42 protein-coding genes (1 of these 42 cut by a window edge) are annotated in these 57671 nt (G+C 72.8%); 29 read left to right on the top strand and 13 right to left on the bottom strand.

Annotated features, from left to right (window positions below):
• The 7 genes from rph to mmsB form a co-directional block, all read left to right on the top strand.
• Positions 1–1670: the 3' portion of a rifamycin-inactivating phosphotransferase gene (rph, locus tag KSK32_RS29745; protein ID WP_216934763.1), read on the top strand. Its footprint begins 928 nt before the window's first position; only the last 1670 of its 2598 coding nucleotides appear in the window; its start codon lies off the left edge, out of view; its stop codon occupies positions 1668–1670.
• 48 nt (positions 1671–1718) lie between these two features.
• Entirely contained in the window at positions 1719–2087 is a 369-nt protein-coding gene (locus tag KSK32_RS29740) for a MerR family transcriptional regulator (RefSeq protein WP_216934761.1), read from the top strand.
• Positions 2088–2129: 42 nt separating this feature from the next.
• Positions 2130–3224 carry a 12-oxophytodienoate reductase gene (locus KSK32_RS29735; protein ID WP_216934759.1) on the top strand — a complete coding sequence of 365 codons (1095 nt, stop codon included), beginning with the start codon at positions 2130–2132 and terminating at the stop codon, positions 3222–3224.
• 170 nt (positions 3225–3394) lie between these two features.
• Positions 3395–4747 (top strand): endo-1,4-beta-xylanase, encoded by a 1353-nt coding sequence (locus tag KSK32_RS29730; protein ID WP_216934757.1) that lies wholly within the window; start codon positions 3395–3397, stop codon positions 4745–4747.
• Between the two features lie 201 nt (positions 4748–4948).
• Positions 4949–6088: a multiple monosaccharide ABC transporter substrate-binding protein gene (gene chvE, locus KSK32_RS29725; RefSeq protein ID WP_216934749.1), complete on the top strand. Its 1140-nt coding sequence runs from the start codon at positions 4949–4951 to the stop codon at positions 6086–6088.
• Between the two features lie 58 nt (positions 6089–6146).
• Positions 6147–7685 (top strand): multiple monosaccharide ABC transporter ATP-binding protein, encoded by a 1539-nt coding sequence (gene mmsA / locus KSK32_RS29720; protein WP_216934747.1) that lies wholly within the window; start codon positions 6147–6149, stop codon positions 7683–7685.
• Positions 7682–8932 (top strand): multiple monosaccharide ABC transporter permease, encoded by a 1251-nt coding sequence (gene mmsB / locus KSK32_RS29715; protein WP_216934745.1) that lies wholly within the window; start codon positions 7682–7684, stop codon positions 8930–8932. The genes mmsA and mmsB overlap by 4 nt, the downstream gene beginning before the upstream one ends.
• A 59-nt stretch (positions 8933–8991) precedes the next feature.
• On the opposite strand, the gene KSK32_RS29710 is transcribed toward mmsB, so the two are convergent.
• Positions 8992–10647, bottom strand: coding sequence for a ricin-type beta-trefoil lectin domain protein (locus KSK32_RS29710; RefSeq protein ID WP_216934743.1), 1656 nt, complete (start codon positions 10645–10647; stop codon positions 8992–8994).
• Positions 10648–11300: 653 nt separating this feature from the next.
• Here KSK32_RS29710 and araB point away from each other — a divergent pair.
• From araB to KSK32_RS29665, 9 genes are all read left to right on the top strand, one after another.
• On the top strand, positions 11301–12983 hold the full coding sequence (gene araB, locus KSK32_RS29705; RefSeq protein WP_216934741.1) for a ribulokinase: 1683 nt from the start codon (positions 11301–11303) through the stop codon (positions 12981–12983).
• Positions 12980–13651 carry an L-ribulose-5-phosphate 4-epimerase gene (locus KSK32_RS29700; protein WP_216934739.1) on the top strand — a complete coding sequence of 224 codons (672 nt, stop codon included), beginning with the start codon at positions 12980–12982 and terminating at the stop codon, positions 13649–13651. The genes araB and KSK32_RS29700 overlap by 4 nt, the downstream gene beginning before the upstream one ends.
• Before the next feature lie 98 nt (positions 13652–13749).
• A complete protein-coding gene (locus KSK32_RS29695; RefSeq protein WP_216934737.1) occupies positions 13750–14745 on the top strand; it encodes an ABC transporter substrate-binding protein in 996 nt (331 codons plus the stop codon).
• A gap of 70 nt (positions 14746–14815) precedes the next feature.
• The gene (locus KSK32_RS29690) at positions 14816–16357 is read left to right on the top strand and encodes a sugar ABC transporter ATP-binding protein (RefSeq protein WP_216934735.1); all 1542 of its coding nucleotides are present in this window, start codon (positions 14816–14818) and stop codon (positions 16355–16357) included.
• A complete protein-coding gene (locus KSK32_RS29685) occupies positions 16354–17424 on the top strand; it encodes an ABC transporter permease (protein WP_216934734.1) in 1071 nt (356 codons plus the stop codon). Before KSK32_RS29690 ends, KSK32_RS29685 begins: the two co-directional genes overlap by 4 nt.
• Entirely contained in the window at positions 17421–18413 is a 993-nt protein-coding gene (gene yjfF / locus KSK32_RS29680) for a galactofuranose ABC transporter, permease protein YjfF (RefSeq protein ID WP_013286824.1), read from the top strand. Before KSK32_RS29685 ends, yjfF begins: the two co-directional genes overlap by 4 nt.
• 26 nt (positions 18414–18439) lie before the next feature.
• Positions 18440–19942, top strand: a complete 1503-nt coding sequence (araA, locus tag KSK32_RS29675) for an L-arabinose isomerase (protein ID WP_216934732.1) — start codon at positions 18440–18442, stop codon at positions 19940–19942.
• Positions 19943–20187: 245 nt separating this feature from the next.
• On the top strand, positions 20188–22251 hold the full coding sequence (locus tag KSK32_RS29670) for an RICIN domain-containing protein (RefSeq protein WP_216934725.1): 2064 nt from the start codon (positions 20188–20190) through the stop codon (positions 22249–22251).
• Positions 22252–22567: 316 nt separating this feature from the next.
• Positions 22568–23557: a LacI family DNA-binding transcriptional regulator gene (locus KSK32_RS29665; protein WP_216934723.1), complete on the top strand. Its 990-nt coding sequence runs from the start codon at positions 22568–22570 to the stop codon at positions 23555–23557.
• Positions 23558–23674: 117 nt separating this feature from the next.
• On the opposite strand, the gene KSK32_RS29660 is transcribed toward KSK32_RS29665, so the two are convergent.
• From KSK32_RS29660 to KSK32_RS29650, 3 genes are read right to left on the bottom strand one after another with little or no spacing between them, the layout of a single operon-like run.
• Entirely contained in the window at positions 23675–24280 is a 606-nt protein-coding gene (locus KSK32_RS29660; protein ID WP_216934721.1) for a copper resistance CopC family protein, read from the bottom strand.
• 20 nt (positions 24281–24300) lie between these two features.
• On the bottom strand, positions 24301–25533 hold the full coding sequence (locus KSK32_RS29655) for a Dyp-type peroxidase (RefSeq protein ID WP_216934720.1): 1233 nt from the start codon (positions 25531–25533) through the stop codon (positions 24301–24303).
• Positions 25530–26117: a copper chaperone PCu(A)C gene (locus KSK32_RS29650; protein ID WP_216934719.1), complete on the bottom strand. Its 588-nt coding sequence runs from the start codon at positions 26115–26117 to the stop codon at positions 25530–25532. Before KSK32_RS29650 ends, KSK32_RS29655 begins: the two co-directional genes overlap by 4 nt.
• 207 nt (positions 26118–26324) lie before the next feature.
• Here KSK32_RS29650 and KSK32_RS29645 point away from each other — a divergent pair, with 207 nt between their 5' ends.
• Positions 26325–26744: a Fur family transcriptional regulator gene (locus tag KSK32_RS29645; RefSeq protein WP_216934718.1), complete on the top strand. Its 420-nt coding sequence runs from the start codon at positions 26325–26327 to the stop codon at positions 26742–26744.
• A gap of 92 nt (positions 26745–26836) precedes the next feature.
• On the opposite strand, the gene KSK32_RS29640 is transcribed toward KSK32_RS29645, so the two are convergent.
• From KSK32_RS29640 to KSK32_RS29620, 5 genes are all read right to left on the bottom strand, one after another.
• Entirely contained in the window at positions 26837–32299 is a 5463-nt protein-coding gene (locus KSK32_RS29640; RefSeq protein ID WP_216934717.1) for a carboxyl transferase domain-containing protein, read from the bottom strand.
• 234 nt (positions 32300–32533) lie between these two features.
• Positions 32534–32764, bottom strand: a complete 231-nt coding sequence (locus tag KSK32_RS29635) for a DUF2188 domain-containing protein (protein WP_091042624.1) — start codon at positions 32762–32764, stop codon at positions 32534–32536.
• An 87-nt stretch (positions 32765–32851) separates the two neighbouring features.
• Complete coding sequence (locus KSK32_RS29630) at positions 32852–34231, bottom strand: rhodanese-like domain-containing protein (RefSeq protein WP_216934716.1); 1380 nt, start codon at positions 34229–34231, stop codon at positions 32852–32854.
• 179 nt (positions 34232–34410) lie between these two features.
• Positions 34411–35613 (bottom strand): sugar efflux transporter, encoded by a 1203-nt coding sequence (locus tag KSK32_RS29625; protein ID WP_216934715.1) that lies wholly within the window; start codon positions 35611–35613, stop codon positions 34411–34413.
• Positions 35614–35722: 109 nt separating this feature from the next.
• The gene (locus KSK32_RS29620; protein ID WP_216934714.1) at positions 35723–37297 is read right to left on the bottom strand and encodes an FMN-binding glutamate synthase family protein; all 1575 of its coding nucleotides are present in this window, start codon (positions 37295–37297) and stop codon (positions 35723–35725) included.
• 68 nt (positions 37298–37365) lie between these two features.
• Between KSK32_RS29620 and KSK32_RS29615 the strand changes: the two genes are divergently transcribed.
• The 3 genes from KSK32_RS29615 to KSK32_RS29605 are packed head-to-tail and all read left to right on the top strand — an operon-like array spanning position 37366 to position 38891.
• A complete protein-coding gene (locus tag KSK32_RS29615) occupies positions 37366–37770 on the top strand; it encodes a sigma factor-like helix-turn-helix DNA-binding protein (RefSeq protein ID WP_254187238.1) in 405 nt (134 codons plus the stop codon).
• A complete protein-coding gene (locus tag KSK32_RS29610; protein WP_289256423.1) occupies positions 37763–38293 on the top strand; it encodes a hypothetical protein in 531 nt (176 codons plus the stop codon). The genes KSK32_RS29615 and KSK32_RS29610 overlap by 8 nt, the downstream gene beginning before the upstream one ends.
• Positions 38294–38330: 37 nt before the next feature.
• Positions 38331–38891 (top strand): DUF5872 domain-containing protein, encoded by a 561-nt coding sequence (locus tag KSK32_RS29605; RefSeq protein WP_216934713.1) that lies wholly within the window; start codon positions 38331–38333, stop codon positions 38889–38891.
• A 67-nt stretch (positions 38892–38958) separates the two neighbouring features.
• On the opposite strand, the gene KSK32_RS29600 is transcribed toward KSK32_RS29605, so the two are convergent.
• Together KSK32_RS29600 and KSK32_RS29595 are read right to left on the bottom strand one after the other, a co-directional pair.
• Positions 38959–40152 carry an endo-1,4-beta-xylanase gene (locus KSK32_RS29600; protein ID WP_216934712.1) on the bottom strand — a complete coding sequence of 398 codons (1194 nt, stop codon included), beginning with the start codon at positions 40150–40152 and terminating at the stop codon, positions 38959–38961.
• A 210-nt stretch (positions 40153–40362) separates the two neighbouring features.
• A complete protein-coding gene (locus tag KSK32_RS29595; RefSeq protein ID WP_216934711.1) occupies positions 40363–41367 on the bottom strand; it encodes a LacI family DNA-binding transcriptional regulator in 1005 nt (334 codons plus the stop codon).
• A 135-nt stretch (positions 41368–41502) separates the two neighbouring features.
• Here KSK32_RS29595 and KSK32_RS29590 point away from each other — a divergent pair, with 135 nt between their 5' ends.
• The 7 genes from KSK32_RS29590 (at position 41503) to KSK32_RS29560 (ending at position 51484) form a co-directional block, all read left to right on the top strand.
• Positions 41503–42813, top strand: a complete 1311-nt coding sequence (locus tag KSK32_RS29590) for an ABC transporter substrate-binding protein (protein WP_216934710.1) — start codon at positions 41503–41505, stop codon at positions 42811–42813.
• Positions 42810–43808 (top strand): carbohydrate ABC transporter permease, encoded by a 999-nt coding sequence (locus KSK32_RS29585; RefSeq protein WP_216934709.1) that lies wholly within the window; start codon positions 42810–42812, stop codon positions 43806–43808. Before KSK32_RS29590 ends, KSK32_RS29585 begins: the two co-directional genes overlap by 4 nt.
• A 1-nt stretch (position 43809) precedes the next feature.
• A complete protein-coding gene (locus tag KSK32_RS29580; protein WP_216934708.1) occupies positions 43810–44670 on the top strand; it encodes a carbohydrate ABC transporter permease in 861 nt (286 codons plus the stop codon).
• Positions 44671–44709: 39 nt separating this feature from the next.
• Entirely contained in the window at positions 44710–47034 is a 2325-nt protein-coding gene (locus tag KSK32_RS29575; RefSeq protein ID WP_216934707.1) for a glycoside hydrolase family 3 N-terminal domain-containing protein, read from the top strand.
• A 210-nt stretch (positions 47035–47244) separates the two neighbouring features.
• Entirely contained in the window at positions 47245–48354 is a 1110-nt protein-coding gene (locus KSK32_RS29570) for a glycosyltransferase family 39 protein (RefSeq protein ID WP_216934706.1), read from the top strand.
• Between the two features lie 113 nt (positions 48355–48467).
• Positions 48468–50336, top strand: a complete 1869-nt coding sequence (locus KSK32_RS29565) for a glycosyltransferase family 2 protein (RefSeq protein ID WP_216934704.1) — start codon at positions 48468–48470, stop codon at positions 50334–50336.
• A complete protein-coding gene (locus KSK32_RS29560) occupies positions 50330–51484 on the top strand; it encodes a glycoside hydrolase family 26 protein (protein ID WP_216934702.1) in 1155 nt (384 codons plus the stop codon). Before KSK32_RS29565 ends, KSK32_RS29560 begins: the two co-directional genes overlap by 7 nt.
• Before the next feature lie 53 nt (positions 51485–51537).
• On the opposite strand, the gene KSK32_RS29555 is transcribed toward KSK32_RS29560, so the two are convergent.
• Positions 51538–52863 carry an aminotransferase class V-fold PLP-dependent enzyme gene (locus tag KSK32_RS29555; RefSeq protein WP_216934701.1) on the bottom strand — a complete coding sequence of 442 codons (1326 nt, stop codon included), beginning with the start codon at positions 52861–52863 and terminating at the stop codon, positions 51538–51540.
• 138 nt (positions 52864–53001) lie between these two features.
• Here KSK32_RS29555 and KSK32_RS29550 point away from each other — a divergent pair, with 138 nt between their 5' ends.
• Positions 53002–53892 carry a dienelactone hydrolase family protein gene (locus KSK32_RS29550; RefSeq protein ID WP_216934699.1) on the top strand — a complete coding sequence of 297 codons (891 nt, stop codon included), beginning with the start codon at positions 53002–53004 and terminating at the stop codon, positions 53890–53892.
• A gap of 92 nt (positions 53893–53984) precedes the next feature.
• A complete protein-coding gene (locus tag KSK32_RS29545; protein ID WP_216934698.1) occupies positions 53985–56702 on the top strand; it encodes a LuxR family transcriptional regulator in 2718 nt (905 codons plus the stop codon).
• A 44-nt stretch (positions 56703–56746) separates the two neighbouring features.
• Here the strand turns inward: KSK32_RS29545 and KSK32_RS29540 are convergent, their stop codons facing one another.
• Positions 56747–57505: a trans-aconitate 2-methyltransferase gene (locus KSK32_RS29540; RefSeq protein ID WP_216934696.1), complete on the bottom strand. Its 759-nt coding sequence runs from the start codon at positions 57503–57505 to the stop codon at positions 56747–56749.
• Positions 57506–57671: the final 166 nt, after the last annotated feature.

Here is a 57671-nt window from a genome sequence, read left to right as displayed (position 1 = left end):
GGCCGATCACCACGCTGTTCCCGGTGCCGGCGGCCGCCGCCGACGGGCGGTTCCACGTCTACCTGTCGGTCGGCCACCAGCAGATGATGACCGACGCGATGAAGCCGCTGGGCCTGTCGATGTGGCGGCTGACCGCCATGGCGCCGATGCACGAGGCGGGCGGCCGGCTGTTCGTCGACGCCACGCCGCACCTGTCGACGGCGGCGGGCCGTGCCGCGTTCCTGGGCATGATCGGCCGGGCCGACCCGCTCACCCGGGACGCGCTGGAGACGGTCCTCGCCCGCGACGTCGTACCGGCCGCGCCGGACCCGGCCCCGGCCGGGCCGCCGGCGGGCGGCCCGCCGCCCCCGATCGGCACCGACCCGGCGATCGTCGCCACGCTCGTCGAGCGCAGCCGGGCGTCCCTCGCCATCCTGCGCCGCGACGTCGGCACCCGGTCCGGGCCCGAGCTGTTCGACTTCCTGACCGAGGCGTTCGCCGAGCACAAGCGGGTGCTCGCCGATCCGCTGAGCGCTCAGGTGATCATGGCGGGGATGCAGGCCACCTGGTGGCTCGACGACAAGCTGGGGGAGTGGCTGGGCGAACGCGACGCGGCCGACACGCTCACGCTGTCCGCGCCCGGCAACGTCACCGCCGAGATGGGGCTGGCGCTGCTCGACGTGGCCGACGTGATCCGCGCGCACCCCGAGGTGGTGGCGTTCCTGCGGGACGCCGCCGCCGACGACGGGTTCCTCGACGAGTTGCCGAAACTGCCGGGCGGCGCGCAGGCGCGCGCGGCCGTCGAGGGCTACCTCGACCGGTACGGCATGCGCTGCCTCGGCGAGATCGACATCACCCGGCCGCGGTGGAGCGAGCGGCCGGCCACGCTCGTGCCGCTGATCCTGGACCACGTCCGCACCTTCGCCCCGGGCGCCGCCGCGCGCCGGTTCGCCCACGGCCGGGAGCGGGCCCAGGCGAAGGCCCGGGAGGTGCTCGACCGCCTGCGTGCGCTGCCCGGCGGCGAGCACAAGGCCGCCGAGACGCAAGCCATGATCGAGCGGGTACGGATGTTCGCCGGCTACCGGGAGTACCCGAAGTACGACATCGTCAGCCGCTACGCCGTCTACAAGCAGGCGCTCATGGCGGAGGCCGATCGGCTGGCGCGCGCCGGTGTGCTCGCCGATCCGGAGGACGTCTTCTTCCTCACGTTCGACGAGTTCCGCGAGGCCGCGGCCACCGGCCGGGTCGACGCCGGGCTCATCCGCAGGCGCCGGGAGGAGTTCCGGGCACACCAGGCACTCACCCCGCCCCGGGTGCTCACCTCCGACGGCGAGGCGCTGAACGGGTCGTACCGGCGCGACGACGTGCCACCGGGCGCCCTGGCCGGGCTGCCGGTCTCAGCCGGCGTCGTCGAGGGCCGGGCCCGGGTGGTGACGGACCTGGCCGGCGCCGACCTGGAACCGGGCGACATCCTGGTCACCGCGCACACCGACCCGAGCTGGACGCCGCTGTTCGTGGGCGCCGCCGGGCTGGTGACGGAGGTGGGCGGCCTGATGACGCACGGCGCGGTGATCGCCCGCGAGTACGGCCTGCCCGCGGTGGTGGCGGTGCCGGACGCGACCCGGCTGATCCGCGACGGCGGCCGGATCCGGGTGCACGGCACCGACGGGTACGTCGAGCTGCTGTCCTGACCGGCGCGGCATGCTCGATGATGGAGGTGCGGCGAGCGGGGAGGCGCGATGCGGATCGGGGAACTGTCGGCGCGGACCGGGGTCAGCGCCCGGTCCATCCGGTACTACGAGCAGCAGGGCCTGCTCGCCGCCGTGCGCACCGCGAGCGGGCAGCGGGTCTTCGCCGAGTCGGCGGTGGACCGGGTCCGGCTCATCCAGCGGCTGTTCGACGCCGGGCTGAGCAGCCGCCGGATGGCCGAGCTGCTGCCCTGCGTGACCGATCCGGAGATCCGCACCTCGTGGCTCACCGACCGGCTCCGCGAGGAGCGGGCCCGGATGACCGCCGAGATGGCACGGCTCGCGCACGCCGTCGCGGTGCTCGACGACGTGATGGCTGACATGGCGGTGACCGAGGACACGCGGGCTCCGGCCGCCTGAGGGCTTGCCCTTGACACCGGTGTCAACTCCTAGCGTCGGGTCATGAACGCGATCCTGGACACCGCATCGCCGGTGGCGCCGCTGCTGGAACCCGTCACCGTCGCCGGGCTGCCGTTGCCGTCCCGCTTCGTGATGGCGCCGATGACCCGTAACCGCGCGCCGGGCGGTGTGCCGACGCCGGAGATGGCCGACTACTACCGGCGCCGCGCCGCCGCGGGCATCGGCCTCATCGTCACCGAGGGTGTGCTCGTCGACCATCCCAGCGCCGGTCACGAGGACACCGTGCCCCGGATGACCGCCGGCGCGGCCGAGGCCGGCTGGCGGGACGTGGTCGAGGCGGTGCACGCCGCGGGCGGCCGGATCGCCGCGCAGCTGTGGCACCTGGGCAGCCTCCGCGAGCCGGTGGACGGCGCTCCGGCGTGGACTCCCTCGGGGGTACGCGAGCCGGGCCGCCCGGCGCCGCGTGCGATGACCGCCGCCGACGCGGACGTGCTGCTGGCGGCGTACGCGGACGCGGCAGGGGTGGCGGTGCGGGCCGGGTTCGACGCGATCGAGATCCACGCCGCGCACGGCTACCTGCTCGACGAGTTCCTGTGGCCGTACACGAACCGCCGGACCGACGCGTTCGGTGGCTCACCGGCGCGGCGGGCGGCGTTCCCGGCGGCGGTGGTGCGTGCGGTACGCGCGCAGGTTCCGGCTCCCCGCCCGGTGATCGTGCGGTTCTCCCAGTTCAAGGAGCGGGCGTTCGACGCGCGGATCGCCGAGACCCCGGCCGAGCTGGCGCAGATCCTCACCGCGTTCGCCGAGGCCGGCGCGGACGTGCTGCACGCCTCGCAACGCCGCTTCTGGCAGCCCGCGTTCCCCGGGTCGGCGCTGAACCTGGCCGGCTGGGCGAAGCGCCTCACCGGCCTGCCGTCGATCACCGTGGGTTCGGTCGGGCTGCGGCGGGACTTCCTGCGCCCGGACGGTCCGGAGTCGGTGGCGGGCCTGGCCGCGCGGCTGGCGGACGGGGAGTTCGATCTGGTCGCGCTCGGCCGCGCGCTGCTGGGCAACCCGGCGTGGGTGACGCACGCCGCCGCCGGACGGCTGGGCGAGATCGTCGACTACCGCAAGGCGCACGAGGACGTCTATCCCTAGTCGGCGGGGGTTGACGCCGGGGATGTTATCGCTCACAGTCGATGGCAGGGCATCACACCACAAGGCTCACCGGGCGAGCCGCGCTGGTCGTACCTCGGCACCACCGCCACCGGACGCGGGGTCGAGGGGTCGCACCACCACCATCGCGCAACCCCGGAAGAGGAATCCGCATGAGACGAAAGAGAGCCTTGCTGACCACCGGCATCCTGGCCGGCGCGCTCGCCGCCGGGATGGCGGTGGCCCTGGCGCCGGCTGCGAGCGCCGGAACCACGCTGCGCGCGGCGGCGGCCGAGAAGGGCCGCTACTTCGGCGCCGCGGTCGCCACCGGAAAGCTGTCCGACAACACGTACGCGACGGTGCTGAACCGCGAGTTCAACTCCGTGGTGGCCGAGAACGAGATGAAGTGGGACGCCACCGAGCCGCAGCAGGGGCGGTTCAGCTACGGCGGCGGCGACCGGCTGGTCAGCCACGCCCGGGCGAACGGCATGTCCGTGCGCGGGCACACGCTGCTCTGGCACGCCCAGCAGCCGTCGTGGGCGCAGAACCTGACCGGCAGCGCGCTGCGCAACGCCGCGATCAACCACGTCACCCAGGTCGCCACGCACTTCCGCGGGCAGATCCATTCCTGGGACGTGGTGAACGAGGCGTTCGCCGACGGCGGCAGCGGCGGGCGCCGCGACTCGAACCTCCAGCGCACCGGCAACGACTGGATCGAGGCGGCCTTCCGGGCTGCCCGCGCCGCGGACCCGGGCGCGGAGCTCTGCTACAACGACTACAACACCGACGGCATCAACGCGAAGTCGACCGGCATCTACAACATGGTCCGGGACTTCCGGTCGCGCGGCGTGCCGATCGACTGCGTCGGGTTCCAGTCGCACCTGGGCACCACGCTGCCCGGTGACTACCAGGCCAATCTTCAGCGTTTCGCCGACCTGGGCGTCGAGGTGCAGATCACCGAGTTGGACGTGATGACCGGCGGCAACCAGGCGAACATCTACGCCGCCGTCACCCGCGCCTGCCTGGCGGTGTCCCGCTGCACCGGCATCACCGTGTGGGGCGTGCGGGACTGCGACTCGTGGCGCGGCTCGGACAACGCGCTGCTGTTCGACTGTGCGGGCAACAAGAAGGCGGCGTACAACGCGGTGCTGGACGCGCTGAACGCCGGCGGCAACAACCCGCCGCCGACCACGACCCCGCCGCCGAACAACCCGACCACCCCGCCGCCGGGCCAGGGCGGGTGTTCGGCCTCGGTGTCGCTGAACTCCTGGACCGGTGGATTCGTGGCCACGGTGAGGGTGACAGCGGGCTCGTCGGGCACCCGGGGATGGACCGTCACGATGACCCTGCCGGGCGGCGCGAGCATCACCAACACCTGGAGCGCGACCGCCAGCGGGAGCAGCGGGACGGTGCGGTTCGCGAACGTGAGCTACAACGGCCAGCTCGGCGCCGGGCAGAGCACCGAGTTCGGGTTCCAGGGCAACGGCAGCGGATCGGGCATGACGCCCACCTGCTCCGCGACCTGAGCCGGGCCACCGCGGGGGCGGCGCGCCCTCGCCCCCGCGGTGCTCGGCCACGCCGTCCCGTCCGACCTGGACTGTCGTCTCTGTTACGAGAAAGAGACATGCGCATTTCGCGCGATTGGTTGACGGGGCAACTTGTGAGCGTTAACACTCCCGGTGAGGGTTACCTGTGTCACAGGGACCGCCACGACAGGGAGGATGCTCGTGCGCAGACGACTTCTGGCCGCACTCGGCGGCGCCGCGCTCGCGATCAGCCTGGCCGCCTGCAGCGGCGAGGGTGCGGGAGGCGGCGGAGACACCAGCTCGGCCAAGCCCGGCGACCTGACGATCGGCGTCTCGATGCCGACCCAGACCTCGGAACGGTGGATCGCCGACGGCAACTCGGTGAAGGAGAAGCTCCAGGCCAAGGGCTACAAGGTCGACCTCCAGTACGCCGGGGACGACATCCCGACCCAGTCGCAGCAGATCGACCAGATGATCACGCAGGGCGCGGACGTGCTGGTCATCGCCCCGATCGACGGCACCGCGCTCAGCGGCCAGCTTCAGGCCGCCGCCGCGGCGAACATCCCGGTCATCTCCTACGACCGGCTCATCCGCAACAGCCCGAACGTCAGCTTCTACGTCAGCTTCGACAACTACAAGGTCGGCGTGGCGCAGGCCAACGCGCTCCTGGTCGGGCTCGGCCTGCTCACCAAGGACGGCGCCAAGGGCACCGCGACCGGCCCGTTCAACGTGGAGCTGTTCGCCGGTTCGCTCGACGACAACAACGCCGGGTTCTTCTTCAACGGCGCGATGGACACGCTCAAGCCGTACTTCGACGCCGGGACGCTGAAGGTCAAGTCGGGGCAGACCAAGATCGAGCAGGCCGCCATCCTGCGCTGGCAGCAGGAGACCGCGCAGAAGCGGATGGAGGATCTGCTCACCTCCAGCTACAACGACGGCAGCAAGGTCGACGGCGTGCTGTCGCCGTTCGACGGCCTGTCCCGGGGCATCATCACCGCCCTGCAGAACGCCGGCTACCGCGGCGGCGCCAAGAAGATGCCGGTGGTGACCGGCCAGGACGCCGAGGTCGCCTCGGTCAAGCTGATCAACGACGGCGTGCAGAGCTCGACCGTGTTCAAGGACACTCGGCTGCTGGCCGAGCAGGCGGTCGTCGCCGCCGAGGCGTTCCTGCGCAAGGAGGAGCCGGAGGCCAACGAGACCAAGGCGTACGACAACGGCGTCAAGGTCGTGCCCGCGTTCCTGCTCCCGGTGCAGACCGTCTACAAGGAGGACATCAAGTCCGTCCTGATCGACTCCGGCTACCTGACGGAGCAGGAGGTCGCCGCGGGCCGGGCCGGCTGACCCGCGCCACCGGGCCCGTCCGCTCCGGACACCACGACCACGAGCAGGACGGACATCCATGAGCGATCACATCCTCGAGATGCGGGGCATCACGAAGACCTTCCCGGGCGTGGCCGCGCTCCAGGACGTCTCGCTCGCCGTACGGCGCGGCGAGATCCACGCGATCTGCGGTGAGAACGGCGCCGGCAAGTCCACCCTGATGAAGGTGCTGTCCGGCGTCTACCCGGCGGGCAGCTACGACGGCCAGATCGTCTTCGACGGCCAGCCGGTCGGGTTCCGGGGGATCCAGGACAGCGAGGCCCGCGGCATCGTCATCATCCACCAGGAACTCGCCCTGGTGCCCTACCTGTCGATCGCCGAGAACATCTTCCTCGGCAACGAGCGCCGCGGGCGCGGCGGGCTGATCGACTGGCACCGGACCAACGCGGAGGCCGCGGCGCTGCTGCGGTCGGTCGGGCTGCACGAGAACCCGGTCACCCCGGTCGTCCAGCTCGGCGTCGGCAAGCAGCAGCTCGTGGAGATCGCCAAGGCGCTGTCCAAGAAGGTGCGGCTGCTGATCCTCGACGAGCCCACGGCGGCACTCAACGACGTCGACTCGGCGCACCTGCTGGACCTGATGCGCCGGCTGCGCGACCAGGGCATCACCTGCATCATGATCTCGCACAAGCTCGGCGAGATCACCGCCGTCGCCGACTCGACCACCGTCATCCGCGACGGCCGTACCGTCGAGACGCTGGACATGTCCGGTGGCGCCGTCACCCAGGACCGGATCATCCGCGGCATGGTCGGCCGCGACCTGGCCGCCTTCTACCCGACCCGCAGCGTGACGCCCGGCGACGAGGTGCTGCGCATCGAGGACTGGTCGGTGCGCCACCCGACCCAGGACCGCCTGGTCGTCGATCGGGCCTCGCTGCACGTGCGCGCCGGGGAGGTCGTCGGCATCGCCGGCCTGATGGGCGCGGGGCGCACCGAGCTGGCGATGAGCGTCTTCGGCCGGGCGTACGGCCGGGACATCAGCGGCCGGTTGTTCGTCAGGGGCCGCGAGGTGCGGGCGCGCACGGTGGCCGAGGCCATCGCGAACGGCATCGCGTACGCCACCGAGGACCGCAAGCACTACGGCCTCAACCTCATCGACGACGTGCGGGGAAACATCTCGGCCGCCGCGCTCGACAAGCTGGCCCGGCGCGGCTGGATCGACGGCAACCGTGAGATCCAGGTCGCCGAGCGGGGCCGGCGCGACATGAACATCAAGGCGCCGACGGTGATGTCCGTGGTGGGCAAGCTCTCCGGCGGCAACCAGCAGAAGGTCGTGCTGGCGAAGTGGCTGTTCACCGACCCGGACGTGCTGATCCTCGACGAGCCGACCCGGGGCATCGACGTGGGCGCGAAGTTCGAGATCTACACGATCGTCAACCGGCTGGTGGCCGACGGCAAGGCCGTCGTGCTCATCTCCTCCGAACTGCCCGAGCTGCTCGGCATGTGCGACCGCATCTACACCCTGGCGGCCGGCCGGGTCACCGGGGAGATGCCGGTGGCCGAGGCCACCCAGGAGAACCTGATGGAACTCATGACCAAGGACAGGGATCTCGTCCGATGACCAGCACGAAGCCTCCCCCCGCCTCGAAGATCGCCACCCCGGACACCGGCGCGGCGGCGACCCTGCACACCGGCACCAGCGATCCGCGCGCGCTGATCCTGGGCAACCTGCGGCAGAGCGGCATCTACATCGCCCTGGTGGTGATCGTGGCGTTGTTCGCGGTCCTCACCGACGGTGTCTCGCTGAGCCCCGGCAACCTGACGAACATCGTCCTCCAGTACTCCTACATCCTGGTGCTCGCGATCGGCATGGTCATCGTGATCATCGGCGGGCACATCGACCTGTCCGTGGGTTCGGTGGTGGCGCTCACCGGAGCGGTCTCGGCGGTGCTCGTCATCCGCGAGGGCCTGCCCTGGTGGGCCGGTGTCCTGGCCGCGCTCGCGGTGGGCGTCGCGGTCGGCGCGTGGCACGGGATCTGGGTCGCGTACGCCGGCATCCCGGCGTTCATCGTCACCCTGGCCGGCATGCTCCTGTTCCGTGGCCTGACGCTGCGCGTGCTGGACAACATCTCGCTGTCGCCGTTCCCGGAGGAGTACCAGCGGGTCGCCGCCGGCTTCCTCAACGGCCTGCTGGGCGGCCAGGGCTACGACGCCTTCACGCTGTTCATCGGCGCGTTCGCCGTGGCCGGGTACGCGGTGAGCGTGTTCCGGACCCGGGTCGCCCGGGTGCGCCACGAGCAGCCCGTGGAGTCGTTCCCGCTGTTCGTCCTGCGGATCGTGGTGGTCGGCGCCGTGGTCATGTGGTTCGCCTGGCAGCTCGCCCACGCCCGGGGCCTGCCCATCGTGCTGATCGTGCTCGCGGTGCTCGTGCTCGTCTACGGCCTGCTCACCCGCCGTACGGTGTTCGGCCGTCAGGTGTACGCGATCGGCGGCAACCTGCCCGCGGCGATGCTGTCCGGGGTACGGGTGAGGCGGGTCAACTTCTGGATCTTCGTCAACATGGGCTTCCTGTCCGCCGTGGCGGGCGTCATCTACTCGTCCCGCTCCAACGGGGCCCAGCCGGCGGCGGGCAACATGTTCGAGCTGGACGCGATCGCGGCGGCCTTCATCGGCGGCGCGGCCGTCACCGGTGGCGTCGGCACCGTGGTCGGCGCCATGGTGGGTGGCCTGATCATGGCGGTGATGAGCAACGGGATGCAGCTCATGGGCGTCGACCAGTCCGTCCAGTCGGTGGTGAAGGGTCTGGTGCTGCTCGTCGCGGTGGCGTTCGACATCTGGAACAAACGCCGGGCCGCCGGCGCCCGGTGACGGCCGGCCGGACGCTCGCCCCTTCGTCCGGCCGGCCGCCGTTCACCGGCGGTAGCCGCTCACACCCGGCTCCACCGTTGGTTGGCGTTGCCGTGGCAGGTCCAGACGATCACCCGGGTGCCGTTGGCGGTGCCCGCGTTGTCGACGTCGAGGCACAGGGACGGGAAGCGCCCGTTGCTCACCGTGCCGTTGCCGTTGATCGTCCACTGCTGGTTGGTGCCGCCGTTGCAGTCCCAGATCTGCACCCGCGTGCCGGCCGTCGCGTTGGTCGGCACGTCGAGGCACTTGCCCAGCACCTGCAATGTCTGCCCGTTGGCGGTGAACCGCTGGTTGGCGTTGTTGTGGCAGTCCCAGATCAGGGTTCCGGTGCCGTTCGCGGTGCCGGCGTTGTCGACGTCGAGGCACCGGCCGGACGACTCGCTGCGCAGCCGGAACGTGGCCGGGACCGGCGGCGGGGTGGTGGTCCCGCCGCCGCTGACCCGGTAGACCACTGTGCCGTGCGCGGGGATGCTGGCGGAGATCGCGCCGGTGCTGCCGGAGGTGGCGTTGGTCCACGCGTCGCGCAACGTGAACGAGCTGCCGCTCTTGCCGATCGCCGCCGCCGTGGTGGAGACGGTCGTGGTCGAGCCGCCCTGGTTGAACAGGGCCACCGCCACGTCGCCGTTTGCCAGCGGCTTGGCCAGCACACGCCGGGTGCCGTCGAAGGAGACCTGGACCGCCTGGCGGCCGAGCGTGTCCTGGTTGATCGCGACCAGGTTGGCGTTGCGCAGGATCGCCAGCGTGGCCGCGTTGGCCGAGCGTACGTCGTTGCCCATCATCAGCGGCGCGGCGAGCATCGACCAGAGCGCGAAGTGGCTGCGCATCTCGGTGTCGTTCATGCCACCGTTGCCGACTTCGAGCATGTCCGGGTCGTTGAACCCGCCGGGCGCGGCGTACCCGGCCAGCGGCACCGTGACGTCGACGATGTTCTGGATGCCCATCGGGTAGCCGTTGGTCTGGCCGGTGTTCCACGCGTTGGTGATGTCCTCGGTGGTCCGCCACAGGTTCGCCACGTCGCTCCAGTTGCGCTGCGGCCCGGTCTTCGCGTGGTAGCTGTTGGGGTTGATGCTGTAGACGATCGGCCGGCCGGTGGAGGCCAGCGCGTCGCGCATGATGCCGAACCGCGCCACCTGGTCGTTGATGGTCCCGGTGCCGGAGCACCAGTCGTACTTGAGGTAGTCCACGCCCCAGGCGGCGAACTGCCGCGCGTCCTGGTACTCGTGGTTGAGGCTGCCGGTGGCGCCGGGGAACGCGCCGCCGACCTGGGCGCAGGTCTTGTCCAGCGGCACCTGGTAGATGCCGAACAGCAGGCCCCGGGCGTGCAGGTAGTCACCGAGCGCCTTCATCCCGCTGGGGAACCGTTGCGGGTGTGCCTGGAGGTTGCCCTGCGCGTCCCGGTTCGGGTTGAACCAGCAGTCGTCCACGACGACGTACTTGTATCCGAGGTCGCGCAGTCCGTTGCTGACGATCGCGTCTGCGGTCTGGCGGATGAGGGTCTCGTTGATGTTGCAGCCGAAGGTGTTCCAGGTGTTCCACCCCATCGGCGGCGTACGGGCGACGCCGTTGTCCAGCGCCCGGGCGGGGCGCGGGGCCACGGCCTGGTCGGTGACTGTGGCGGCGAGCGCCACCGCCGCGACGCCCAGGACGGCGAGCGTCCGTCGGGTCCATCTGCGCACTGATCCTCCTCGGTCGCCGGGCGCCGGCCGTGCCGGCGTCCGTGGGGAGCGGCCCGCCGATCGCGCGGCGCCGCCCGTGGTTGCACGGGGACGTGGGCGGCACGGCAGTGGAGAGGGGCCGGCCGGACACCGGCGGGCGCTCGTGGGTGGTGGGTCCGGCGGGCGACGGGGTCGCCGTCCGCGTCGCCGCCCGGCTGTGGCGCCGGGGTTTCCCGGACGGCGGCGCCACGAAGCAGGGATGGCAGAAATGTTATCGCTGACATCAAGCTCTGTAAATAGTTAGGACTGCTGAGCCGGCTCGGTCGACACCCCTCCGGCTGGATGCCGAGATCAGTAAAAGTGCCGCTGAGCAGTCATCTACGAGCCTGGAGTACGCCCTCCGAGCCCGTCGGCGTGCCGCGTCGATCTCGCCCGCCTGTCGGGCGATGGAGGCATTGATTGTTGTCGTTAACACACCGCCTGCCCGGTCTCCTCGCCCGGCCGCGCGGTGTGCCCGCGTGGATCTCTTCCGGCGGCCGCCGTGCCGGTCCGCGCCGCTGGGTGGGAGCGGGTCGGGAGGGGGCGATCCTCGTTACGCAGCTGTTGCTCGGAGGTGTCTTGACGGATGTATATGTGAGCGCTAACACTAGCTCCGTGACACGGCGGAGGTGCAAATGAGCGAAGTGGAAGCGTCCGACCGGTACGTGATCGGGGTCGACTTCGGCACGCTGTCCGGGCGGGCGCTGGTGGTCCGGGTCCGTGACGGCGCCGAACTCGGTACGGCGGTGCACGAGTACCGGCGCGGGGTCATCGAGACCGCCCTTCCCGACGGCGGCCCGGTGCTGCCCCCGGACTGGGCCCTGCAGGACCCCGACGACTACCGTGACGTGCTGCGCCACGCGGTGCCGGCGGCGCTCGCCGAAGCGGGCGTGCATCCGTCCCGGGTGGTGGGCATCGGCATCGACTTCACCGCCTGCACCGTGCTCCCGACGCTCGCCGACGGCACGCCGCTGTGCGAGATCCCGGATCTGCGGGACCGGCCGCACGCCTGGGTGAAGCTGTGGAAGCACCACGCCGCGCAGCCGCACGCCGACCGGATCAACGCGCTGGCCGCCGAACGCGGCGAGCCGTGGCTCGGCCGCTATGGCGGCAAGATCTCCGCGGAGTGGCAGTTCGCCAAGGGCCTGCAGATCCTGGAGGAGGATCCGGAGGTCTACCGGCGGGCCGAGCGCTTCATCGAGGCCGCCGACTGGATCGTCTGGCAGCTCTGTGGCGCCGAGACGCGCAACGTCTGCACCGCCGGCTACAAGGGTGTCCGGCAGGACGGCCGCTATCCGTCGGCGGACTACCTGGCCGCGCTCGACCCCGGTTTCGCCGGTTTCGTGACCAAGCTGGACGGTCCGCTGCTGCCGCTGGGCGCGCGGGCCGGCTCGCTCAGCGCCCGCGCCGCCGCCTGGACCGGGCTGCCCGAGGGCATCGCGGTCGCGGCCGGCAACGTCGACGCGCACGTCACCGCCGCCGCGGCGCAGGCGCTGCGGCCCGGCCGGCTGGTCGCGATCATGGGCACCTCCACCTGCCACGTGCTCAACGGCACCCACCTGGCCGAGGTGCCGGGCATGTGCGGCGTGGTCGACGGCGGCATCAGCCCCGGCGCCTGGGGCTTCGAGGCCGGGCAGAGCGGCGTGGGGGACATCTTCGGCTGGTTCGTCCGCCACGCCGCCCCGGCCGGTTTCGACTCGCACGAGCGGCTGACCGAGGCCGCCGCCGCACAGCCGGTCGGCGCGCACGGGCTGGTGGCGCTGGACTGGTGGAACGGCAACCGATCCCTGCTGGTCAACCACGATCTGAGCGGGATGGTCGTCGGGCTGACGCTCGCCACCCGGCCGCCGGACGTCTACCGGGCGCTACTGGAGGCCACCGCGTACGGCACCCGGATGATCGTCGAGGCCTTCGCGCAGGCCGGTGTGCCGGTCGACGACCTGGTGGTGGCCGGCGGGCTCACCTCCAACCGGCTGCTCATGCAGATCTACGCCGACGTCACGAACCGGCCGCTGAGCATCATCGGCTCCGCGCAGGGCCCGGCGCTCGGCTCCGCCATCCACGCGGCGGTGGCCGCCGGGGCGTACCCGACGATCCACGAGGCGTCCGCCGCGATGGGGCGCATCGACGAGGCTGTCTACCGGCCCGTACCGGAGAACGTGCGGGCCTACGACGCCCTGTACGCCGAGTACCGCGCCTTGCACGACCACTTCGGCCGCGGTGCGAACGACGTCATGCTCCGCCTGCGGGCGATCCGCAACGCGGCAGTCGACGCCGCCGCGGACCGCGCCGCCGCGACCCTGGAGGTGGTCGGATGAACAGCCAGGTCACCGCGTTGCGCGAGACAGTGGCCCGCCTGCACCGCGAACTGACCCGCTACGACCTGGTGGCCTGGACCGCCGGCAACGTGTCGGCCCGCGTACCCGGCCAGGACCTGATGGTCATCAAGCCCAGCGGTGTCGACTACGACGACCTGACCGCCGGGGCCATGGTGGTCTGCGACCTCAACGGCACCGTCGTCGACGGCGACGGCGCCCCGTCCAGCGACACCGCCGCGCACGCCTACGTCTACCGCGCCATGCCCGAGGTCGGCGGCGTCGTGCACACGCACAGCGGGTACGCCACCGCCTGGGCGGCCCGCGGCGAGGCGATCCCGTGCTGGCTGACCGCGCAGGCCGACGAGTTCGGTGGGGAGATCCCGATCGGGCCGTTCGCGCTGATCGGCGGCGACGACATCGGCAAGGGCATCGTCAGCACGCTGTCCGGGCACCGCTCACCCGCGGTGCTCATGCGCAACCACGGCGTCTTCACCATCGGCCGCGACGCCCGGGCGGCGGTCAAGGCCGCGGTGATGTGCGAGGACGTGGCCCGCACCGCACACCTGGCCCGCGCGCTCGGGCAGCCGCTGCCGATCGCGCCGGCCGACATCGACTCGCTCCACGACCGCTACCAGAACGTGTACGGCCAACGCCCGCCGGCGCACTGACCCCGGACAGCGCCGCGCACACCCCCCACCACCACACCCGGGCCGCTCCGGTCTCCACCGGTCGCGCGCCCGGAACATCCAACCCCGGAGGAGAATCGATGAGAAGCAGGAGCACGGCACGCACGGTCATAGCGGCCTTCGCCGGCGTGCTGCTCGCCGCGAGCATGGCCGCGTGCGGCAACAGCGACACCGGCGGCGGTTCCGGCGACGGCAACGACAAGATCGTCCTGGGCTTCTCCCAGGTGGGCGCCGAGAGTGGCTGGCGCACCGCCAACACCACCTCGATCAAGGAGGCGGCGGCCGAGGCGGGCATCGAGCTGAAGTTCGACGACGCCCAGCAGAAGCAGGAGAACCAGATCAAGGCGATCCGCAACTTCATCCAGCAGAAGGTCGACGTGATCGCCTTCTCGCCGGTGGTGGAGTCCGGCTGGGACACCGTGCTCAAGGAGGCCAAGGACGCGAAGATCCCGGTGATCCTGACCGACCGCGCCGTCGACTCGGCCGACAAGTCGCTCTACAAGACGTTCCTCGGCTCGGACTTCGTCAAGGAGGGCCGTCTCGCCGGCGAGTGGCTGGTGGAGCAGAAGAAGGCGGCGTCCGGCCCGGTCAACATCGTGGAGCTGCAGGGCACGACCGGCTCGGCACCGGCCAACGACCGGAAGAAGGGCTTCGCCGAGGCCATCGCCGCCAACCCCAACCTGAAGATCGTCGCCTCCCAGTCCGGTGACTTCACCCGCGCCGGCGGCAAGCAGGTGATGGAGCAGTTCCTCAAGGCCAACCCGAAGATCGACGTGTTGTTCGCGCACAACGACGACATGGGCCTGGGTGCGCTCGAGGCGATCACCGCGGCGGGCAAGGTGCCCGGCAAGGACATCACCATCATCACCGTCGACGCGGTGAAGGACGGCATGCAGGCCCTCGCGGACGGCAAGTTCAACTTCATCGCCGAGTGCAGCCCGCTCCTCGGTCCGCAGCTGATGGACCTGGTCAAGAAGGTCGAGGCCGGCGAGGAGGTGCCCGCCCGGATCGAGACCGAGGAGACCACGTTCACCCAGGAGCAGGCCAAGGAGGCACTGCCCAACCGCAAGTACTGACCCACCCCGGGGGTCGCCGTCGCGAGACGGCGGCCCCCGGGCCACCACCGTCTAGAAGAGGTCCGATGGGATGACGGGTAACCGTCCGGTCCTGACCATGGCCGGCATCAGCAAGACCTTCCCCGGGGTACGCGCACTGCACGACGTCGACTTCCGGCTGTTCCCGGGCGAGGTCCACGCCCTGATGGGCGAGAACGGCGCCGGCAAGTCCACCCTGATCAAGGTGTTGACCGGCGTCTACGGGACCGACGCGGGCGTCGTCACGCTCGGCGGCGAGCAGGTCTCGTTCACCGGTCCGATGCAGGCCGCCGCGGCCGGTGTCAGCACCGTCTACCAGGAGGTCAACCTCTGCACCAACCTGTCGGTGGCGGAGAACGTCTTCATCGGCCGGGAGCCCCGCCGGCTCGGCGCGGTGCGCTGGGGCGAGATGCGCCGCCGGGCGCGCGACCTGCTGGCCCGGCTCGACCTCGACCTCGACGTCTCCGCGCCGCTGGGCTCGTACTCGCTCGCGGTGCAGCAGATGGTCGCCATCGCCCGTGCGATCGACGTGCAGGCCCGGGTGCTGATCCTCGACGAGCCGACGTCCAGCCTGGACGCCGGTGAGGTCGCGCAGTTGTTCCGGATCATGCGGCAACTACGTGACGAGGGGATCGCGATCCTGTTCGTCACCCACTTCCTCGACCAGGTCTACGGCATCGCCGACCGGATCACGGTGCTGCGCAACGGCCGGCTCGTGGGGGAGTACCGCACCGAGGAGCTGCCGCAGTTCAGCCTGGTCGAGAAGATGATCGGCCAGGAGCTGGACGTACTGGAGCGGCTGGACGGGCAGCAGAAGCGCGCCACCGTCGACGCCGGTGGCGAGGCTCCGCTGGTGGACGCCGCCGAGGTGGGCCGGCGCGGCGCGGTCGCCCCGTTCAGCCTCCGTATCCACGCCGGTGAGGTGGTCGGCCTGGCCGGCCTGCTCGGTTCCGGCCGGACCGAGGTGGCTCGCCTGATCTTCGGCGCGGACCGGGCCGACCACGGCCAGGTCCGGCTCGACGGCGGCCGGGCGGCGGTGCGCAACCCGATCCAGGCCATCGCCCAGGGCGTCGGGTTCTGTTCGGAGAACCGCCGGGCCGAGGGCATCGTCCCGGAGCTGTCGGTCCGGGAGAACATGATCCTGGCGATGCAGGCGGCGCGCGGTTGGCTGCGCCCGATTCCGCGCCGCCGCCAGGACGAGCTGGTCCGCAGGTACGTGGAGGCGCTGAGCATCCGCCCGGCCAACCCGGAGCTGCCGGTGCGCAACCTGTCCGGCGGCAACCAGCAGAAGGTCCTGCTGGCCCGCTGGCTGATCACCGAGCCGCGCCTGCTCATCCTGGACGAGCCGACCCGCGGCATCGACGTCGGCGCCAAGGCCGAGATCCAGAAGCTGGTGGTGCAGCTCTCCGACGGCGGGATGGCGGTGCTGTTCATCTCCGCCGAGCTGGAGGAGGTGCTGCGCCTGAGCCACCGGGTCACGGTCATGCGCGACCGGGAGATGGTCGCCCAGCTCGACAACGACGACACGCTCGACGCCGACCGCGTCATGCGCACCATCGCCAGTGGCACGCCCCGGGAGGAGGTGACCCGATGACCGCCGTCGCCGACCGCCTCCGCCCGCTGACCGGCCACCGCCTGTTCTGGCCGGCGCTCGTGCTCGTGATCATGATCGCCGCGAACACCGTCTACCGTCCCGGCTTCCTCGCCGTCGAGGTCAAGAACGGCCACCTGTACGGCACGCCGATCGACATCCTCCGGCTGAGCGCCCCGCTGATCCTGGTCGCGCTCGGGATGACGCTCGTCATCGCCACCGGGGGCATCGACCTGTCGGTCGGCTCGCTCTGCGCGATCAGTGGCGCGATCGCCTGCCTGCACATCAGCGGGGCGGCCGACCAGAACAGCCCGGCCACGGTGGCCACCGCGCTGGCCCTGGCCTTCGGCGCCGCGCTCGTGCTCGGCGCCTGGAACGGGATACTCGTGGCGGTCATCGGCATCCAGCCGATCATCGCCACGCTGATCCTCATGGTGGCCGGGCGAGGCATCGCCCAGCTCGTCACCGAGGGCCAGATCATCACGATCAACTCCGGTCCGTACCGGGCGATCGGGCTCGGGCACTTCCTGACGCTGCCGCTGGCCATCCTGATCGCGCTCGCCGCGGCGCTGCTCGTGGCCGCGTTCACCCGCCGCACCGCGCTCGGGCTGATCGTCGAGTCGGTCGGCGGCAACGCCGAGGCCAGCCGGCTCGCCGGCATCCGGTCGCGGCGCATCGTCTTCCTCGTCTACGTGATCAGCGCCGTCTGCGCCGCGCTCGCCGGTTTCATGGTCACCGCGAACGTCTCCAGCGCCGACGGCAACGCCGCCGGCCTGTGGATCGAACTCGACGCGATCCTGGCGGTCGTCATCGGCGGCACCTCACTGGCCGGCGGCCGGTTCTCCCTCGGCGGCACCGTCCTCGGCGCGCTGATCATCCAGACCCTGACCACCACCGTGTACGCCATGAACATCTCGCCGCAGACGTCGCTGCTGTTCAAGGCGGTCGTCGTCATCGCCGTCTGCCTCGTGCAGGCCCCGGCGTTCCGTGCCCGGTTGCGCCGGCGACGGCGCGGGGCCGAACCCGGCCCGGCGGCACCGCAGCGGGAGAAGGAGCCGGTGCCGGCATGAGCAGCACGTCGTTGACCACCGGCCGGTCCTGGCGGCCCAGCCTGCCCCGCCGGCACGTCCCGGTGCTGGCCACGCTGGCCCTGCTGCTGGTCATGTACGGCATCGGCGTGTCCCAGTACCGCGCCTTCTCCAACGTCCAGGTCGTCTTCAACGTCTTCATCGACAACGGCTTCCTGCTCGTCGTCGCGGTGGGCATGACCTTCGTGATCCTCACCGGCGGCATCGACCTGTCCGTCGGCTCGGTGGTGGCGATGACCGCGATGGTGTCGGCCGCGCTGCTGCGCGACGGCCTGCCCGCGGCCCTGGTGCTGGTGATCGCGCTGCTGATCGGCCCGACGCTCGGTTTCCTGATGGGCTGCGCGATCCATTTCTTCGAGATCCAGCCGTTCATCGTCACACTCGCCGGGATGTTCTTCGCCCGGGGCATGTGCACGTTCATCAGCGACGCCTCCATCTCCATCACCGACGGCTTCTGGACCTCGATGTCGCAGCAGCGCATCGGCGATCCGGCCGGCAACTTCGTGTCGATCAGCGTGCTGATCGCGTTCGCGGTGGTGCTGATCGCGGCGTACGTGCTGGCGTACACCCGGTTCGGCCGCAACGTGTACGCGGTCGGCGGCAACGCGCAGTCGGCGCTGCTGATGGGCCTGCCGGTGGCGCGGACCCGGATCGCCGTCTACACGATCAGCGGACTCTGCTCGGCGATCGGCGGCATCCTGCTGTCGTTCTACACGCTCTCCGGCGCGCCGCTGATCGCCGTCGGGATGGAGCTGGACGTGATCGCCGCCGTGGTGATCGGCGGCACCGTGCTCACCGGCGGCTCCGGGTACGTCTTCGGCACCGTGCTGGGCGTGCTGGTGCTGGGCGTGATCCAGACCCTGATCACGTTCGACGGCAGCCTCAACTCCTGGTGGACCAAGATCGTGATCGGCGGCCTGCTGTTCGCGTTCATCCTCCTCCAGCGCCTCATCGGCATCCGGTTCAAGTGACGGTTCCTAGCGCGGAAGGCAACAACATGGCAACTCACCCCCAGCCCGAGGTCTGGTTCCTCACCGGCAGCCAGGGCCTCTACGGCGAGGACACCCTGCGGCAGGTCGCCGAGCAGTCCCGGCAGATCGCCGCGCGCCTGGACGAGTCGCCGGACATCCCCGTACGCGTGGTCTGGAAGCCGGTCCTCACCTCCAGCGCGGACATCCTGGCGGCGTGCCGGGACGCGGCCGTGCAGGGCGCGGTCGGGGTGATCGCCTGGATGCACACGTTCTCCCCGGCCAAGATGTGGATCTCCGGGCTGGACGCGCTGCGCACGCCGCTGCTGCACCTGCACACGCAGGCCAACGTGGCGCTGCCGTGGGACGACATCGACATGGACTTCATGAACCTCAACCAGGCCGCGCACGGCGACCGGGAGTTCGGGTTCATCCAGACCCGGCTCGGCGTGGCCCGCAAGACCGTCGCCGGCCACGTCACCGATCCCCGGGTCGTCGGGCGCGTCGCGGCCTGGGCCCGGGCCGCGATCGGCTGGTCGGCGGTGCGGACGCTGCGGCTGGCCCGCTTCGGCGACAACATGCGCGACGTCGCGGTCACCGAGGGGGACAAGGTCGAGGCGGAACTCCGCTTCGGCGTCTCGGTCAACACCTACGGCGTCAACGACCTGGTCGCCGCCGTCGACGAGGTGCCCGAGGCGCAGGTCGACGACCTGGTCAAGGAGTACGACGACACCTACCGCGTCGCGTCCGAGCTGCGGCCCGGCGGGGACCGGCACGACTCGCTGCGGTACGCGGCGCGCCAGGAGCTGGGCCTGCGCGCGTTCCTCGACGCCGGTGGTTTCCGGGCGTTCACCACGAACTTCGAGGACCTCGGCGGGCTGCGCCAGCTCCCCGGGATCGCGGTGCAGCGCCTGATGGCCGACGGCTACGGCTTCGGCGGCGAGGGGGACTGGAAGACCTCGGTGCTGGTGCACACGCTCAAGGCGATGGCCGTCGGCGTGCCCGGCGGCACCTCCTTCATGGAGGACTACACCTACGACCTGACGTTCGGTCAGGAGCTGATCCTCGGCGCGCACATGCTGGAGGTGTGCCCGAGCATCGCCGCCGACGTACCCAGCGCGGAGGTGCACCCGCTGAGCATCGGCGGGCGGGAGGACCCGGTACGCCTGGTCTTCGACGCCGCGCCCGGCCCGGCGGTCGTGCTGGGCATGGCGGACATGGGGGAGCGGTTCCGGCTGGTCGCCAACGCGGTGGACGTGGTGCCGCCGCCGCACCCGCTGCGCCGCCTCCCGGTGGCGCGCGCGGTCTGGCGCCCGCAGCCCGACCTGTCCGGCTCGGCGGAGGCGTGGATCACCGCGGGCGCGCCGCACCACACCGTCCTCTCCCAGGCCGTCGGCGTGGAGGAGCTGCGCGACCTGGCCGCGATGGCCCGGACCGAGCTGGTGGTCATCGACGCCGAGACGCGGCCGCACCGCTTCGCCGACGAGCTGCGCTGGAATCAGGCGTACTACCGGCTCGCCCGGGGTTTCTGAGCCGCCGCGGGCCGCCCGCGCCGGCCCGCGCGGCGCGGCCCGTGTCACGCCTTGACGAACGGCATGTTATCGCTCACAGTCGATGGATAGGGTCACCGGCACCGCTCGCGGGCCGTTCCGGGCGCGATCTGCGCCGCAGTTGCCAGGGATCCGACTCCCGCCTGGGTGGGCATCGCTGTTAGCGATAACGCCGTCGTCGGCGCGTACTGCCGTGCCCGGGCTCCGGTCGACGAAGGAGGATCGTGGTGACGGCTCGACTGTCCCGTGGACGCCTGTCCCGGCTGCTGGCCGGGGTGGTGGCGCTGCTTGTCGGCGGCGTGGTGGTGGGCGCCGTGCCCGCGCCGGTATCGGCTGCCACGGTGGACACCGGCGCGTACTACGTGCTGGTGAACCGCAACAGCGGCAAGGCGCTGGACCTGTACAACCAGGCGACGAACGACGGCGCGCGGATCACCCAGTGGACGCGCAACGACGGCGCCTGGCAGCAGTGGCAGTTCGTGGACTCCGGCGGTGGCTACTACCGGCTGCGGTCCCGGCACTCCGGCAAGGTGCTGGACGTGACCGGCGCCTCCACCGCCAACGGCGCGGCGGTGGTCCAGTGGCCCGACCACGGCGGCGCCAACCAGCAGTTCCGGCTGGCCGACTCCGACGGCGGGTACGTCCGGCTGATCAACCGGAACTCGAACAAGGTGATGGAGGTGCAGAACGCGTCCACCGCCGACGGGGGCAACATCGTCCAGTACGACGACTGGAACGGCGCGAACCAGCAGTGGCAGTTGGTCCGCGTCGGCGGCAGCCCCGGCACCCCGGGCGGCAGCTTCACCAACCCGGCCGTCTGGCAGGACTTCGCCGACGTCGACATCATCCGGGTCGGCGACGTCTACTACATGTCCGCCTCCACCATGCACTACTCGCCCGGCGCGCCGGTGCTGCGCTCCTGGGACCTGGTGAACTGGGAGTTCGCCGGGCACTCGGTGCCCCGGCTGGACTTCGGCTCGAAGTACGACCTCAGCGCCGGCGAGCACGCGTACGTGGACGGCATCTGGGCGTCGACGCTGAACTACCGGCCGAGCAACCGCACGTTCTACTGGGCCGGCTGCATCGACTTCGCGCAGACCCACATCTACACCGCCGGCGCGGTCGACGGCGCGTGGACCCGGCACGCCACCATCCCCAACTGCTACTACGACGCCGGCATGCTGATCGACGACAACGACACCATGTACGTCGCGTACGGCAACGGCACGATCAGCGTGGCCCAGCTGTCCGCCGACGGGCGCAGCCAGGTCCGGGCCCAGCAGGTCTATCAGACGCCGTCGAGCATCGGCACGCTGGAGGGTGCGCGCTTCTACAAGCGCAACGGCGCGTACTACATCTGGTTGACCCGGCCGGCCAACGGCCAGTACGTGCTGAAGTCCACCAACGGCCCGTTCGGCCCGTACGAGCAGCGGCAGGTGCTGCTCAACCTGCCCGGCCCGATCCCCGGCGGCGGCGTGCCGCACCAGGGCGGGCTGGTGCAGACGCAGACCGGCGCCTGGTACTACATGGCCTTCACCGACGCGTACCCGGGCGGGCGGATGCCGACGCTGGCGCCGATCACCTGGACCTCCGACGGCTGGCCGCAGGTGCAGACCGTCAACGGCGCCTGGGGCGCGAGCTACCCGAACCCGCTGCCGACCCGCCCGGTCAAGCCGCTCACCGGCACCGACACGTTCTCCGGCACCACGCTCGGTGTGCAGTACGAATGGAACCACAACCCGGACAACAGCAGGTGGTCGGTGAACAACGGCCTGCGGTTGCAGACCGCGAGCGTCACGAACGACCTCTACCGGGCCCGTAACACGCTCACCCACCGTATCCAGGGCCCCACGTCGACCGGCACGATCGAGCTGGACTACTCGGGCATGCGCGACGGCGACCGGGCCGGCCTGGCGATGCTGCGGGACAGTTCGGCCTGGATCGGCGTACGGCGCGACAACGGCGCGACCCGGGTGGTGATGACGAACGGCCTGACCATGGGGTCGAACAACTGGAACACCACCAGCACCGGAACGGAGATCGCGAGCGCGGCGGTGTCCGGCGGGCGGATCTGGCTGCGGGCCAACGCCGACATCCGGCCCGGCTCGGGACGGCAGGCACGGTTCTCCTACAGCACCGACGGGTTGAACTTCGTACCGCTCGGGAACGCGCTGACGCTCAACAACGCGTGGCAGTTCTTCATGGGGTACCGGTTCGGCTTCTTCAACTACGCCACCCAATCGCTCGGTGGCGCGGTGACGGTGCGGCAGTTCTCGTTGACGACACCGTGACAACGGTCACCATTCGCGGCCGTTGACACATCTTCGACGCCCGGGGTGGGGCACCGGCAATCGCCGGAAATGCCGCACCCCGGGCTCGATTCCACCGCTTCCGAGCTGCCTGTTCACGCCGCTGCGTAACGGAAGGGAATGAGCCGCCAGGCCGACTCCGCGATATCGCCGCACCGCGGTGGGAACGGTGATCGACGGTGCCGATACCCGTGGGACCGCTGGCGTACACTGTCGCCACCCGGGCCGGTCCGGTCGAGATCGACCGGGTGCGGCCGCGGGCAGTGGCGAAAGTGAGGTGGCCGTGCGCGGTCCTGCGATGACGGACGTGGCCCGCCTCGCCGGGGTGTCGCACCAGACGGTCTCCCGGGTGCTCAACGGGCATCCCAACGTGCGTGAGCAGACCCGGCTGCGGGTGCAGGCCGCCATCACCGAACTCGGCTACCGGCCCAACCGCGCGGCCCGCGCGCTGGTGACCGGCCGGTCCCAGGTGATCGGCGTGGTCGCGCAGAACACCACGCTCTACGGCCCGGCGTCGCTGCTCGCGGCGCTGGAGCAGACCGCCGCCGAGGCGGGTTTCGCGGTGAGCGTCGGCAGTGTCCGCGACCTCGACCACCGCTCCATCTCGGCCGCCGTGGAACGGCACCTGGCACACCGGGTCGCCGGCATCGTGGTGATCGCGCCGGTCGAGTCCGCCGGGGAGGCGCTGGAACGGCTGCCCCAGGACGTGCCGCTCGTGACGGTCGACGGCGATCCGCGGCGGCCGATCCCGCTGGTGACGGTCGACCAGGTCGCCGGTGCCCGGGCCGCCACCGAGCACCTCCTCGCCGCCGGGCACCGCACGGTGTGGCACGTGTCCGGCCCGTCGGACTGGTTCGACAGCGCCGGCCGGATCGAGGGGTGGCGCGAGGCGCTGCGGCAGGCGGGCGCCGAGATCCCGCCGCTGGTCCCGGCGGACTGGTCGGCGGCGGCGGGCTACCGGTGCGGGCAGATGCTGGCCCGGATGCCGGAGGTGACCGCCGTGTTCACCGCCAACGACCACCTGGCGCTGGGCGTGCTGCGGGCGCTGCACGAGCACGGCCGTCGCGTCCCCGACGACATCAGCGTGGTCGGGTTCGACGACGTGCCCGAGGCGGCGTACTTCATCCCGCCGCTGACCACCGTCCGGCCGGACTTCGGCGCGGTCGCCGCGGCGAGCCTCGACCTGCTGCTGGCGCAGATCGAGTCGCAGACCGCCGGGCCGCTGCGGCAGACGATCGCGCCGACCCTTGTTCCGCGCCGCAGCGTCGGCCCGCCGCCCGCCCGCTGAGGCGGTCGCGGCCGCTCACCCTCGTCGGCCCGCTGAAGGGCCGGCACTCGCTCACCCGCTGCGAGACGGGCGGGTCCGCCCATCCGTGGCCCGATCCCGCGACGCGAGGTCCGGTCGTCAGTGGTCCGCGCGACGAGCGCGCGCACGCCGCGCGACCAGCAGCACGATCCCGGCGACCACGACCAGACCGGCGACCGCCCCACCGGCAAGCAGCGCCACCGGCGGGCCGTCGTCGCCGGACCGCGGACCGGAGGCGTCCGGCTCGCCCGCAGCGTCCGCGTCGGTCGACGCGGCAGCGGCCGCCGGCGCGGGAGCCGACGGTGAGTCGGGAGCCGACGGCACGGGCGCGGCCGGGTCGGCGACGGTGAAGCGGTACGACCCCTGGACCGGGTGGCCGTCGCGGGAGACCACCCGGTACGCGACGGTGTAGGTGCCGTTGCCCAGCGGCTCGTCGATCGTCACCGTGCCGGTGGCGCCGTCCACAGCCGGTGCGGAGGTGGGCACCTTGCGCTGACCGGCGTCGCTGACCGTGATGGTGGTGTAGGAGGGGTTCAGCCGTTGCAGGAACCGCAGCGTGACCTGCGTGGGCGCGGCGGTGAGCCGGGCGTCGCGTGCCGGCGTGGCCTCCTGGAGGGAGTTGTGCGCCGCCGCGGGCGTGGCCGGGACCAGCAGCAGGGCGGTGAAGACCGCGGCGAGCAGCGCGGTGACGGAACGGGTACGCATGACGCGCCTTCCTGTGGTGGTCAGCCGAGCAGTTGCCGGCCGATCCAGCCGCCCTCGGGGCAGCCGGGCGGTACGGCGAACACGGCGGAGCCGATCGGGGTGGTCCACTCGTTCAGTAGGTCGCGCTCGGCGAGCCGGCGTTGGATGGGCAGGTACTGGCCGGCGATGTCGGCCTGGTACGAGGCGAAGACGAGCCCGCTGTCCGCGTCGCCCTCCGGGGTGGGCACGCCGTCGTAGTTGTAGGGCCGGCGCAGGATCTTCTGCCGGTCGTCGGTGACGCGGGCGCGGGTCAGGTGGGAGAAGTCGGGTATGACGGTGAGCCCGTCCGGGCCGAGGGCGGCGAAGTCCGGCTCGTCGTGTTCGGCCCGGCCGGTCAGCGGTGCGCCGGTGTCGAGGCGCCGCCCGACGGCGAGTTCCCGGTCGGTGCGGCCGAGCAGATCCCAGGTCTCCAGGTTCATGCTGATCCGCCGTACCACGAGCGTGGTCGAGTCCCGCAGCCAGTCAGGTCCGTCGGTCACCCACACCGCGGTGTCCGCCGGCGTGCCGGGCTTCGGGTTGGCGGTGCCGTCGAGCTGCCCGAACAGGTTGCGCTGAGTATGTCCCGGCTCGGCTCCGGCCGCCCGCCGGAAGCCCTGCTGGACCCAGCGGACGACGGCGAACGGACGGCTGTCCTTGACCAGGACCCGCTGGGCGTGGGCGACGGTGAGCGGATCGTCGGCGCAGATCTGGAGCAGCAGGTCCCCGCCGGACCAGCGGGGTTGCAGCCGGTCGATGCCGAACGCGGGCAGCTCGGCCACCGAGGCCGGCCGGCGGTCGTCGAGCCCGGCGGCGGCGTAGAGCCCGGGACCGAAACCGAACGTGACCGTCAGCCGGGCGGGCAGCACGCTCAGCTCCGGCTCGGTGTCGGCCAGCGCCGGGCGGCCCTGGGTGAGCCGCGCCGCGTCGTCGGAGAGCAGCCGCAGCATCCGCCCGATCGCCGCCCGGTCGGTGCCGGGACGCAGTGTGAACGCGACGAACGCGGCGTGTGCCTGCGGGTCGGTGGTGACCCCTGACTGCCGGGCGCCGTGGAACGGCTCGACCGCGCTGCCCACCTGCGCCACCGGAACCGGTTCGGCGGGGCGTACCCCCGGGCCGCCGGGGCGGGCGGCGGCGAGGGCGCCCGCCCCGGCCAGCGCGCCCCCGGCGGCCATCGCGCCGCCGGTGAGCAGGCCACGCCGGCTCACCCGGCGGGCGGTGGCGGGACGGTCGCTCATGACGCCGGGCTCATGCTCATCTCCGGCATCGGGGAGTCACCGTGACCGGGGGCGTAGGACTCCTGGGCGCCGGTGAACGGCTTCGCCACCGCGGTGAACGTCTGGGTCCGGCCGTCGGCGAAGGTGAGCGTGAAGCTCAGCTCGTCGCCGGCCTTGACCGGCTTGGCGAGGTTCATCAGCATCAGGTGGTCGCCGCCGGGCTCCAGCGTCGTGCTGGAGCGCGCCTTGATCACGATACCGCCGTCCTTGGCCTGCATGACCATCTTGCCGTCCTTCATGGTCATCTCGTGCAGTTCCATCGGGGAGACCTCGGTGGCCGCCTTGGTGATCGTGACGTCGGCGTCGCCGTCGTTGACCAGCGTGCCGAACGCGGCGGTCATGCCCTTGTCGGCGGCCTTCACCCACGGGTCGCGGACGGTGAGCACGCCCGCCGCCGCGTCCGCCGACGCCGAGGCCGAGGCCGATGTCGGCGTGGCGGCGGACGGCGTGCCGGAGGACCCGCAGGCGGTGACCGACGCAGCGAGCACGGCGGCGCCGATCAGGGCGGCCGGGCGCAGGAATCGGCGGCTGGTGGTGCTGGGCATGATGTCGTCCCCTCGAAGATCCGGTGTTCGTACCGTTTGTCGGCTCGGGACGCCGGATAGTTCCGGCCGGAGCGGTCGGGCATGTCACACCCGGCGGCGGACCGTCGCGGACCCGGGATCGGCGGTGCGCCCGGAAGGCATAATGGTTCCGGGTGTCACGTGGCGCGCCGGGGCGCGGCCGGACGAGGGTGCCGGGCGGGCGCCCGGATGAGGGAGGCGACGGTGACGCAGGCGACGACCGGGGCGACCCGCAACACCCGTCAGCGCGCCGAGGTGCTGGCGCTGCTGCGGGAGCTGGACGGCTTCCACAGCGCGCAGCAGCTGCACCAGATGCTCGTCCAGCGGCAGGCGAAGGTCGGCCTCACCACGGTGTACCGGACGCTCCAGATGCTCGTCGACAACGGCGAGATCGACTCGGCCCGGCTGCCCGGCGGCGAGCACCTCTACCGCCGCTGCAGCCAGAGCCGCCATCACCACCACCTGGTCTGCCGCCGTTGCGGCCGGGCCGTGGAGGTGGCCGGCCCCGGCGTGGAGCGGTGGGCCGACCAGGTCGCCGCGCAGCACGGGTTCACCGATGTCGGGCACACCCTGGAGATCTTCGGCATCTGCGACCGCTGCGCCGCCTGAGCCGCCGCCGCAGGCGGTGACCCGCCCGCGGCGAGCCGCCGTCAGCAGTCGCGCAGCGCCGGTGACCGGTTCCCGTCCGGCGGTGCACCGTGTCAGCCCAGGCGCGCCTCGATCGCCTCGATGACGCGGGGACGCAGCTCGGCGGCGCGGATCACCGCGTCGACCGAACCGACCTCGACCGCGCGCTGGATGCTGTGCACCCGGTCGAACTCGGCGGCCACCTCGCCCAGCTTCTCCGCCCGCACCGACGCGCGCAGCTCGTCCAGCTCGGCGCTCAGCGTCGCCCGCTCGGTGCCCGCTGCGGCGGCGACCTTCGCCTCCAGGTCGCGTACCCGGGGATCGGCTGCGGTGCGGGCGGCGACCTCGCCTGCGAACACCACGGCGGCGGCGGGCGCGCCACCGAGCACCGAGGCGAACGACCCCTCGATCGCCAGCACCGTCATGTCCGGGTTGAGTGCCTTGGAGAACACCACGAACGCGCCGCCGTGGTAGCGCGAGATCACGCAGAACACGATCGGGCCGCGGAAGTTGACGATCGCCCGGCCGATCTCCGCGCCGTACTCCAGTTGCAGCTTGCGCATCGACTCGGGCGAGCCGTCGAAGCCGGAGAGGTTGGCCAGCACGACCAGCGGCCGGTTGCCGCTGGCCGCGTTGATCGCCCGCGCGGCCTTCTTCGACGACCGCGGGAACAGCGTGCCCGCGGTGTACGTGTCCGGGCCGTCGGTGGGCGGAAAGCCGTGCCGGGGCACCGAGCGGGACTCGATGCCGAGCAGGCAGACCGGGATGCCGCCGAGGTGCGCGTCCTGCACCACGGCCGTCTCCGCGTCGGCCATGCCGGCCCACCGCTCCAGCACCGGGTGGTCCTGGTCGGCGAGCGCCCGCATCACGGTACGGATGTCGAACGGCTTCTTGCGGTCCGGGTTCGCGGTGGCGGAGAAGATCTCGCCCACCGTGGCGAAGTCGCTGCCGGCCACCGCGTGCGGGTAGCCGCAGATGTCCCGGTCCACCGGGTCCACTGTGACGGCCCGCCGCGGGGCGTCCTCGCCCGGCGCGACGTACGTGTGGTCGTAGTGCGCCATCAGCACGTCCCGCGCGGCCGGCAGGTCCGGCGCCCAGTACTGCGCCTGCCCGTTCGGGCCCATCACCCGGTCGTAGCCGCCGATGCCGAAGTTGTCCTCGGCGGACACGCCGCCGGAGAAGTCGAGCGACTGCTTGCCGGTGAGCACCATCGCCGAGTCCGGCGTCATGACCAGCACACCCTTGGTGTGCATGAGCATCGTCGCCTCGGCGTTCCAGTACGGCTGGGCGCCGACGTTGATGCCCGCCACCACGATGTTGATCTCACCGCCGTCCTGGGTGAACTCGACGATGCGCTTGAGTGCCGCGGCCACCCAGTCCATGTTCTCCGTGCCGGAGGTCATCGAGATCCGGGCACCGGCGCTCAACGCGTACCACTCCAGCGGCACGCCCATCCGCTGCGCCAGGTCCAGCGCGGCGATCACCCGCCGGCACTCCGGCTCGGACAGCGCGCCGAGGGACTTGGTCGGGTCGCCGAGCAGCACCACCCGGGTCACGCCCTGCGGGTGCCGCGGCGTCGGCGTGGTCACCACACCGGCCACGATCGCCGCGGTGTTGCGGCCCTTCGGCCGGTCCACCGGAACCAGCGAGTGGTCCGCGTCCAGGTCGTGCTCGGCGAAGTCGCCCAGCAGGCCGGTCAGCTCGTACGGGTAGACCGTGTTGCGGCCCGCCGCGCGCAGCACCTTCAGCCGGTAGTCGTCCAGCGGCTCGACCGGCTCGGCCGGCGGCTCGCCCACTGTCAGCTGCGCGTGCCCGGTCACGTCGAACGTGATCCGCACGCCGACCTTGGTCAGCTCGCCGGTACGCCGGTCGCGCTGCCGGGCGATGAACAGGATCTCCTCCAGCTCGGCGCCCACAGTCGTCGGGCGTACCCGGCCGGCGATCAGCTCCATCTCCTGGCGGGTCAGCTCGCTCGGCGGCCACACGTAGACGACGATCCGGTTGGTCGGGAACCGCGACTTCGACGGCCGCCGCGACTGCGCCCGGCGGATCGAGTCGATGCAGGCCGCCACCGTGTCCTCGGTGGTCGGCAGCGCCACCAGGCGGCCGTCCTGCTCCCGCAGCCCGGTCAGGTCGCGTACCTGCGCGAACGCGACCAGCCGCTGGTCGGAGGGGTTCTGCCGGGCCACCGCCTGGAACAGGTAGACCTCCTCGTCCAGCGACGGCAGCCGGGTCAGGTCGAACTCGCGCAGCCGTTCCAGCTGCATCCGCTGCGCGATGTACGGGTGCAGGCCGCGGATCAGCCGCTCCTCGGCCATCCCGCCGCCGGCGGCCGGCCGGAACGTGACGTGGTGGTGCATCACCGCGCCGCCGCGCCCGGCCACGGTGGTGGTGAGGCGGCGTACCTGCTGCGGCAGCGGGTGCGCGTTCACCACGTCCAGCAGCGCGGCTGCGGCGGCGTCGAGGTCCTCGGGCTGGTTCTCCCAGGCCAGGTAGACGTCCGCGTCGACGGCGTCGCAGTCCCGGGCCACCTCGGCCAGGCCGCGCAGCGCGTCGCCGAGCGCGTCGAAGCGGACGGCGGCCGAGACCACACTCGACCCGTCCCGCCCGGCCACCACGAACGTGCAACCACCGGCGGTGCGGGTACGGACCTCGGTGAGCGCCTTGTTGCCGTAGTACCGGCGGGTCAGCACCTCCAGCATGGCCGCGTTGTCCACGTCGTTGCGGACCAGGCGCTGGCCGAGCAGCCGGACCAGCGGCTCGGTGCTGCGGACCATCTCGGCGATCCGCTCGGCGCGGTCCGGCGCGTCCGGCTGCGCGTCGAGGTGCCGCAGGTGGGTGCGGACCTGGGCGTAGACGCGGGCCCGGTTGCGGCGCAGCAGCGGCTGGGCGAACCAGGCGAACACCACGCCCCGGGCCAGGTCGGCGACCACCGGGAAGCGGACCTGGGTGGCCGCGACGAGCCGCTCCAGCGCCAGACCGGCCGGCTCGCGCAGCGCCTCGTCCGGCGGCGGCTCGCGCAGCCAGGAGCGCAGCAGCGCGGCGATCACCGCGGCGTCGGCGGCGGCCCGCTGCTGGGCCAGGAAGATCCGGAATACCGCGGCCTCCAGCTCGGCGCAGCGGTCCAGTTCGGTGACGCCGTAGTGGGCGAGCGCCTTGGCCAGGCGGGCCTTGAACGACTCCGGGGAGCCGGCCCGCTCGACGTCGAGGCTCTGCAGGTAGGTGTGGAAGTACTCGCGGTCGCTGTGCACGTGCCCGGCCGGCGCGTCGTCGCCGGGCCGGTTACGGCTCAGCTCGGCCAGGTCGGCGAAGACGTTCACCAGGTCCAGTTCCTCGGCCAGCGGCCGGTGCCCGGCCTCGGTGGCCGCCCGCCGCGCGTCCAGGTAGTCGTCGAGCACCCGGCGCTCGTCGTGCGGGTCCACGTCGTAGCCGAGCAACAGCGAGCAGAGGTCCTCCTGGCCGCGCTCGGCGCGGGACCGCGCGGGCACGTCGGCGGGCGCGGCGGGCAGGTCCAGCTCGACCGCCGATGCGGCCGGCCCGGCCGCCGCCTCGGTGCCCTCCTCCGCCACCGGCTCCAGGCGCAGCAGCGGCGCCCCGGCCTCCACCTGGGTGCCCACCGCGACCGACGACTCCTTGAGGCGGGCCCGGAACGGCGCCCGCAGCACCGTCTCCATCTTCATCGCCTCCAGCACCAGCACCGGCGCGCCGGCCTCGACCTCCGCGCCGACGGTGAGCGGCGTGGCGACCACGAGCGCCGGCATGGGGGAACGCAGCACGCCGCCCTCGTCACGGCTGATCCGGTGCGTCACGCCGTCCACCTCGACCAGGTGGACCGGGCCGTGGGTGTCGGTGAGCAGGCGGAACCGGGCGCCGTTGACGGCGATCTGGCCGGTGTGCCGGTCGAAGCGGTCCAGCTCGACGTCGGCGGTGCGGACGTCACCACCGGCCTCGACACCGACCCGGAAGCGGTGCGCGCCGACCCGGGCCACCCGCATCCGGTAGGTCACGCCGCGCAGCTTCAGGTCCAGCGGCCGGCCGCTGCGGTGCTGCACCTGCGGGCGTCCACCGGCAGCGGTGGACAGCAGCCGCTGCCGTTCGGCGGTCTCGTCCTCCTCGTACGCCTCGATCGCGGCCGCCGCCAGCGCCACGGCGGAGTGCCGGTGCGCGACCAGGCGGCCCTCGCCGCGTACCCGGTCGATCCAGCCGGTGTCCGCGCTGGCGTCGATCACCTCGGGCTGGTCGAGCAGGTCGAGCACAAAGCTCTTGTTCGTCGCGCCGCCGGCGATGACCACAGTGGTGTTCGCCATCGCCCGGCGCAGGCGGCCCAGCGCCTCGTCCCGGTCCCGGCCGTACGCGATGATCTTCGCGATCATGGAGTCGAAGTCGGCCGGGATGGTGTCGCCCTCGCTGACCCCGGTGTCGACCCGGATGCCCGGCCCGGCGGGCAGGTCGAGCCGGGTGATCCGGCCGGGGGAGGGCGCGAAGTCGCGGTCCGGGTCCTCGGCGTTGAGCCGCGCCTCGATCGCGTGCCCGCGCTCGACCGGCGGCTCACCGGTGAGCCGGCCGCCGCCGGCCACGTGCAGCTGCGCCTTGACCAGGTCGAACCCGGTGGTCGACTCGGTGATCGGATGCTCGACCTGGAGGCGCGTGTTGACCTCCAGGAACGCGAACAGCCGGTCGCCCGGGTGGTAGAGGAACTCGACCGTCGCCGCGCCCCGGTAGCCGACGGCGACCGCCAGCCGCTCCGCCGACGCCTTCAGCTCCGCGGTCTGCTCCGGGCTCAGCACCGGCGACGCGGACTCCTCGATCACCTTCTGGTTGCGCCGCTGCACCGAGCAGTCCCGTACCCCGAGCGCCCACGCGGTGCCCTGACCGTCGGCGATCACCTGGACCTCGACGTGCCGGGCGCCGGTGACCAGGCGCTCCAGGAACACCACGCCGCTGCCGAACGCCCGCGCCGCCTCCTGGCTGGTGCGCTCGTAGGCATCGGCCAGCTCGGCGTCGCTGCGGATCACCCGGATGCCGCGCCCGCCGCCACCGGCGGTCGCCTTGAGCATCAGCGGGTAGCCGATCGAGGCCGCCGCGCGCAGCGCGTCGTCCAGGCTCTCCACCGCCCCGCGGCTCCACGGCGCGACCGGCACGCCGACCTCCTCGGCGATCAGCTTCGCGCCGATCTTGTCGCCGAGCTTGCGCATGGCGTCCGGGCTCGGCCCGACGAACGTCACGCCGATCTTCTCGCACAGCTCGGCGAACGCCGGGTCCTCGGCCACGAAACCCCAGCCCACCCACGCGGCGTCCGCGCCGGTCTCGACCAGCGCGCGTTCCAGGGTCTTCAGATCGAGGTACGGGCGGGCGGACGCGGGGCCCAGGTCGTAGGCGACGTCCGCCTCGCGAACGAAGGTGGCGGTACGGTCGACGTCGGTGTACAACGCGACGGTCTCGATCCGGCTGCCGGTCTCCGCGGCCAGTTCCCGGACCGCGTGGATGAGCCGCATCGCGGCTTCACCACGGTTGACGATGGCGACACGGGTGAACACGTGACCGTCCCCTTCGGTTGACCCACTCCTGCGCGCCGGGCGCGGCGATGCCCCCGGCTCGCCTCACCTTTCCGGCTGTGCGCGGGCGGCGCCATGTCGTAACGGCTGAAGCCTGAGCGGGGACAGTTGTGGGAACCGAACAAAAGTTTTTAGCCAGCCGCTCACTACCTGCCGCTACGCGACACGGCGCCGGACCCGCTCGGGTCCGGCGCCGTGACGTGCCTGCGGCCGGGCTCAGCCCGGGATGTCCCGGGGGTCGCGCTCGCGGGGGTACGTGTTCTTCTCGCCGATCGTGCCGTCCTGCTTCTTGATCACGTGTTCGGTGCCGCGCTCGGCCGCCATCTCCCGGCCGGCCGCCTCGGCCTCCGCCTTGGTGTCGTGGCGGCTGGTCGCGCGCTCGTTGCCCTCCGGGCGGTTCTTCCACTGCCCGTCCTGCTGGTAGGTGTCGATGTCGCCCTTCGCCATGCCGTCAGCTCCCTCGTTCGCGTGTCCGATGACAAATGTCTGCCCATGCGAGGGGAGTGCTAATCCTGGCGGCACCGGATCGGGGGTTCACGCGGCGGCGTGCAGGCCCTGCCAGGCGCCGTAGCCGCCGAGCAGGTCGGACACGTCGGCGTGACCGGCGGCGCGCAGCAGACTGGCGGCGACCGAGGAGCGGTATCCGCCGGCGCAGTGCACGACGACCGGCCGCCCGGCGGGCACCTCGCCGAGGCGGTGGGTCAGCTCGGCCAGCGGGATGTGCAGGGAACCGTCCACCGCGCCCTGCTCCCGCTCACCGGCGTTGCGTACGTCCAGCACCACCGGCGCGTCCGGACGCTGCAGCGCCGCGCGCAGCTCGGTGGCGGTGACCCGGCTGGCCCGGGTCGTCTCGGCGACCATCTCCAGGAAGGCGCCCTCGGGTTCGCGCAGGTAGCCGATCACCCGGTCGAAGCCGATCCGGGCGAGGCGGACGACGATCTCCTCCTCCCGGTCCTGCGGGGCCACCACCAGCACCGGCCGGTCGGGCGCGACGACACTGCCGGCGGTCTCGGCGAACCGGCCGTCGGCCGGGACGTTGAGCGCGCCGCGCAGGTGCCCGGTGGCGTACTCCTGCGGGTCGCGGGCGTCGACCACGACGGCGCCGTCGGCCCGGGCGGCCAGGAACTCGGCCGGGGTGAGCGGGCGGGCCGGCCGGGCGTGGTCGAACAGCTCACGCGCCTTGCGGTTGAGCACCGCGTCGAAGGCGAAGTAGCCCGGAGCGGCCGGCTGCCCGCCGGTGACCAGGGCGAGGAAGCGCTCCTCGCTCATCGGCGCACAGGCGTAGTTGGTGCGGCGCTGCTCGCCGATGGTGGACTGCCGTTCGGTGGACAGGTTCTTGCCGCAGGCCGAGCCGGCGCCGTGGGCGGGGAAGACGCGCACCTCGTCGGGCAGGCCCATCAGCTTGTGCTGCACGCTGTCGTAGAGCATCCGGCCGAGTTCCTCGGCGGTCACGCCGAACGAGGCGAGCAGGTCGGGCCGGCCCACGTCGCCGATGAAGAGCGCGTCGCCGGTCAGTACGCCGTACGGGACCGGGTCACCGGCGCTCTCGTAGACGAGCACGCTGATCGACTCCGGCGTGTGGCCCGGGGTCTCCATGATCTCCAGGGTCACGTCGCCGAGGCTGATCCGTTCGCCGTCGGCGAGCTTACGGCTGGGGTATTCGGTCTCGGCCCGGCTCCCGTATCCGATCCACGCGCCGGTCGCGGCGGCCACCTCGAGGTGCCCGGCGAGGAAGTCGGCGTGGAAGTGGGTGTTGACGACGCCCTCGATGGTAAGGCCGTGCGCCGTGGCGTCGGCGAGGTACTCGTCGATGTCCCGGCGCGGGTCGACGAGCACGGCCCGGCCGGTGCGGTCGTCGGCGATCAGGTACGAGGCCTGGGACAGGCAGTCGAGGTAGTACTGGGTGAACAGCATCAGCCGCACTCCTTCGCGTAGTGACGTCGGGCGATACGACAACTGTAGCGCATACCCCCCGGGGTATATTCCGGGGCGGCTGGGGCCAGGCCATGTTTGCCGGAACGGCAAGGTTTCTTGCTGTCCGGCGGCCGGCGGCGCACGATGGCGGGGCGGCCCGCCGCTGACCGCCGCGCCGGTCAGGCCCGCGCCCGCGGCCGGGTCAGCAGCAGCACCAGCAGCCCGGCCGCGCACAGCGCGGTGCTCATGCCGTACGCCCACCGGTAGCCGACCTGCGCGGAGAGCCTGAGCAGCGGCCCGGCGAGCATGGCGCCGATCGGGAACGTGTTGGTGAACAGCGTGGTGGCCCGGCCCGGCTCGCCCGGCAGCAGATCCTGCACGTAGGCGATGCCGACGCCGGACACCGCGGCGATGAACAGCGCGTTCACCGGCTGCGCCAGCAACAGGACCGGAACGCCCGGCGCCGTCGCGGCGGTCGCGTAGTAGGCGATCCCGCAACAAGCGCCGAGCAGGATCAGCGCCCGCAGCCGGACCCGCGCGGCCAGCGCGCCCAGCCCGAGCATCAGCGGGATCTCCAGCGCCGCGCACAGGCCCAGCACCAGCCCGGCGCGGGAGGGGTCGTCGCCCAGTTCGGCGTCGATGAACAGCGGCAGCGCCTGCACGGCGAGCGTCAGCGGGCACTGGAGCAGCACGAACGCGAGCGCCGTCGACGCCAGCCGCAGCCGGGACGCGCCGGGCGGGCCGGGCGCCGCGCCGTCCGGATGGCCCGCGACCGGCCGTGCCGGCGGCGGCAGCTCCTCCAGCCGGAACGCCGCGACGAGCCCGGCCAGCGCGTACATGACGGCGGCCGAGCCGTAGACCAGCCGGAAGCCGCCGACGTCGAGCAGCACCGCGGCCAGCGCCGGCCCGGCCACCCAGGCCAGCGAGAACACGGTACGCATGAGGCTGACGCCGAACGCGGCCCGTCCCGGATCGTCCCGGTCGAACAACGCCCTGGTGTAGGCGAACGACTGCGGGAACAGTGAGTTCGCCAGCGCGGTGGCGGTCGCGGTCAGCCCCAGCAGGATCCAGTATTCGCGGACGTACGCGGTCAGGCCCGCGCCCACGACACCGGCCAGCGCGGCGCCGACGAGCAGCGCGCGCCGGATCGGCAGGCGGTCCGACAGCCGGCCGATCAGCGCTGAGGCGACCACCCCGGACAGCGGGGCGACGACCAGGAACACGGTCACCCGCACCGGGTCGGCGCGGACCTCCCGATCGAGGAACAGCGACAGGAACGGCAGCACCACGGCGGTGGAGAGGCCGACGGTCAGGAACACCACACCCAGCGGGAGCAGCCGGAATCGGCCGGCGCGTACCGCCGGCCTCGTGTCCACAGCCATGCGGCGGACTGTACGCGGCGGCGGTGCGGCGGCCGACCGGGTTTCCACCGCCGGGCGTTCCGGTGCTCAGCCGGCCGTCGCGCGCCGTCGCCCGGCCGCGTGAGTGCCGCTACCCGACGGCGGTGGGGGACGGCGGTGCGCTGCCGCCCTGCGGCGCCTCGGCCGTCATCAGCCGGACGATCTCCGCCCGGTCGGCGGCCGACGGCATCCCCCACTCCGGCCGGTAGCCGAACGCCCGGTCCAGCGGGATCGACGAGGTACGGCCGTCGAGGATCTCCACCGCGTCGGTGCCGATCAGCCCGGGGTGCTCGACGCCGCACGCCTCGGCCACCTTGACCAGGTCCCGGCGCAGCGTACGGATGTAGTTCGCGGCCCGTACCGACTTGCGGGCCGGGTCCAGGCCCCGGGCCAGCCAGGCGTTCTGCGTGGCGACACCGGTCGGGCAGGTGTCGGTGTGGCACTTCTGCGCCTGGATGCAGCCGATCGCCAGCATCGCCTCCCGTCCGACGTTGACCATGTCGGCGCCGAGCGCGAACGCCACCACCGCGTTGTCCGGCAGACCGAGCTTGCCGGCGCCGACGAACACCACGTCCTCGTGCAGGCCGCGTTCGGCGAAGGTCCGGTAGACCCGGGAGAAGCCCTGCTGGAACGGCAGCGACACCGAGTCGCTGAAGATCAGCGGCGCGGCGCCGGTGCCGCCCTCGCCGCCGTCGACGGTCACGAAGTCCACGCCGCGCCCGGTGTCGCGCATCAACGTGGTCAGCTCCTCCCAGAATCCCAGGTCGCCGACTGCGGACTTGATGCCGACCGGCAGACCGGTCTCGGCGGCGAGCAGCTCCACCCAGTCCAGCAGGCTGTCGCAGTCGGAGAACTCGGCGTGCCGGGACGGGCTGACGCAGTCGCGTCCCTCCGGAATGCCCCGGGTGGCGGCGATCTCGGCGGAGACCTTCGCCGCCGGCAGCAGGCCGCCGAGGCTCGGCTTCGCGCCCTGGCTGAGCTTGATCTCCAGCGCGCGTACCGGTGCCGACGCCACCAGGTCCTTGAGCCGTTCCAGGCTGAACCGGCCCTGCTCGTCGCGGCAGCCGAAGTATGCGGTGCCGAGCTGGAAGACCAGCTCACCGCCGTTGCGGTGGTACGGCGACAGCCCGCCCTCGCCGGTGTTGTGCAGGCAACCGGCCAGCGCCGCGCCCCGGTTGAGCGCCTCCACCGCGTTGGCGGACAGCGACCCGAAGCTCATCCCGGAGATGTTCACCACCGACTCCGGGCGGAACGCGTGCGCCCGGCCGCGCGCCGCGCCGAGCACCTTGGCGCAGGGCAGCGTCACGTCGTGCCCGGCGGTCGGCGCCGACGGCGGGACCGCCCGGCCGAACGTGCGGTGCTTGATGATCGGATAGCCGGAGGTGTGCTCGATGTCGTTGTCGGTGCCGAATCCGAAGTAGTTGTTCTCCTGTTTGGCCGAGGCGTACACCCAGCGCCGCTGGTCGCGGGTGAACGGCCGCTCCTCGTCGTTGCCGGCCACGATGTACTGCCGCAGCTCCGGGCCGATCGACTCGATCAGGTACCGGGCCCGGCCCAGCACGGGGAAGTTGCGTCGCAGCGCGTGGTCGCGTTGCAGCAGGTCTCGCGCCGCCAGCGCGGCGACGGCGGCGACGGCTGCGGGTACGGCTCTTCTCGCCCAGCTCATCCCGCCACTCTTTCCGGCCGGGCACCCGGTCAAACGCCTGATGGAACCCGGCCGTCCCGGGCGGTGTCATGAGAGCGGACCGACGGCGGAGGCTGCCCTGGACGACGACGACCTCGTTACCCGCGTACGCGCCGGCGACCGGGACGCGTACGACGCCCTGGTCGCCCCGCACACCGCGTCCGCGTACCGGACGCGGTGCTGCTCGGCGCCGGCCCGGACGCCGAGCGGTCACCGCTGACGACGGGCTGGACACGGTGCTGGCAGCCGAGCGGCGCGCCGCGCTGGTCGGGGCGCTGCGGCGGCTGCCCGTCCGCGACCGCGAGGTGATCGTCTGCCGCTACCTGCTGGACCTCGGCGAGGACGAGACGGTGACCGTGCTGGGGCTGCCCCGGGGCACCGTGAAGTCACGGACCCACCGGGCGCTGGCGAAGCTGCGTGCCCTGCTGGACCGGGAGGAGGCGCTGCGTGGATGACCTGGAGCGGGAGCTGCGGGAGCTGACCGGCTGGCTGGAGCCGGCGCGGACGCCGGATGTCACCGCGCGGGTCCGCGCCCGGCTCGACACGCCCGCGCCGCGCCGCCGGTGGCGGTACGTGCTGGCCGCCGCGCTCGCCGGCGCGGTGACCGGGCTGCTGCGGTTCTCCGGGATCGTCATGGACACCGCGCCCGCGCCGCCGCCGACGGGTACGCCCTCGCCGCTGCCCGCGCAGCACCAGGTCGCCCTGGCCGAGGCACAGCGGCAGGTCCGCTTCCCGATCCGCGTGCCGGCCCGCCTCGGCGTGCCGGAACGCGTGCTCGTCGCCGATCCGGACGGCGCCGGCGCCCACCGGGTCGTCAGCCTGCTCCACCGGGGCGGGACGGTACGGCTCGACGCATTCGACGGCTGGCCCGGGCCGTCCATCGTCGACCTGCCGGCCGCCGGGTGCTGGCGGCTGCGACTGGACTGGTCCGGCCGCACCGACATGATTGATCTGGTCTACCGGCCGGCGTCCGGTTGACCGGCATGGCCGCTGCCGGTCCGGGTAACGCTGCGTCATGGCGAAGTACACCGAGCCGGAACTGCGCGAGCGTCTCAAGGCCGAGATCCGCGCCTCCGACAAGGGCGGACGGCCGGGGCAGTGGTCGGCCCGCAAGTCGCAGCTGCTGACGAACGAGTACAAGAAGGCCGGCGGGGGATTCGAGGGCCCGAAGGACGCACGGCAGCGCTCGCTGCAACGCTGGGGCGGCGAGAAGTGGCAGACCCGCCGCGGTGACACGCGCGCCCGCAACGGCGGTGAGACGCGCCGTTACCTGCCCAAACAGGCGTGGGAGGAACTGTCGGAGAACGAGCGGCGCGCCACCGACACCCGCAAGCGTCGCGCGTCGCGCTCCGGCCGCCAGTACGTGCCGAACACCGGCCCGGCGAAGCGGGCCCGGCGGGACGCCACGGCCGCCGAGCAGATCAACGAGCTGCCGGTGACCGAAGCGGTCAAGCTGGTCCGCGACCTCGACACCCGTCAGCTCAACGCGGCGCTGCGCCGGGAGCGCGGCGGCAAGGCCCGCAAGACGCTCATCGGACGGCTGGAGTCGGAACTGGGCCGCCGCCGGGCGGCGTGAGGGCGTACCCCCGTGGCGACACCGCGACGGCGGGCCCGGCTCGCGGGCCGGACCCGCCGCGCGACGGTCAGCGGCGCGGGTGCTGCGGGATGCGCGGCAGCACGTAGGGCGGGCCGGAGAAGATCAGGTCGGCCTTCAGTTCGTGGTACGCGAGCTTCGGCTGGTAGTTCTCGTCGTAGACGGTGGCCAGGCCCTCCGGCGGGTCGGAGAACGCGCCGGGCACCCAGGAGTGCTTGTCGGTGAAGCCCCAGAGGGTGAACGACAGGCAGTGCCGCTCGGCCAGGCAGGCCTGCATCAGCACGCTGAAGTTCGCCGCGGACGCCTGCAGGCGCGGGTTGATCTCCGCGGAGTCGCCGGCCTCCACGCCTTCGGTGATCTGGCTGCGCACGTCCACCTCGGTGAGGGCCGTGGCCAGCCCGAGCCCGGCGAACTTGCGCAGGGCGGCGGTCACCTGGAGCGTGCTGAAGTTGCCGTACTGGGTGCCCAGGTGGCCCTGCGCGCCCACGCCGTCGATCGGCACGCCCCTGGCCCGCAGGTCACGGGCCATGTTGTAGACGAACTGCGTCTTGTCGTCGGCCGGGTCGCCGGAGCCGAACGCCTCGATGTTGTAGTCGTTGTAGAACAGCAGCGCCTTCGGGTCGGCGGCGCGGGCCCAGCGGAACGCGTCGGCGATGTAGCCGGGCCCGAGGTTCTGCGCCCAGAATCCCTTGTAGTGCAGGGTGGACGGGGTGTCCCAGGGGTCGCTGACCGCCTCGTTCACCACGTCCCACTGCCAGATCTTGCCCTTGAAGTGGGTGACCACGGCGGTGATGTGGTCGCGCAGGATCTGGCGCAGCTCGGCCTTGCTGATCGAGCCGTCCGCGACGCCGCTGGTCAGCCACGCCGGCAGCTGGTTGTGCCAGACCAGCACGTGGCCCCGGACCCGCTGGTTGTTCTTGCGGGCGAAGTCGATCAGCTCGTCGGCCGGGCCCCAGTTGTAGGTGCCGCGGGTGGGTTCGAGGCTCTCCCATTTCATCACGTTCTCGGCGGTGACGGTGGAGAACTCGGACGCGGCGATCTGGCGGTACTGCGGGTCGGCGGCGTCGTTGAGGGCGGCCATGTCCACTGCGGTGCCCACGTACAGGCCGTGGCGCTTGGCCAGCTCGCGCAGGCTCTGCGCGGCCGGGTCGTACGGCCGTCCGGCCGTCGCGGGGACGACGTTGAGGGCGGTGGCGGTCGCGACGGCGACGGCGCCGGCGGCGAGCCAGCGTCTCAGCTTCATGGTCGTTCCTTTCGGGAGGGTGCGCGCGGCCGGGGGCCGGCGGTGGCGGTGCCGGGAACGCCGCGGCGTGGAACGGACCGGCGGGCGCCCGGGTGGACGGTCGGTACGGGCTTCCGAAACTTCCGGTCCGACTTCCGGAAGTAGCCCGAAACATTACGGACGCCGATAGCCGTCCGTCAATCACCGGGGCCGGGAGGATGAGGTGGCGCCTCAGCGCAGCGGGCGGCAGGAGGCCCGGACGACCAGCTCGGTGGGGAGCTGGATGTGCGTGTCCCGCTCGACGCCGGCGATGAGGTCGATCAGCAGGCGCAGCGACTCGGCGCCCATGCGCTGCAGCGGCTGCCGGATGGTGGTGAGTGGAGGGTCGACGAGCGCCGACTCCGGGATGTTGTCGAAGCCGATGACCGACAGGTCGTCCGGTACGCGCAGGCCCAGGCCGCGGGCGACGTCGACTGTGGAGATGGCGGAGAGGTCGTTGCCGGCGAAGATCGCGGTGGGCCGGTCGGGGAGCGCGAGCAGCTCGGCGGCCGTGCTCGCGGCGCTCTCGGTTCGGAACCCACCGACCCGGACGAGCCGCTCGTCCACCGCCAGGCCGGCGTCGGCCATCGCCTTGCGGAACCCGGCCTCGCGCAGACGGGCCGACTCCAGGTCGGGCCGCCCACTGATGTGCCCGATCCGCCGGTGCCCGAGCGACAGCAGGTAGTCGGTGGCCAGCACCGCGCCGGCGAAGTTGTCGGAGTCGACGGTGGGCAGGCCGGACGGGCCGGTGTGCGGGTCGACGGCCACCACGTGGAAGCCGTGCTTGGTCTCGACCACGGTCGGCGTCACGATCACCGCGCCGTCGATGAGCGTGCCGGACAGTCGGGCCAGCGAACGCCGCTCCCACCCTATGGCTGCGCCCTCGCCGTCACCGCTGGAGTAGGCGAGCAGCTGGTAGCCGCTGCCGGCGACCTCCCGGGACGCGCCCTTGAGCAACTCGGTGGAGAACGGCTCGAACTCGGCGACCAGGATGCCCAGCACGTTGGTGCGGTGGCTGCGCAGGCTCTGCGCCCCCAGGCTGGCCTCGTACCCGAGCTCGCGGATGACCTGCTGGACGCGCTCGACGGTGGCCTGCGCGACGCCGTAGCGCCCATTGACAACCTTCGATACGGTTGCCACCGAGACGCCGGCCGTACGTGCCACGTCCGACATCTTGACGCGCTCCTGGAACACCACGCCGACGATGATAGAGGGCTCTCCCAGGGCGATCGAAGACGATGTCGAAAACGTTATCGATACCGATTGACTTCAGGTTACGGCCCTGTAAAACTCCCCGGCAGGTAACCCGACTGAGTGGTCGAGGAGACATCTATGGTGATGAAGCGCCGTGCTGGCGCCGCCCTGGCACTGTTTGTGACAAGCGCTCTGCTGGCCTCCGCGTGCGGTGGTGGTGGCGACGAGGAGCAGGCCGCCGAGAGCGAGCTGTACAAGAACCCGGTGACGTTGACCTGGTGGCACAACGCGTCGCAGGACGGGCCCGGCAAGACGTACTGGGAGAAGGTCGCCAAGGACTTCTCCGCGGCCCACCCCACCGTCACGATCCAGATCGAGGCGATCGAGACGAACCAGCTCCAGCGCACCCGGCTCCCCGCCGCGCTGCTGAGCAACGACCCGCCGGACATCTTCCAGGCGTGGGGCGGCGGCGAGATGCGCGAGCAGGTCGAGGCCGACTACCTCAAGGAGATCACCGACCAGGTGAAGGGCGAGGTCGCCGACATCGGCACCGCCGCCGAGATCTGGCAGGTGGACGGCAAGCAGTACGGCCTGCCGTACCGGATGGGCATCGAGGGCATCTGGTACAACAAGGACATGTTCGCGAAGGCGGGCATCACGGCGCCGCCGACCACCTTCGAGGAACTCAACACGGCGGTCACCAAGCTCAAGGCCATCAACGTCGTCCCGATCGCCCTCGGCGCCGGTGACAAGTGGCCCGCCGCGCACTGGTGGTACAACTTCGCGCTGCGTGCCTGCTCGGTCGACACGCTGAAGAAGGCCTCCAAGGACCGGACCTTCGACGACCCGTGCTTCGTCAAGGCCGGCCAGGATCTGAAGGCCTTCATCGACACCAAGCCGTTCCAGAACAACTTCATCGCCACGCCGGGTCAGAACGACCCGACCAGCGCCAACGGCCTGCTCGCCAACGGCAAGGCCGCAATGGAGCTGATGGGCGACTGGAACCGCGGCACCCTGGACACCGTCGCCACCGACAAGGCGGCCCTGGGCAAGTTCCTCGGCTGGTTCCCGGTGCCGGCGATCTCCGGTTCCGCCGGTGACCCGAAGGCGGCCCTCGGTGGCGGCGACGGGTTCTCCTGCGCCAAGAACGCTCCGGCCGAGTGCGTCGAGTTCCTCAAGTACCTCGTCAGCCCCGAGGTGCAGAAGGGCTACGCCGCCACCGGCACCGGCCTGCCCGTCGTCAAGGGCGCGGCCGACGGCGTCACCGACCCGGCGCTGAAGTCCATCCTGGAGGCCACCTCCTCCGCCACCTACGTGCAGCTCTGGCTGGACACGGCCTACGGCAGCACCGTCGGCACCGCGATGAACGACGCGATCGTCGCGATCTTCGCCGGCAACGGGACACCTGAGAAGGTCGTCTCGGCCATGAAGGCGGCCGCAAGCAAGTGACGTCCGCATCGCAGACCCGTACGCCCGCCGTCGGCGCACCAGCGCCGCCGGCGGGCCTCCGGCCCGGCGCACGGGCCGCCTCCCGCCGCGCCGAGACCCGTCGCAAGTGGTACGAGATCATCGGGCTTACCACGCCCGCGATCGTCATCTACGTGATGTTCGTGCTGGTGCCGATGGGCTTCGCGTTCTACTACAGCCTGTTCCGCTGGCGCGGCGTCGGCCCGCCCACCGAGTACGTCGGCTTCCGTAACTACACGCTCGCCTTCCAGGATCCGATCTTCCTCGACGCGCTGCGCAACAACGCGATCATCGTGTTCGGGTCGCTGCTGATCCAGGGCCCGGTCGCGCTGGGCATCGCCCTCCTGCTCAACCGCCGCTTCCGCGGGCGCTCGGCGTTCCGCCTGCTGGTGTTCGTGCCGTACGTGCTGGCCGAGGTCACCGTCGGCATCATGTGGAAGCTGATCCTGACCGAGAACGGCACGCTCGACGCGCTGCTGCAGTCGATCGGGCTGGGCGGGCTGGTGCAGGCGTGGCTGGCCGACCTGGACGTGGTGATCTGGACGCTGCTGTTCGTCCTCACCTGGAAGTACGTCGGCTTCGCCATCATCCTGCTGCTCGCCGGCCTGTCGAACGTGCCGCAGGAGCTGAACGAGGCCGCGGAGATCGACGGCGCGAGCTGGTGGCAGATCCAGCGCCACGTCACGCTGCCCCTGCTCGGGCCCACCATCCGGATCTGGATGTTCCTGTCGATGATCGGCTCGTTGCAGGTCTTCGACATGGTCTGGGTGACCTCCGTGCCGGCGGTGCGCTCGCTCGGCGCCTCGGCCACCATGGCGACGTACATGGTGGACAACGGCTTCTTCGCCCGGCTCTGGGGCTACGGCAACGCGGTGGCCGTGATCCTGTTCGCCATCTCCTTCGTCGCGGCGCTGCTGTTCCAGCGCTTCCTGCTCCGCCGTGACATCGAGGGCGCCATCACCCGGAAGGGGAAGTGACTTGGCCGTGAACTCCGTATCCGCCCCCTCGGCCGGGCGCCGGCCGGTGCAGTGGAGCTCGCCGCTGACGTACGCGCTGGCGCTCGCGGTCGCGGCCGTGTCGATCGCACCCGTCGTGTACGTCGTCGTCGGTGGTTTCCGGACCACGCCGCAGATCGTGGACGACCCGGCCGGCCTGCCCGACCCGTGGGTCTGGGACAACTACTACCGGGTGCTGACCCAGAGCGACTTCTGGAAGCAGGCGTTCAACAGCGCCGTGGTCGCGTTCGGTACCACGCTCGGCGTGGTGGTGCTCGGCATGGGCGCCGCGTTCGTGCTCGCCCGGTACACGTTCCGGGGCCGCGAAGGGCTCTACACCTTCTTCACCCTCGGCCTGCTGTTCCCGGCCGGTGCGGCGATCCTGCCGCTGTACCTCATGCTGCGCGACCTGAATCTGATCAACTCCTACTACGCGGTGATCCTCCCGCAGGTGGCCTTCTCGTTGCCGCTGACGATCGTCATCCTGCGGCCGTTCCTGACGGCCATCCCGCGGGAACTGGAGGACGCGGCCGCCATCGACGGCGCCGGCCGGCTCGGCTTCCTCTGGCGGATCGTGCTGCCGCTGTCGCGGCCCGCGGTCGTCACCGTCGGCATCCTCGCGTTCGTGGCGAGCTGGAACGCGTTCCTCCTGCCGCTGCTCGTCCTCGGGGACGTCAACCTGCACACCCTGCCGCTGGGCGTGCAGAACTTCTCCAGCCAGTACACCACCGACACCGCTGGCGTCCTCGCCTTCACGTCGCTGGCGATGTTGCCGGCGCTGCTGTTCTTCACCCTGGCGGAGAAGCAGATCGTGGGCGGCCTCCAGGGCGCGGTCAAGGGCTGAGCGGCAGCGGTACCAGCACAACCAGTGGAAAGGCACACCATGACAGAGGTCCACGCGGTGGTGGACGGGCCGGTACCGGCTCAGGCAGGTTCGGACCACGACCGGCCGGACGGGCACGACGCCGAGACGCGCGTACGGGAACTGCTCGCTCGCATGACGATCGAGGAGAAGGTCGCGCAGCTGGTCGGGTTCTGGGAGAAGGAGGACGGCGAGGCGGTCGCGCCCCTGCAGGGCGAGTTCACCGACACCGGCCGGCTGGAGGACTTCTCCCGCCACGGGCTGGGTCACCTCACCCGCCCCTACGGCACCCGCCCGGTCGAGGCCGCGGCGCGCGCGGCCTGGCTGTGGAAGTTTCAGCGGGACCTGGTGACGGGCACCCGGCTGGGCATCCCGGCCATCGTGCACGAGGAGTGCCTGACCGGCCTGTCGGCGTGGAGGGCGGCCACCTTCCCGACGCCGCTGGCCTGGGGCGCCGCGTTCGACCCCGAGCTGGTCACCGAGATGGCGGCGGCGATCGGGGCCTCGATGCGCGCGCTCGGCATCCACCAGGGACTGTCCCCGGTGCTGGACGTGATCCGGGATCCCCGCTGGGGCCGGGTCGACGAGTGCATCGCCGAGGATCCGTACCTCGTCGGCACCATCGGCACCTCGTACGTGCGGGGGCTCCAGTCACAGGGCGTGCTCGCGACGCTGAAGCACTTCGCCGGCTACTCCGCCTCACGGGCCGGGCGCAACTTCGGTCCGGTGCACGCCGGTCCCCGGGAACTCGCCGACGTGCTGCTGCCGCCGTTCGAGATGGCGATCCTGGACGGCGACGCGCGCAGCGTCATGCACTCGTACGCCGAGATCGACGGCGTGCCGGTCGCCGCCGACCCGACGATGCTCACCGGCCTGTTGCGGGACCGGTGGGGCTTCGACGGCACGGTGGTGGCCGACTACTTCGGGGTGGCCTTCCTCAACCTGCTGCACCACGTCGCGGCCGACAACGCGGACGCGGCCGTGCAGGCGCTGAGCGCGGGCCTCGACATCGAGCTGCCCACCGGTGACGCCTACCTGACCCTGACCGAGACGGTGCGGGCCGGCAAGGTGGACGAGGCGCTGGTGGACCGGGCGGTGCTGCGCGTCCTGCGCCAGAAGCAGGAACTCGGACTGCTCGACGCGACGTTCGACGACGAACCGCCGGCCGCGATCGACCTCGACTCGCCGGAACACCGGTCGATCGCCCGCCGGCTCGCCGAGGAGTCGGTCGTCCTGGTCGCCAACGAGGGCGTGCTCCCACTGCCGGCGGGCCGCCGGGTGGCGGTGGTCGGCCCGAACGCCGACCGGCAGGGCGCGCTGTTCGGCTGCTACTCGTTCCTCAACCACGTGCTGGCCCACCACCCGGGCGTGGAGACCGGCTTCGAGGTGCCGACCGTGCTGGAGGCGGTGCGCGCCGAGTTCGGCGCCGACCGGGTCGCCTTCGCGGCCGGCTGCGAGGTGGACTCGGCGGACCGGTCCGGGTTCGAGGAGGCGGTCGCCGCCGCGTCCGCCGCCGACGTGGCAGTCCTCGTGGTCGGCGACCACGCGAGCCTGTTCGGCCGCGGCACCGTCGGCGAGGGCTGCGACCGGGACGACCTGGAGCTGCCCGGCGTGCAGCGGCAGCTCGTCGAGGCGGTGCTGGACACCGGCACCCCGGTGGTCCTCGTGCTGCTCACCGGCCGCCCGTACGCGCTGGGCTGGGCGCTGTCCCGGTGCGCGGCGGTGGTGCAGACGTTCTTCCCTGGTGAGGAGGGCGCCGGCGCGATCGCGGGTGTGCTCTCCGGGCGGGTCAACCCGTCCGGCCGGCTGCCGGTCAGCCTGCCCGGCTCGGCCGGCGCTCAGCCGTACTCGTACCTGCACCCGGAGCTGGGGGAGGGCATGAACGGCACCAACCTGCCGGCGACGCCGGTGGCGCCGTTCGGGCACGGGCTGTCCTACACCACGTTCGCGTACAGCGGCCTGACCGTGCCGGCCGAGGTGCCGACCGACGGGGCGTTGCGGGTGTCGGTGCGCGTGACGAACACCGGCCCGGTCGCCGGTGACGAGGTGGTGCAGCTCTACGGCCGGGACCTGGTCGCCTCGGTGACCCGGCCGGTCGCGCAGCTGCTCGGCTACCGGCGGGTGCGCCTGGAACCGGGCGGCTCGGTGACCGTCGAGCTGACCGTCCCGACGACGCGGCTGGCGTTCACCGCTCGCGCGCTCACCCGGGTGGTGGAGCCCGGGGAGATCGACGTCTGGGTGGGTACGAGCGCCCGGCGCGACGCCCAGGCGCGGACGACGCTGACCGGAGACACCGCCGCGATCACCACCGCCTCGCCCCGCTGGACGACGACCGACCTCCGCTGAGCCGGGTCCGCCGGTCGTCCACGGGGCGGTCGGCGGACCCTTTCAGCTCATATTGGCGTTATGCCGTTTTTTGACTCAGTAGGCTCCAGGATGTCATCCAGCCCGTGAGCCGGGGCTTCCGGTGCCGCCCGCCGTGCGCGGGCCGCGTCTCGCCGCCGCCCGGAAGGCTGGATCCCGGTCGCCGGCACCCACAGGGATGCGTGAGTCACGATGATGGACGCGGACACCATGGTCCTGCCCCGGCTCGGGGACGCCACGGTCGAGGATCCGTGGGGCGAGGATCGGCCGCGCCGGGCCGCCGCGACCGCCGCGACCGCCGCGCTGACGCGGTGGCGGATCGCGGCGTGGCTGGTGCCGGCGGTCCTGACGGGTGCGCTCGGCGCCGCCCGGATCACGACCTCGGGGCTCAGCACCGGAGAAGCGGCGACCCGGCGCGCGGCCACGTCGCCGTGGCCGGGGATCGGCGCCGCGCTGACCGGTGACGACCTTGCGCTCGGGCCGTACCACCTGCTCGTACGCGGCTGGGCGGCGCTGTTCGGCGCGGCGGACCTCGCGCTGCGCGTACCGTCACTGCTGGCCATGGTCGGCGCCGCGGCGCTGGTCGGCGCGCTCGCCGCCCGCATCGCCACGCCCGCCGCCGGCCTGCTCGCCGGCGTGCTCTTCGCGGTGCTGCCGACCTCGGCCCGGTACGCACAGGAGGCGCAGCCGTACGCCCTGGCGGTGTTCGCCGCCGTGCTCGCCACCTGGCTGCTGGTGCCCGCGCTCGACCGGCCGCGTCTCCGCCGGCTCGTGCCCTACGCGGGCGCGGTGCTGCTGCTGGGCCTGTGCCAGCCGGTGGCGTTGCTGCTGCTCGCCGGCCACGGGTGGGCCGTGCTGGCGTTCCGTCGCCGCGGTGCGCTCCGGTGGCTGGCCGCCGTGGGCCTCGGGCTGCTCCCGGTCGCCGCGCTGCTCGCCACCGGCCTGAGCGGCGGCGGTCGCCTGGCGTCCGGCGTGCGTCCCGGCGCCGCCGTGCTCGCGGCCACGCCCGGGGACCTGTTCGGCGTCGCCGCGCTCGCCGGCGTGCTGGCTGGGCTGGCCCTGTTCAGCCTCCCGCTGCGGCATCCCGCCGCGATCTGCACCGCCTGGGCGCTGGTGCCGGCGCTGGGGCTGCTGGCGCTGGCGCAGGCCGTGCCGGTCTGGTCGGCGGGGAACCTGCTGTTCACGGTGCCGGCCTGGGCGGTGCTCGGCGGGGTCGCCCTGTCCCGGGCGCGTGCCGCCGGTGCGCTCGCCGTGCTGGCGCTCGTCGCGCTGCTCGCCGTGGCCGCCCGGCTTCCCGCGTGACCGTGTGACCCGTCGACGAACGGGCGACGTCTGTCTTATTCGCACCTTTTAAGGTTGATTGTCGGCTTAGCATTCGGTCGGCTCCTGAGCCGGATGCAGACCATGGGGGAAACGTGGCCGTCGCCGCCGATACACGCCCGTCCCGCGCCACGACGGCCGGGACACCGGGCGCCCACCCGATCGCGCCCGCCCCGCCCGAGGCGCCGGCCGACGCGGACCGCCGGCAACGCAACATCCGCGCCCGCCTCGCGTACGCGCAGTGCGGCGCCACCGCGGGCCCGCTGCGCCCGCCCCGGCGCCCCGACGCGGCGGTCGAGTTCCGGCCCACCGCCTCGGTCGCCGCGCGACTGGTCCTGACGCTGCTGGTGCTCGTCAACAGCGCCGCCGGACTGGTCTTCGTCGGCTGGCTGCTGCTGCCCCAGCACATAGCCGGCCCCGGCGTCGTCGGGCTCGGCGGCTGGCAGACCGCCGCCGCCCGGCTCGCGTTCTGTGTGGTCGTCGGCGTCGAGCTGATCCGCCTGGCGCAGAACGTGGTGGTCTGGGTCTTCGCCTTCCACGCCCGGGATCCGGTGCCGGTCGACCCTCCGGTCGGCCTGCGGGTCGCCCTGCTCACCACGATCGTGCCGAGCAAGGAGCCGATCGAGGTCGCCGAGCGGACGCTGCGCCGGCTGCGGGAGATCGTCTACTGCGGGCACGTCGACGTGTGGATCCTCGACGAGGGCGACGACCCGGCGGTCCGGGCGATGGCCGCGCGGCTGGGCGTACGCCACTTCACCCGTAAGGGGCGGCCCGAGTACAACCGGCCCGGCGGCGAGTTCCGGGCCCGCACCAAGTCCGGCAACCACAACGCCTGGCGGGCCGAGCACGAGCACCGCTACGACGTGGTCGCGAACGTCGACCCGGATCACGTGCCGCTGCCGAACTTCCTGGAACGCACCCTCGGCTACTTCCGCGACCCGGACGTCGCGTTCGTGGTGACCCCGCAGGTGTACGGCAACATGCACCAGAACTTCGTCGCCCACGGCGCCTCGGTGCAGCAGTACCTCTACAACGGGCTGATCGCCCGAGGCGGCAACGGCCTGGACGCGCCGCTGCTGACCGGCACCGGGCACCTCTACCGTCCGGCGGCCTGGCGGACCGTCGGCGGCTACCAGGACTCGATCATCGAGGACCACCTCACCAGCATCCGGGTGCACGCCGCCGTCAACCCGGCCACCGGCAACCGGTGGAAGGGCGTCTACACCCCCGACGTGGTGGCGCTCGGCGAGGGACCGACCTCCTGGGCGGACTACTTCAACCAGCAGAAACGCTGGGCGGCCGGGATCTGCGAGATCCTGCTCCGGCGCGAGCTGCGCACGCCGCGCGAACTGCCGTCCCGCCGCCGCTGGCAGTACCGGCTGCTCCAGTTCTACTACCCCAGCGTGGCGGTGAGCCTGCTGCTGGGCAACGCCGCCACCGCGCTGTACCTGCTGACCGGCGTCGACGCGGGTCGCCTCGACCCGCAGGTCTGGGCGACGCTGTGGGGCTCCACCATCGGCACCTGGTTCCTGCTCTGGCTTTGGCTGCGCCGCTTCAACATCGCCCCGCACGAGCGGGAGGAGGTGGGCATGGCCGGCATGGCGCTGGCGCTGTTCGCCGGACCGGTCTACGTGGCCGCGGCGGTGGGCGCCCTGCTGCGCCGCAAGCTCGGCTTCGTGGTCACCGCCAAGGGCGCGCTGCGCACCGTCGAGTCGCCGCGCACGTTCCGGCTGCACCTGTGCTGGGCACTCGCCGCCGCCGGACTGCTCGCGGCGAGCTTCGCGCTGGACCACGACTACCCGCTGCTGCGGGTCTGGCCGGCGCTGACGCTGCTGACCGGGCTCGCGCCGCCACTGATCTCCTGGGCGGAGAGTCTGCGGGCGCGCCGGGACCGGACCGCAGACGTGACCCGGGAGCCCCAGGTGGTGCCCCGGACCGTGACCGGCGGCGGTGTGCCGTGCTGAGGCCGACGCTGCCCCGGGTGGGCCTGGCGCTGGCCGGGCTGCTGCTGCTCGCGTACGCCTTCGTGGTGGCGCCGGCCGCGTGGCGCGACCCGGGCACTGGCGCCTCGGCGCAGCGGCCCGTCCCGGCGACGCCGCAGGCGAGCACCGACGTGCCGGCGGCGGTCGTGCCGAGCCCTCGCGGTGGCCTGTTCCCCCCGTCCGGGCAGGCGTTCTTCGGCGTGATGACCGACAAGGGACCGTACGACTTCGCGCCGGTCGACCGGTTCGCCGAGGCGGCCGGGCGGTCGCCGCAGGTGATGCTCTTCGGGGCCGACTTCGCGTCGGCCGCGTTCGACCGGAGCCTGTTCGACCGGATCGCCGGGCGGGGCATGATGCCGATGCTCGGCTGGGAGCCCTGGGACCACACGGTCGACCGGGCGGCCCGCCGTACCGGCCTGACCGACCGGCAGATCGATCGGCTGCGCGCCACCCAGCCGGACTACCGGCTGGCCCGCATCGCGCGCGGCGACTTCGACGCTTACCTGCGCTCCTGGGCCGACGGCGTCCGGTCGCTGGGCTACCCGGTGGCGATCCGCTTCGCGCACGAGATGAACGGCGACTGGTACCCCTGGTGCGAGCGGGCCAACGGCAACCGCCCCGGCGACTACGTCCGGGCCTGGCGGCACGTGCACGACGTCTTCGCCGAGGCCGGCGCCACGAACGTCACCTGGGTGTGGAGCCCGAACGCCCGCTGGGACAAGACGACCGCCGGGCTCACCGGCCTCTACCCGGGCGACGAGTACGTCGACTGGGTCGGCGTCACCGGCTACTACGGCAGCGGCGCGTTCACCAAGACGTACTGGTCGTTCGACCAGATCTTCGGCCCGACGATCGCCGAGATCCGCAAGGGCACCGGCAAGCCGCTCGTGGTCACCGAGACCGGCGCCGCCGACGCCGCCGGGAACAAGGCCCGGTGGATCCGGGACACGTTCCGCGCCCTGCCCCGCTACCCGGGCCTGATCGGGCTGATCTGGTTCGAGGTGGACAAGGAGAAGGACTGGCGCATCGCCGGCTCACCGGCGGCGGCGACCGCGTTCGCCGAGGCGGTGGCCGCGGAGCGTTACGACGTGACCTGGTCACCCGCGGTACGCCCCCGTGCCGGGTCATGACCCCGGCCGGTGATGCGCGAGTGGGTGCCACCGGCCCAGTTCGGCGGGCTTGCTCAGACCAGCGTGCGGACCGCCCGCAGCGCCGCCTCCACGTCCTGCTCGCCGTTGGCGATCGTCGCGCCGAAGCGCAGGTACGACGGCCGGTAGGGGGTGCTGCTGGCGATCACGCCGGCTGACCGCAGCCGATCCACCGCCCGGTCCGCCGGCACACCCGGCACCTCGCAGCACACCACTCCGGCGGACAGGTCGGCGGCGCGCGGCGTGACCAGCCGGACACCCCGGATCCCGGCCAGTCCTTCCTTGAGATGGTCGGCCAGTTCCCGGGTGCGCTCGGCGACCCGGGCCGGGCCGATGCGCCGGTGGAACTCGAACGCGTCGGCGAGCGCCCACCGGTGCTCGAAGCTGTGGTAGCCGCCGGGCGTGTGCGCCGGGCCGGGTGGTGCGGTCGGGCCGCCGGTGGCCCCGGTGAGCCAGCGGCCGATGACACGCCCGTCGAAGCTGGGGATCACCGGTGCCATCCGGGCCCACGCCCGCTCGGCGGCCCAGACCAGGCCGGTGCCGCGCGGGCCGAGCAGCCACTTGTGGCAGCCGGAGACGAACACGTCGCAGCCGAGATCCTCCGGTGTGGACGCGTCCGCGCCGAAGCCGTGCACCGCGTCGAGGCAGAGCAACGCCTCCGGGCTGCGCCCGCGGACCGCCTCGGCCAGCCGGCGTACCGGTAGCTTCACGCCGGTGCTGGAGTGCACCCAGGTCAGCGCCACCACGCGGGTACGGGGGGTGAGCGCCGCGGTCAGGCCCGCGACCATCTCGTCCGCCCCGGCCGTGGCCGCGTCCCGGTAGAGGCGGGCCCGGCGTACGGTGACGCCGTCGCGTTCGGCGCGCAACCGCAGCGACTCGTGCGTGGCGTAGAAATCGTGCTCGGTGGTCAGCACCTCCTCACCCGGCCGCAGCTTGATCGCGCTGTAGACCAGGCCGAGACCCATGGTCGTGGAGTCGGTGAGCGCGATCTGCTCCGGCCGGGTGCCGAGGTGCCCGGCCGCCGCGTCCAGCACCGCGCGATCCAGCCGCTCCTCGTGCAGGCCCAGGTAACCCGAGGCGTCCCGGTCGAGGCCGGCGCGGTGGATCGCCACGGCGGCCCGTACCGGGGCCGGATGCGGCGCGAAGACGAACGTGGCCAGGTGCGCCTGGGAGCGGTCGAGCGCGAACTGGGCGCGGACACTGTCCCAACCGGCCGGATCCAGGGCGGGCGCGTCGCCGGACGCCGCGGTCCCGCCCGCCGGGCGGTCCGGCTCGCAGCCGGTGGCCAGGCCGGTGACGCCCGCCGCCGCGGTCGCGCCGAGCAGATGCCGCCGGGACAGGCGCCGTCGGGTCGAGTGCATGGGGCAATCGTCCGCCGTGCATGTCACGGCCGGGTCACCGCCGCGGCCGGGGACCGGTGATTTCACCGATGCGCGCCGGCGGCCCGGGCGCGGATGCTGACGCATGTCGATGTAATTCCGGCGCAAGGAGTGACCGACGTGCCCACCACCATCCGTTCCCGTACCCCCGTCCGGGCCCTCGCCCGCCTCGCCGTGGCGGCGCTGCTCGCCACCGGCGGCGCCCTCGCCGTCCCGGCCGCCGCGAGCGCGGCCAGCCCCTACGAGCGCGGCCCGGCGCCCACGAACGCCATCCTGGAGGCCAGCCGCGGGCCGTTCGCCACCTCCTCGTTCAACGTCTCCTCGTGGAGCGTGACCGGCTTCGGCGGCGGCGTCATCTACTACCCGACCAGCACCGCCGAGGGCACCTTCGGCGCGGTCGCCATCTCGCCCGGCTACACCGCCTCCTGGTCCAGCCTGAGCTGGCTCGGGCCGCGGATCGCCTCGCACGGCTTCGTGGTGATCGGCATCGAGACGAACAGCCGGCTGGACCAGCCCGCCAGCCGGGGACGGCAGCTCCTGGCCGCGCTGGACTACCTGACCCAGCGCAGCTCGGTGCGCGGCCGGATCGACTCATCCCGGCTCGCCGTGGCCGGGCACTCGATGGGCGGCGGCGGCAGCCTGGAGGCCGCGGCGGCCCGTCCGTCGTTGCAGGCCGCTGTCCCGCTCGCGCCGTGGAACCTGGACAAGACCTGGTCCGAGGTGCGGGTGCCGACGCTCATCATCGGCGGTGAGTCCGACAGCGTCGCGCCGGTGTCGACCCACTCGATCCCGTTCTACAACAGCATCCCGGCGTCGTCGGAGAAGGCGTACCTGGAGCTGAACGGCGCGAGCCACTTCTTCCCGCAGACGACGAACACGCCGACGGCGAAGCAGGCGGTCGCCTGGCTGAAGCGGTTCGTCGACGACGACACCCGCTACGAGCAGTTCCTCTGCCCCGGTCCGACCGGGTCGGCGATCGAGGAGTACCGCAACACCTGCCCGAGCTCCTGACCCCGCCGCTTCCGGGGTGGCCGCCGCGGCGGCCACCCCGGAAGCGTGTCCGCCTCTTTTCCGACGGGTTGCCCATCTGTGACACTGCACGCATGGTTTCTGCATCGACAGTGCATATAGCCTTGTGGGGCCGGGACGACGAGTGCGGGGCGATCCGCCGGCTCCTCGACCGCGACGACGGCGGCGCGCTGCTGTTCCACGGGCCGCCCGGCTCCGGGCGCAGCGCCCTGCTGGCGTACGCCAGCAGGTGTGCGGGGCAGCGCGCGGTGCTCGCCGGCACCGGCCTGGCCGACGAGGCGACACTGCCCTATGCCGGGCTGCACCGCCTGTTCGACCCGGTGCTGGACGCGGACGCGGCGCTCCCGGCGCGGCAGCGCCGGCTGCTGCGCCGGGCGCTCGGCGGCGACGGGTGCCCGGCCGAGCAGCGGCTGGCCCTGGCCGCGGCGGTGCGCTCACTGCTCACCGCCGTAGCCGTGGACCGGCCGCTGCTGTGCACAGTGGACGACCTCGACACCGGCGATCCGCAGACCGCCTGGACCCTGGCGGTGGTGGCGCGCCGGCTGCGCCGGCTGCCGGTGGCGATGCTGCTGACCGCTACCGCCCCGGCCACCGTCGACGGCGTCCCGGCCCACGGGCTGCGTCCGCTCGACGCGCACGAGTGCCGGGCGATGGTCACCGCGCTCCGGGAGTTGCCGCCCGCGCCGGTGGCCGCCGCGCTGGCCGCGCTCAGCCGGGGCAGCCCGGCCGCGCTCACCGACCTGGCCGCCACGCTCACCCCCGCCCAGTGGCGGGGTGAGGCGCCGCTGCCCGACGCGCCGCCGGTGGACGGTGCGCTCGCCGCCGCGTACCGGGCCCGCCTGGACCGGTTGCCGGTGGAGACCCGGCGGATGGTGCTGCTGGCCGCGCTCGACCCCGGCGACGACCCGGGCACCCTGGTCCGCGCCGCGTGGGCGGCCGGCCTGGCCGTCGAGGCCCTCGCCCCCGCCGAAGCAGCCGGCCTGCTGCGCACCGGACCGGGCGGGGTGACGTTCCCGCACCCGCTCGCCCGCACGATGATCACCGCCGTCGCGGCGCTCGCCGACCTGCGAGCGGCCCACCTGCTGCTGGCGGGCGCGCTCGCCGAGGGCACGCTGGGCCGGGCGCTGCGCCACGCCACGGCCACCGACTGTCCGTCCGACATGCTCGCCGCCGAGCTGACGGCGGCCGTCGACGAGGTGCCGGACCGCGCCGCCGCCGCGGTCGTGCTGCGCCGCGCCGCCGAACTGAGCCCCGACCCGGGCCGCGCCGCCGAGCTGACCGTCGCGGCGGCGCGGTGCGCCTGGACCGCCGGCGACCCGGACCAGGCCCGAGGGCTGCTGCGACGACTGACCGCCGCGTCGCCGGCCGGTGGCCGGGCCGACCTGGTCCGCGGCGACATCCAGCTGCGCTGCGACGCGCCCGCCGCGGCGGTCGCCACGCTGCTGGCCGCCGCCGACGCGGTCGCGCCGGCCGACCGGCGGTCCGCGCTGCTGGCGCTGGTCCGGGCCGGCGAGGCCATCTGCGTCACCGGCGACCAGTACCGGTACGCCGAGGTGGCCCGCCGGGCGGAGGCGCTGCGCCGGCCCGGCGACCCGCCCGAACTCGATCTGCTTGCCACGTTCGCCTCGGGAGTCGGGGCGACGCTGCGCGGCGACCACGCCCGCGGCGGTCCGGCGCTGCGCCGGGTCGTCGTCCTCGGCGGCCGGCTGACCGGGTCCGCGCTCACCCCCGGCGCGCTCGTCTGCGCCGCCGCGGCCGCCCTGCTGGTCGCCGTGGACGCTCCCGCGCACCGGCTCGCCGGCCGGGCGGTCGAGGTGGCCCGCTCGCGTGGCGAGCTGTCCCTGCTGTCCCGGGCGCTGGAACTGCGGGCCGTCGCCGAATACTGGCTGGGTCGGCACGAGGCCGCGGCGGAGACCGCCCGCGAGGGCGTGCGGGTCGCCCGCGCCACCGGCCAGCACGTCTGCGCCCAGGTGCACCTCGGCATCCTCGCGGTGCTGGCAGCGGTGCGCGCCGACCGGCACGCCGCGCTGGCCCGGATCGCCGAGATCGGTGACGGGGCCGCGCCGGGAAGCCGGCCCGACGCGTACGCCCGCTGGGCCCTCGGCGTGCTGGACCTGATCGACGGCCGGTACGCCGACGCGGTGGCCCGGCTGTCCGCGCTGGCCCGCACCGGCACCGGCCGGGGGCAGGTGCTGGTCCAGGTGATGGCCACGCCGTACCTGGTGGAGGCCGCCGCCCACGACGGCGGCCGGCCGGCCGGCGCGCTCGCCGTGTTCGACCACTGGGCCAGCAGCACGGCGAGCCCGTCGCGGCGGGCGCTCGCCGCGCGCTGCCGGGCGCTGCTCGCGCCGCGTGGCGGCCCGGAGGCCGAACGGGAGTTCCGCGCGGCGCTTCGGCTGCACCCGGCCGACACCGACCGGTTCGAGCGCGCCCGCACCGAGCTGCTGTTCGGCCGCGAGCTGCGCCGCCGGCGCCGGCCCCGGGACGCCCGCGCGCACCTGCACCGGGCCCGGGAGGCGTTCACCGTGCTCGGCGCCACCGTCTGGGCCGACCGGGCGGGTGAGGAACTACGGGCGGCGGGGGAGTCGGTCGGACCGGCACGGCCCGGCCCGGAGCAGTTGCTGACCGGGCAGCAACTGCACATCGCCCGGCTGGTCGCGCAAGGGGCGACCAACCGGGAGATCGCGACCCGGATGTGCCTGTCCACCCGGACCGTCGACCACCACCTGCGCAACGTCTTCCTCCGGCTGGGCGTGCGCTCGCGTACCGAACTGGCCCGGCTGCTGCCCTGACCGCCCGGCGGGCGACGTGCGGCGCGGGCCGGGCCGGGCCGGAGTCAGCGCAGCGCGGCCACCGCGGCGTCCGCGCCGCCGCGCCAGAGCACGCCGGCCTCGGTGAAGCCGGCCGCCCGCAGCGCGTCCAGGTGCCACGCCGCGGGCGGGCTCCACTCCGGGCTGTGCCCGGTCGGATAGATCTGCCGCCGCTTCTCCACCAGCGGCCCGAGCACCGGGTCGCCGGCGGCCTGCTCCCACCAGTCCGACCAGGACAACGCCGCGCCGGCGCGGTGCCGGGCCGCCCGCAGCTCGCCGGCCCGCGCGCGCAGCCGGCCGCTGAGCGCCGGCATCGTGTCGTCGGGCATGTGGTCGGCGTTGACGAACACGCCGCCGGGACGCAGCACGTCGCGGATCTCGCCGTACAGCTGTGCCAGGCGCGGACCGTCCACCCAGTGCAGGGCGGTGGCGGTGAGCACCGCGTCGTAGTCCCGGTGGGGCAGCGTGGCGGCCCAGTCGGACCGGTTGAGGTCGGCGGTCACCACGGTGGCCCGCCCGGCCAGCGCCGCCTCGGCGAGGGTGAGCAGCACCGGGTCGAGGTCGAGCACCGTCACCTCGGCGTCGGGCCGGCGGGCCAGCGTACGCAGGCTGATCGATCCGGTGCCGCCGGCCAGGTCGAGCACGCGTGGCGGCCGGTCGCCGGCGACCGCCTCGACGGCGTCGAGCATCGCCGCGAAGCGGTGCTCCCGGTCCGGCATGAACGCCTCCTGCTGCCGGTCCCAGCTTTCCTGCCAGGCGCGCACATCCAAGTCGTAAGGAGTCATGGCGCTCACGATAGTTACCCGCACGCGGCGCTGTCGAGGCTTGTTGCCAAGGTTTTGCAACAAGCGAAGCGCCGTCCCGGCGGCGTCACCGGGACCGGACGTACGGCGGGGCCACGGTGACGAGGCGGTGACGCGCGCTGCGGCAGGGTCGCGGCACGACGACAGC

Source organism: Micromonospora sp. WMMB482 (assembly GCF_019038635.1).
Lineage (GTDB): Bacteria > Actinomycetota > Actinomycetes > Mycobacteriales > Micromonosporaceae > Micromonospora > Micromonospora marina.
The sequence above is the reverse complement of the archived record's forward strand: the minus strand, read 5'-3'. Positions and strand labels throughout refer to the sequence as shown.

Excerpts from the sequence above, each read along its gene's own strand:
- KSK32_RS29740 (WP_216934761.1), top strand. The coding sequence starts at position 1,719 with ATGCGGATCGGGGAACTGTCGGCGCGGACCGGGGTCAGCGCCCGGTCC.
- araA (WP_216934732.1), top strand. The coding sequence starts at position 18,440 with ATGGCAACTCACCCCCAGCCCGAGGTCTGGTTCCTCACCGGCAGCCAG.
- KSK32_RS29590 (WP_216934710.1), top strand. The coding sequence starts at position 41,503 with ATGGTGATGAAGCGCCGTGCTGGCGCCGCCCTGGCACTGTTTGTGACA.
- KSK32_RS29635 (WP_091042624.1), bottom strand. The coding sequence starts at position 32,764 with ATGGCGAAGGGCGACATCGACACCTACCAGCAGGACGGGCAGTGGAAG.
- KSK32_RS29660 (WP_216934721.1), bottom strand. The coding sequence starts at position 24,280 with ATGCGTACCCGTTCCGTCACCGCGCTGCTCGCCGCGGTCTTCACCGCC.
- KSK32_RS29615 (WP_254187238.1), top strand. The coding sequence starts at position 37,366 with ATGAGAGCGGACCGACGGCGGAGGCTGCCCTGGACGACGACGACCTCG.
- KSK32_RS29730 (WP_216934757.1), top strand. The coding sequence starts at position 3,395 with ATGAGACGAAAGAGAGCCTTGCTGACCACCGGCATCCTGGCCGGCGCG.
- KSK32_RS29650 (WP_216934719.1), bottom strand. The coding sequence starts at position 26,117 with ATGCCCAGCACCACCAGCCGCCGATTCCTGCGCCCGGCCGCCCTGATC.
- KSK32_RS29545 (WP_216934698.1), top strand. The coding sequence starts at position 53,985 with ATGGTTTCTGCATCGACAGTGCATATAGCCTTGTGGGGCCGGGACGAC.
- KSK32_RS29685 (WP_216934734.1), top strand. The coding sequence starts at position 16,354 with ATGACCGCCGTCGCCGACCGCCTCCGCCCGCTGACCGGCCACCGCCTG.
- KSK32_RS29735 (WP_216934759.1), top strand. The coding sequence starts at position 2,130 with ATGAACGCGATCCTGGACACCGCATCGCCGGTGGCGCCGCTGCTGGAA.
- mmsB (WP_216934745.1), top strand. The coding sequence starts at position 7,682 with ATGACCAGCACGAAGCCTCCCCCCGCCTCGAAGATCGCCACCCCGGAC.
- KSK32_RS29540 (WP_216934696.1), bottom strand. The coding sequence starts at position 57,505 with ATGACTCCTTACGACTTGGATGTGCGCGCCTGGCAGGAAAGCTGGGAC.
- KSK32_RS29575 (WP_216934707.1), top strand. The coding sequence starts at position 44,710 with ATGACAGAGGTCCACGCGGTGGTGGACGGGCCGGTACCGGCTCAGGCA.
- KSK32_RS29570 (WP_216934706.1), top strand. The coding sequence starts at position 47,245 with ATGATGGACGCGGACACCATGGTCCTGCCCCGGCTCGGGGACGCCACG.
- KSK32_RS29605 (WP_216934713.1), top strand. The coding sequence starts at position 38,331 with ATGGCGAAGTACACCGAGCCGGAACTGCGCGAGCGTCTCAAGGCCGAG.
- KSK32_RS29555 (WP_216934701.1), bottom strand. The coding sequence starts at position 52,863 with ATGCACTCGACCCGACGGCGCCTGTCCCGGCGGCATCTGCTCGGCGCG.
- KSK32_RS29655 (WP_216934720.1), bottom strand. The coding sequence starts at position 25,533 with ATGAGCGACCGTCCCGCCACCGCCCGCCGGGTGAGCCGGCGTGGCCTG.
- KSK32_RS29620 (WP_216934714.1), bottom strand. The coding sequence starts at position 37,297 with ATGAGCTGGGCGAGAAGAGCCGTACCCGCAGCCGTCGCCGCCGTCGCC.
- KSK32_RS29625 (WP_216934715.1), bottom strand. The coding sequence starts at position 35,613 with ATGGCTGTGGACACGAGGCCGGCGGTACGCGCCGGCCGATTCCGGCTG.
- KSK32_RS29630 (WP_216934716.1), bottom strand. The coding sequence starts at position 34,231 with ATGCTGTTCACCCAGTACTACCTCGACTGCCTGTCCCAGGCCTCGTAC.
- KSK32_RS29645 (WP_216934718.1), top strand. The coding sequence starts at position 26,325 with ATGAGGGAGGCGACGGTGACGCAGGCGACGACCGGGGCGACCCGCAAC.
- KSK32_RS29600 (WP_216934712.1), bottom strand. The coding sequence starts at position 40,152 with ATGAAGCTGAGACGCTGGCTCGCCGCCGGCGCCGTCGCCGTCGCGACC.
- KSK32_RS29700 (WP_216934739.1), top strand. The coding sequence starts at position 12,980 with ATGAACAGCCAGGTCACCGCGTTGCGCGAGACAGTGGCCCGCCTGCAC.
- mmsA (WP_216934747.1), top strand. The coding sequence starts at position 6,147 with ATGAGCGATCACATCCTCGAGATGCGGGGCATCACGAAGACCTTCCCG.
- araB (WP_216934741.1), top strand. The coding sequence starts at position 11,301 with ATGAGCGAAGTGGAAGCGTCCGACCGGTACGTGATCGGGGTCGACTTC.
- KSK32_RS29695 (WP_216934737.1), top strand. The coding sequence starts at position 13,750 with ATGAGAAGCAGGAGCACGGCACGCACGGTCATAGCGGCCTTCGCCGGC.
- yjfF (WP_013286824.1), top strand. The coding sequence starts at position 17,421 with ATGAGCAGCACGTCGTTGACCACCGGCCGGTCCTGGCGGCCCAGCCTG.
- KSK32_RS29690 (WP_216934735.1), top strand. The coding sequence starts at position 14,816 with ATGACGGGTAACCGTCCGGTCCTGACCATGGCCGGCATCAGCAAGACC.
- KSK32_RS29665 (WP_216934723.1), top strand. The coding sequence starts at position 22,568 with ATGACGGACGTGGCCCGCCTCGCCGGGGTGTCGCACCAGACGGTCTCC.